We start from the raw sequence: 57,516 nt of genomic DNA, 5'->3' as shown, positions 1-57,516 counted from the left end.
GGGCAGCGAGATCAGCGTCATCGCGCTGCCGTCCCTCGCCGTGCTGGTGTTCGGTGAGGGCGCACTCGGCGTCGGTCTGCTGATCGCGCTGCAGTGGATCCCGTTCGTGCTGCTCGCCCCGGTGATGGGGGTGCTCACCGACCGCCTGAACCGGCGGATGATGATGCAGATCTCCAACCTGGCCCGGTTCCTCATCCTCGGCTCGCTGCCGTTGCTGTGGGCCCTCGACGGGTTGACCATCACCCACCTGTACGTGGCGGCGGTGCTCAAGGGCATCTTCGACGTGGTCTTCCAGCTCGCCTACCAGGCGTACCTGCCGCAGCTGCTGCCGCGGGAGGACCTGGTCGACGGCAACGCCAAGACCCAGCTGAGCCGGTCCGTCGCGCTCATCTTCGGCCGTAGCGCCGGTGGTGCACTGGTCGGCGCGCTCGGCGCGGCGCGGGCGATCACCGCCGACGCCGTCACCTACCTGTTCGCCGGGCTCTCGCTGATGCTCGTGAAGTTCAAGGAGCCGGCCCCGCAGCCCCGCCCCGGCGGCGTGCAGGCGACCCTGAAAGACCTGCGCGGCGGCGTGTCGATGACCTTCGGCAACCGGCTGCTGCGCTACCTGACGCTGATGGCCACCTTCGGCAACACGGCCGTGTCCATGGTCCTCGCGATGATCATCGTGTTCGGCTACCAGGACCTGCACCTCAGCGCCGCGCAGATCGGTCTCGTGCTCGGTGTCGGCGGCACGCCGGTCATCCTCGGCGCGATCCTGTCCCGCCGGATCAACGAGCGTCTCGGCATGGGCCGCACGCTGCTGCTGACCCACTCGATGCTGGTGGTCGCGTTCCTGCTGCTGCCGTTCGCCCAGTTCGGCAACACCGCGACGGCCGTGACGATCCTGATCATCTCGCAGGGCATCTCGTCGTTCACCACGCCGGTCGGCAACGTCGGTGTGATGACGCTGATCCAGAAGGCCACGCCGCCGCAGGCGATGGGCCGCGTCGGTGGCGTCGCCCTGCCGTTCGTCTGGGGCGCGAACGCCGCCGGTCCGCTGCTGGGCAGCGCGATCGCCGTCGCGTTCACCAACGTGACGGCCTTCTACCTGGCCGCCGCGCTGGCCGTGGTCGCCGTGTTCTGGGTCCTCGCGGGCCGGGTGAACAGGCTCGTCGACGACGTCCCGGAGCAGGACCGAGTGGTCGTCCCGGCCGCCTGACAAGCGGGGGCCGCCTGAGAAGCAGGGGAGGAAGCGCAGACATGATCACCCAGCAGGAAGCCCCGGTCGTCGGAGCGAGCACGACGACCCTGGTCTCCCGGATCGAGGGGTTCGCCCGCAGCGCCCCGGACTCGCCGGCCGTCCGGCACGGCGACCGGGAGCTGACCTACGGCGAGCTCAACCAGCAGGCCAACCAGCTCGCCCACGAGCTGTCGGTCCTGGGTGTGCGGCGCGGTGACATGGTCGCCATGTACCTGGGCCGCTCGATCGAGTGGGTGGTCGGCATGCTCGGCTGCCTGAAGGCCGGCGGCGTCTGCATGCCGCTGGACCCTTCGGTGCCGGTCGAGCGTTTCAACCGGGCCATCGCGGCGGGGCGCCCCGCCGCCGTGGTGGCGGCCGCGCACTGCCCCGACGCGGCCGAGGTGCCGCCCGTCCCGGTCGGGGTGCCCGTGGCGCCCTGCCCGGGCGGCGGCAACCCCACGCCGCCGGTCCCGGGCGGGCTGCCCGTGGTCACCATCGACGCCGGCGTGCCGGCCCGCGAGCACCTGCCGGACCCCGGCCCGGCGGCGCGGCGGGACGAGCTCGCCTACGCCATGTTCACCTCGGGCTCCACCGGAGCCGCGAAGATCGTCCTCGCGCAGCACTCGTGGCTGGCGCTCAGCGCCGCCCGCAGCGCCACCATCAACGGCACCACCGCCGCCGACCGCGGCTCGTGGCTGGGCGCGGCCGGGGCCGGCATCGCGATCCACGAGGTCGGCGGCCTGCTCTGGCAGGGCGCGCAGATCGTCATCGGCGAGCACGACGTGATCGCGTCGCCGCCCGCGCTGCGCGACTGGCTCCTGCAGGAGGAGATCACGCTCAGCTTCGTCATCACGCCGGTCGGCGAGGTGCTGCAGAACCTGCCGTGGCCGCACCAGACCCCGCTGCGGCTGCTCACGCTCGGCGGCGACCGGCTCAACAAGTGGGGTCCGCCGGACCTGCCGTTCGAGGTCGCCGTCTCGTACGGCAGCCTCGAGGCCTTCCAGGTCGCCAACTCCGTCCACCCGTGGCCGCTGCGGTGCACGCCGTCCACGGCGACGGCCGCCGACCGCCGGTCCGCGCCGCCGGTCGGCCGCCCGATCGAGGGCGTCACCGTGCACCTGCTGGAGGAGGACGGCCTGACCCCGGTCGGTGACGGCATCGGCGAGGTGTGGATCGACTCCGACTGTCTGAGCCTCGGCTACCTCGGAGACCCGGCGCAGACCGCGGACCGCTTCCGCCCCAACCCGTTCGGCGCGCCGGGCACCAGGATCTACCGCTCCGGCGACGCGGGCCGGTTCCGCCCCGACGGCATCCTGGAGCACCACGGCCGCATCGACGACATCGTGAAGATCCGCGGGCACCGCGTCGAGCTCGGTGACGTCGAATGGGTCCTCGGCCGGCACCCCGCCGTCCGCCAGGTCGCCGTCGTCGCGACGATGGACGGCGACCAGCGCCGGCTCGTCGCGTGCTTCACGGCCGAAGCCGGCGAGACCGACGTCGCGCCCCTCGAGCTGCGCGACTACGCCCTGGAGCGGCTGCCTGACTTCATGATCCCGGTCGCCTTCGTCCAGCTCGACGAGCTGCCCTTGAACACGTCGAACAAGATCGACCGCCGCCGGCTCCCCCCGGCGGACTGGGCCCGCGGCCGACCCGCGCGCTCCTGGCGGGCGCCCGCCCCCGGCACGGAGACCGAGCTGGCGCGGCTGTTCGCCGACCTGCTGCACGTCGAGAAGGTCGGTGCCGACGATCACTTCCTGGAGCTCGGCGGCGACTCGCTGCTGCTGGCCCGCCTGCAGGGCCTCATCGAGCAGGACCTCGGCACCCGCGTCGAGATGAACGACCTGGTGACCGACCCGACCGTCAGCGGCCTGGCGCGGCTGATCGGCGCCGCACCCGAGGCCGCGGCGACCCCCGCGCTTCCCCCGATCACCCCGCGCCGCCGATAGACGCCGATCGACCCAGTAGCGCGCCCAGCGCGGCGCTGCCCAGTACACGAGACCCCAAGAACGTCAAAGGGCCCATGGGAACCCCCATGGGCCCACCGACCCGGCTTGGAGGCAGGCATGGATGCCGGCACGACCATGGAAGCGGATGTCGCCACCGACAGGCTGGTGACCGCGTTCGACCATCACGACCCCGGATACACCCCGTACACCGCGCAGCGCGTCAACAGCGAGATCCGCGACCGCGGTGTCACCTACTCCCCCGCCTACGGCGGCGTGTGGATCCTGTCCCGCTACGCGGACGTCCGCGCCGCCCTCACCGACTGGCAGACCTACAGCTCGGCCCGCGGGGTGCACTTCCCGCGCGCCGAGGGCATGCCGATGTTCTCCCCCATCGACTTCGACCCGCCGCAGCAGCGGGAGATCCGCGACCGGATGGCCGCCCCGGTGACCCGCGAGACGATCGCCGACCTGGAGCCGCGGCTGCGCGAGATGGCGCACCGGCTCCTGGCGCCGGTGGCCGGGCGCGGGCACGGCGACCTGATGGCCGAGCTCGCCGAGCCGTTCGCGATCGAGGTGCTGAGCGTGGCGTTCGGGCTGTCCGACGCCTGCCGCAGCCGCGTACGGGCGGCGACGAAGACGATGTGGACCTACATCTCCACCGACAAGGACGCGAGCAAGTTCTGGCCCGCCTTCCACGACATCCTCGCCGAGGAGATCGAGCGGGTGCGGCGCGAGCCCGACGGCGGCTACATCGCGAAGCTGGCCGCGATGGAGCGCGACGGGAAGCCGCTGCCGGACGAGGAGCTGTACTCCATCATCGTCAGCTTCTGCGTCGCCGGGCACGACAACACGATGAACTCGATCACCCGCCTGGTGCACACCCTCGGCCAGGACCCGGGGCTGCAGCTGCGGCTGCGCCGCGAGCCGGAGCTGCGCGCGGCCGTCGCCGAGGAGGCGCTGCGGCGCTGGTGCCCCACCGACCGGTTCACCCGGGTCACGACCCGCGAGGTCACGGTCGCCGACACCGTCATCCCGGCCGGCGCCCGCGTGGTGCTGCTCTTCGACGCGGCCAACCGGGACCCGGAGAAGTTCCCGGACCCCGACGCGTTCGACCCCGACCGCGGCAACTCCCACCACCATCTGAGCTTCGGCCACGGCATCCATCACTGCATGGGTGTGCATCTCGCCAGGGCGGAGTTCGCCGCTGTACTGGACGAGCTGGCCGAGCTACCCGTCTTCGACCTCGCCGGCCCGAGCGAGCTGCACTTCGAGAACGGCCGGCACATCATGTACGACCGGCTGCCGGTGCGGTTCCGTGCCGAGGAGGAGCGCTGACATGACCGACGTGACCACCGCACCGCCGCCGACCCTGCTGATCGACCTGGCGACCGGCCTGTGGCGGTCCCAGACGCTGACGGCGGCGATCGAGATCGGCACGTTCGAGATCCTCGCCGGCGGCGGCGCCACCGCGGCCGAGTTCGCGAGCCGCGCCGGCATCGCCGGCCGCCCGGCGGAGATCCTGCTGACCGCGTGCACCGCGCTGGGGCTGCTGGAGCAGCGCGACGGCCGCTACCACAACAGCGCCGTCGCGGACACGTACCTGGTGCCGGGCCGCCCCGACTACTTCGCCGACTACGTGCAGATGGTCGCCAAGTACACCGCGCCCGGCTGGCTCAAGGCGACCGAGGCGGTGCGCACCGACGCGCCGACCAAGCCGGTGCCGGACCCCGACCGCAACATGTTCGAGGAGGGCAACCGGCCGGACTCCTTCTGGGACGGGCTCTTCGCCTTCTCCACCCTCACCGCGCGGCACCTCGCCCGGGCCGTGGACCTGTCCGGAGTGCGGCGCCTGCTGGACGTCGGCGGCGGGGCCGGGGCCACCCTGCTGGAGCTGTGCCGCCAGTACCAGCACCTGCACGGCACCGTGCTGGACCTGGCGCACGTGTGCGGCCTCGCTCAGCGGCGCATCGACGCGGCCGGCATGTCGCGGCGGGTCGGCACCGCGGCGGCGGACTTCTTCAACGACGCGCTGCCGGGCGGGCACGACGCGGTGCTGCTGTCGATGATCCTGCACGACTGGGACGAGGCGCAGAACCGGAAGATCATCGCCGCGTGCCTGGACGCGCTGCCGTCCGGCGGCACGCTGCTCATCAGCGAGCTGCTCGTCGACGACGACAAGACCGGCCCCGCCGACGCGGCCCTCATGAGCATGAACATGCTGGTCGGCTGCTGGGGCCGCAACTACACCGCCGCCGAGTACAGCGGCTGGCTGCGCGACGCGGGGTGCGCCAACGTGCGGACCGTCCGCTTCGACTCGCCCGGCGCGAACGGCGTGGTGATCGGGGAGAAGGTGTGATGGACGCGCAACAGCGACGCTGGTTCCTGCGGGAGCCCTCCCCCGACGCGAAGATGCTCCTGCTCGCCATGCCGTACTCCGGCTGCGGCGCCTCGATGTACAAGGCGTGGCCCCTGACCGTCGGCGACGCCGAGGTGGTGCCGATCCAGCACCCCTTCCGGGAGAACCGGATGCGGGAGCCGCACTTCGGCACCTACCAGGACGTCACGAAGGCGATGCTCGACGACATCGGTGACCTCGTCACCGCGCGCCCGTGGGCCGTGTTCGGGCACTGCGGCGGCGCGCTGCCGGCGTTCGAGACGGTCGTCCAGGCCGGCGAGCGCGGCCTGCCGCCGCCGCACCAGTGCTTCATGTCGAGTCAGGTCGCGCCGCAGGACGGCCCGTGGGGCCGGTTCCTCGGCCTCGACGAGGACGGGCTGCGCGCCGAGATCGCCGGGCTGCTGGCCGCGATGGGCGCCGGCGCCGCGCAGGCCGAGGAGCTCGTCGACCTGTTCATCGACACCATGGAGGCCGACGTCGCGGCGAACCGGGTGTACTGGCGCCCGGCCGGCACCGTGCAGTGCCCGATCACGGGCATCGGCTGGGACGCCGACGTCGAGGTGCCGCACGGCCTGATGACCGGGTGGCCGCAGTGGGCGCCGTACGAGAAGGTGCTGCTGTCCGGGACGCACTACAGCTTCCTGGAGGCTCCGCCGTCGCTTCTCCAGGTGCTGGCGGACCGGCTCACGGCCGGCTGAGCAGATTCCCGCAGGACGGGACCCCGGCACGCCCCCGGTGCCGGGGTCCCGTCGTCTGCCGACTATGCAGCCTGAATGGCAGAGTCGGCGAAGTCTGTATAGTCTGTAATGAATCGACTGGGAGGACCGTGGCATGCCTCAACAGAGCGAACTGCTTCGTCGACTGCGCCAGCTCCCCGGGGACCGCCGGGACGAGCTGCTGGCCCGCCTGGAGGGCGTCTCCTCGGGGATCCGATCGGCCCCGCTGTCGTTCCGGCAGGAGCAGCTGTGGCTGTTCGACCGCTTCGCCCCCAGCAGCCGGGCCTACGGTCTCGGTTTCGCCTTCCCGATCGAGGGCCCGCTGAAGCCCGAGGCGCTGCGCGCGGCCCTGGCGGACCTGCAGCAGCGGCACACGGTGCTGCGCTCGACGTTCCCCGACGACGACAAGCAGGGCACCCAGCACGTGCAGCCGGCGTCGCAGGACGTCCGGCTCGACGTCGAAGACGTTGACGTCGTCACTGACGGCGCCGGCGACCCGCTGCGCGCCCGCGCCGACGAGGTCGTGAAGGACGAGCTGCGCCGCGGCCTGGACCTCAACTCCGGCCCGATGGTCCGGTTCAAGCTGCTGCGCGGCGGCGACGAGCGGCACCTGTTGGTGCTCACCAGCCACTACATCGTGCTCGACCCCCGCTCCGCCCGCGTGCTGCAGCGCGACCTCGGCGTCGCCTACGAGGCCCGGGTCGCCGGCGCCGCACCGCAGTGGAAGGAGCCGGCGGCCGACTTCGGCGCCTACGCGAGCTGGCAGCGCGACTGGTGCCGGCAGGACGGCGTCCGCGACGCGAGCGACCACTGGCGCGGTGCCCTCGCCGGCTGGGAGGGCACCGAGCTGCCCACCGACCACCCCCGCCCGCGCCTGCTGGACCTCTCCAGCGACGTGGTCCGGGCGCCGATCCCCGCGCCGCTCGGCGACGCCGGCCGGGACGCGTTGCTCGCCGCGTTCCTCATCGTGGTCGCCCGGCACACCGCCCGCAGCGACCTCACCATCGGCGTGCCCACCGACGTCCCCGGCCCGTTCGACCCCGACCTGCTCGTCGGCGACTGCGGCAACCTGGTGCCGCTGCGGGTCGAGCTCGACGAGGCCGACAGCTTCGCCGCCGTCGTCGCCGAGGTCCGCGCCGCCCGTGAGGCCGGCGCCGAGCACGCGGCGCTGCCCTTCAAGCTGGTCCTCGACGCGCTCGGCGTCGAGCCCGACGCCGGGCGCCTGCCCCTCGTCCAGATCGGCTTCGCCGACGCCGGCGAGCCCGCCGTCCCGGTCGAGGCCGACGGGGTGCGCATCGGCTGCGAGCAGGTCGACGCCGGCGCCGGCACGTTCGAGCTCGCCCTGGAGGTCGCCGGCGGCGAGCGGCCCACCGCGGCCGTCCGTTACGCGACCTCCCTGTACAGCCGCGACACCGCCACCCGTCTCCTGGACCGCTTCCTGCAGACCCTGGAAGTGCTGTCCGCCCAGCCGGACCGCCCCCTCGGCGACGCCCGGCTCGGCACCGCCGAGGAGCGCGCGGACGTCCTGGACCGTTGGAACGCCCCGATCGGCGAGCCCGCCGACACGACGCTGCACGAGCTCTTCGCCGACGTCGTCGCGGCCGGCCCCGCGCGGACCGCGCTGCGGTGGAAGGACGGCAGCGTCACGTACCGCACGCTCGACAGCTGGTCGTGCCGGATCGCCGACCAGCTCGTCGCCGCCGGCGTCGGCCTCGGCGACCTGGTGCCCGTCGTCATGGAGCGCGGCCCGGCGCTGATCGCCGCCGTCCTCGGCATCATGCGCGCCGGCGCCGCCTACGTCCCGATCGACACCAGCCAGCCCGACGAGCGTCTCGCCATGATCCTGGAGGACACCGGCGCGGACACCGTCGTCGTCTCCGCCGGCACCGCCGGCCGGGTCCCGGAGCCGCTGCGGATCGTCGTCGGCACCGACCCGGCGAGCGTGCCGGATGACGAGGAGGCGTGCCACCGGTGCGCACCGGCGGTCGTGCCGCCCGCGTCCGCCGCGTACGTCATCTACACGTCCGGCTCCACCGGCCGCCCCAAGGGCGTCATCGTCGAGCACCGCAACGCCGCGAACTTCGTGCGGACCGTGCGGGGCATGTTCGACCTCACCCCCGAAGACCGGGTGCTGCACTTCGCCTCGCCCGGCTTCGACGTGTCCGTGTTCGAGATCTTCGGCTCGCTGCTCAACGGCGCCGAGCTGTACGTCATGGACGAGGACCAGCGCCGCGACGTCTCCTCGCTGGACCAGGTGCTGCGGTCCGAAAAGATCACTGTGGTCGACCTGCCTCCCGCCATCATGGAGCTGCTCGCCCCCGAGAACTACCCGGAGCTGCGGATCGCGTTCGTCGGCGGCGAGGCGTTCACCGGCGAGCTGACCACCCGGTGGGCCCGCGGCCGCGGCTTCTGGAACGGCTACGGCCCGACCGAGACCACCGTGACCGTCGTCGCCAAGCGGTGCGAGGGCGAGTGGACGTCGTCGCCGCCGATCGGCCGGGCGATGGCCAACCACCGCGCCTACGTGGTCGACGCCGCCGGCGCCGGTGTCCTGCCGGTCGGCGCGATCGGCGAGCTGGCCGTCGCCGGCCTCGGCGTCGCCCGCGGCTACCTCGGCCGGCCCGACCTGACCGCCGACCGGTTCCGCCCCGACCCCGACGGCCCGCCCGGCTCCCGCCGCTACCTCACCGGCGACCTCGCCGTGTGGAACGACGACGGCGAGCTGGAGTTCGTCGGCCGCGCCGACCGGCAGGTGAAGGTCCGCGGCGTGCGGATCGAGCTCGGCGAGGTCGAGGCCGCGCTGCAGGCCGTCGACGGCGTCGCCCAGGCGGTCGCCGAGGTCGCCAACGACCCTCGCACCGGTGCGCTGCTCATGGCGTACGTGGTGCCGGAGCGGGCTGGGGAGCTGCAACTGGACACCGTCCGCTCCGCCGTGGCCGGCCGGCTGCCGTCGGCGATGGTGCCCTCCGTGCTGGTGCCCCTGGAGGCGGTGCCGCTCACCCCGAGCGGCAAGATCGACCGGCGCCGGCTGCCCGCGGTCGAGTTCGCCGCGGTCGAGGAGCTCACCGAGGCCGACGAGGAGAACAGCACGCCCACCGAGCGCACCATGCGCGAGGACGTCTTCGCCCCGCTGCTGGGCGCCCGCATCGGCAACGACGTGAACTTCTTCGCCGCCGGCGGCACCAGCCTCCAGGCGATCCAGCTGTCGTCGCGGGTCAGCTCGGTGTTCGGGGTTGCGGTGCCGATCGCGGAGTTCTTCGCCAACCCGACCGTGTCCGGCCTGTCCGCGCTCGTCGACGCCGCCGGTGCCACGCAGGGCTCGCAGCGCGACGCCCTCGCCGAGGCCCTGGCGGCGGTCGAGGGGCGCAGCGACGAGGAGCTCGCCGAGCTCGCCGCCGAACTGGACGCTCGATGAGCGGGCCGGAGCGAAGCGGAGGAGCCGCGAATCAGCATCGCAGGGACGGGTCAGGCCGACGCCGGAGCGCAGCGGAGGTGGCGGCATGACCACGGCGACCGTGACCTTCACGGCGGACTCGCAGTGGGTGCGCCGGGTGCCCCGGGAGGGCGCCCGGCTCCGGCTGGTCTGCCTGCCGTTCGCCGGTGGCGGCGCGTCGGTCTACCAGGGCATGGCGGCGCTGCTGCCGTCCTGGATCGAGGTCCTGGCGGTGCAGCCGCCCGGGCACGAGGACCGGTCCCGCGAGCCGCTGCCGGCCAGCATCCCGGGGCTCGTCACGGCGTGCGCGATCGCGCTGCGGCCGTACACGACGATGCCCTACGCCCTGTACGGCCACTGCGCCGGCGCCCTCCTGGCCCACGAGGTCGCGCACGAGATGGGCCGGCGCTTCGGGACCTGGCCGCAGCGGCTGATCGCCGCCGAGCAGCCGGCACCGCAGGCCCCGCCGCCCCCGGCGCCGCTGCACCTGCGGTCCGACGAGGACCTCCTGGCGTCCATCCGCGACCGTGGCGGGCTGCCCGAGGCGGTCGCCGGCAACGCGCAGCTGCTGGAGTTCCTGCTTCCCGTGCTGCGTCACGACTTCGCGCTCTGGGAGAACTACCGGCACCGCCCCCGCCCGCCGCTGCCGGTCCCGATCACCACGGTCCGCGGCACGACCGGCTCGGTCGACGAGACCGCCCTGGCCGGCTGGGCCGAGCAGACCACCGCCGGGCGCACCGGCGTGACCGTCGAGGGCGGCCACTACTTCATCGTCGGACTGACCGCGGCGGCCGCCGGGGGGATCGCCGCCGCCCTGGACGGAAGGACACCCCCGTGAGCACCACCGACACCATCACCCGGATCGCCGCCGGAGCCGCCGGTGTGCAGGACGCCGCCGCCGTGTACGACCGCAAGCTCCGCGCCGCCGCGTCCCGCGTCTCCGGAGGGCAGGCCACCACCGGCCTCCCCTCCGATGCGGAGATCCCCGCCGACCGCCCCGCCCTCGTGCACGGCCCCTCGCCGGTGCTGCCGCCCGACGCGGTGGCGACGCTGCCCGAGGCCCTCGAACGCGCCGCCCGCGTCGCGCCCGGCCGCGGCACCACGTACGTGCTCCCCGACGGCAGCACCGACCGGCAGACCTACGCCGAGCTCTTCGACGAGGCCCGCCGCGTCCTGAGCGGCCTGCGCCGGCACGACCTGACGCCCGGCGACGCCGTGCTGCTGCAGTGCGCCGACAGCCGCACCTTCGTCACCGCCTGGTGGGCGTGCGTGCTGGGCGGGTTCATGCCGACCGCGGTCGCGCCGGCTCCGGAGTACAACACCGACAACGCCGCCGTGCGCAAGCTCGCCTCCGCGTGGGAGCTGCTCGGCAAGCCGCCGGTCATCGCCGACGCCGCGCTGCTGTCCGGCGTGCGATCCCTCGCCGACCGGCTGCCCGCGCTGCGCGTCCTCGCCGCGGACACGCTGCCTTCGGAGGAGCCGGCTTCCTGGGACGTGCCGGACCCCGAGGCGCTCATCGTCAACCTGCTCACCTCCGGCAGCACCGGCACCCCGAAGTGCGTGCAGCACCGCCACCGCACGATCGTCGCCCGCACGTACGCGACCATCGCCGCGAACGGCTTCACGCAGGACGAGGTCTCGCTGAACTGGATGCCGCTCGACCACGTCGGCGGCATGATCATGTTCAACCTGCGGGACGTGTTCCTCACCTGCGAGCACGTCAACGTCCGCACCGAGTCCGTCATCCGCCGTCCGCTGCTGTGGCTCGACTGCGTCGACCGCTTCGGCGCCACCTGCACGTGGGCGCCCAACTTCGCGTTCTCGCTCGTCACGCAGCGCGCCGACGAGATCGCCGCCGGCTCCTGGAAGCTCGGCACGCTCACCAACATCTGCAACGCGGGCGAGGCCGTCGTCGCCCGCACCGCCCGCCGGTTCGTGGAGCTGCTCGCCCCGCACGGCCTGCCCGCCGACGCCATGGTGCCCTGCTGGGGCATGTCGGAGACGTCGTCCGGCGTCACGTACTCGCGCATGCACCGCGACGACCCGGCCGCCGGCACGATCGCGCTGGTGCCCGCGTCCCTGGACGGCGCGCTGCGCGAGCTGCCCGCCGGCACCCCCGGCGCGGTCGTCGTCACCGAGGTCGGCGCCCCGATCCCCGGCGTGGCGCTGCGGATCGTCCGCCCGGACGGTGCGGTGCTCCCCGAGGGGCGCGTCGGCCGCCTGCACATCTCCGGCACGACCGTCCAGAACGGCTACGCCCACAACGACAAGGCCAACGCGGAGAGCTTCACCGCCGACGGCTGGTTCGACACCGGCGACCTCGGCTTCCTGCGCGACGGCCGGCTGTTCCTCACCGGACGCCAGAAGAACATGGTCATCGTCAACGGGGCCAACTTCCCCGCGCACGAGATCGAGGCCGTCGTGGAGCAGGTCGCCGGTGTACGACCCGCGTGCTCGGCCGTCGCGGGCGTGCCCGACGAGGACACCGGCACCGACGCCCTGGTCGTCTTCTTCGTCCCGGACACCGACGACGTGCCGGCGCTCGTCGACGACATCCGCACCGCCCTGTCGCGGGACCTAGCGCTGCGCCCCACGTACCTGGTGCCGGTGACGGAGCAGGAGTTCCCCCGGCAGAACGGTGGGAAGGTGCAGCGGGAGCGGCTCCTGTCGGGCTGGCGCGCCGGAGACTTCGACGACCGCTGCTACGCGGAATCCAGTCCGCTGTTGGATTCTTCCGAGGCAACCGGCACCGCGGCGCTGTCCGTCGTCTGGGAGCCCGCCGGGACGCCGCTGGAGCCCGGTGCCGCCGCCAGCGTGCTCTTCGACGCCACCTCCGGCGGCGACTCCGTGCTCGCCGACTTCCTCGATGTCGCCCGGGGTCTCGGGCCTGACGACGAGCTCGCCGTCCTCACCCGCGGCGCCGTCCACGCCGTCGAGGGCGACCTGGTCGAGCCGGACCGTGCCGGGCTGACCGCCCTCGTGCGGACCGCCGCCTCGGAGCGCCTCGCGGCCAGGATCACGCTCATCGACGCGCCCGCCGACGCGAGCGGCGACGACCTCGCCGCCCTGACGGGCATGCGGCACGACGAGACCGTGGTCGCCGTGCGCGACGGCCGGCCGCTCGTGCAGCGGCTGCGCACCACGACGCTGCCCGAGGCGTTCGACGTCCCCGCCGACGTCCTGCCGCGCGGCGGCACCTGCCTCATCACCGGCGGCCTCGGCGGGCTGGGCCGCACCGTCGCCGAGCACCTCGTCGCCGGGCACGGGGCGCGGCTGCTCATCGTCGGCCGGACCCCCGCGGCGCGGCTCGACGACGGCTCCCGCGAGGCCCTGGAGATCCTCACGTCGATCGGCGACGTCATGTACCGCGCCGCCGACGTCGCCGACGCCACCGCCCTGTCGGCCGCGGTCGCCGACGCCGAGACGTCCTGGGGCCGCGGTCTGGACCTGGTGCTGCACCTCGCCGGCGCCCCGGTCGCGCCGCAGTGGGAGCAGCTGTCGCGGCACGAGCTGCGGGCCGAGTCCCCCGACTGGCTCGCCGGCATGCTGCGCCCGAAGGCCGGCGGCTGCGCCGCGATCGACCGGCTCCTGGCGACCCGCCCCGGCACCGCCGTCGTGCTCTTCTCGTCCGTCAACGGCCTCTTCGGCGGCACCGGCTTCGGCGCGTACGCCACCGCCAACGCCGTCCTGGACGGCTGGGCGCACCGCTGGGCGGCGACCGGCCGCCGGGCGCAGAGCATCGGCTGGAGCATGTGGGACGGCCCCGGCATGAACGACGGCAGCCCCCTGGTCGCCGCCGCCCGGCACCGCGGCCTGTCCCTCATCGACCCCGCCCACGGCACCGTGGCACTTCTCGGCGCCCTGCACACCGGCGCCGTGCACCTGCTGATCGGCGCCGACCCGGAGAACGAGCAGATCAAGCCGTTCCTGGCCGCGGACCAGCTGCGCGGCGGCACGATCGCGGTCGCCGTGGTGCCCTCCCCCGGCGAGGACCCGGAGCGCGTCCGCTCCGCCGTCGCCACCCGCCTCGCGCGCGAGGGCATCTTCGCCCGCGTCGGCGTGACGACCCGTATCGAACGCGACCGCAGCGGCGCCCCCGACCCGGCCGCGGTCCTCGCCGCGATCGGCACCGGTGGCGCCGGCTACACGGCCCCCGAGGGCCGGCTGGAGCAGCTCGTCGCGGACGCCGCCGCCGACGTCCTGGCCGTCCCCCGCATCGGCCGGGAGGACTCGTTCTTCAGCCTGGGCTGCGACTCGGTCCGCGCGCTGCAGCTCGCCCAGGCCCTCAGCGACCGCCTCGGCGCGCCGGTGACGGTCGGCTCGCTTTACGAGTCGCCGACGGTGCGCGCCCTGGCGGCAACCATCGCCGCCTGACCGCACCACCCCGGACCCGGCGCACCCCGCGCCGGGTCCTCTCGCGCCGCACTCATCGCTGCCTGGCACAGCAGGGAGGAGCGCCGGCCGGGCAGCCCGAACGCCGAGGCAGGCCAGTCGGGCGGCACCCACCACAGACGTTGATCAATGCCCCGGTATGCGGCGTTTGCGCCATAGATGTTGCGCGATCCACCCCCATGTCGATCAGTGATTTAGTAGGTGGATCGCGCAACGTCGATCCAGAAAAGGGGCATCTCGGGGCATTGACCAACGTCTGAATGGCGGAAGGTTTCGTCTCACACCGTGCCGGCCCGAAGAAGAGGCTTCTCGTTGGGCGGGCCGGGCGGGCTAGGGTGGGCGGATGGCGCGGCTGGACGGGTTGGGCGCGGGTGAGGCGCAGAGGTTCCGTACCGGGCGCATGGCGCTCGATCTGGTGCACACGGCCGGCGACCGCGAGCACGGGCGGGTGGAGCTGCTGAGCGGGCCCGACGAGCTGGCCCGCTGGCTCGGGGTGGTGACCGGGCTCGACCCGATCGTGGCGACCGGGGTCGACATCGATCCCGTGCACGCGCTGCGGCATGCGGTGCGTCGCGCCGCCGCTCGTACCATGGCGAAAACGGCGACAAGTGTCGTGGACCGGCTCGCGCTCAACGCGGCCGCGGCGATCACCCCTCCCGTGCCGGAGCTGCGAGCCGACGGCGCCGCCGCCGTGCGGGGCGTGGTGCGGGTGCCGGAGGTGTTGTCGCTGCTCGCCCGGGACGCGATCGAGCTGTTCGGCGGGCCGCTCGCGGCGCACGTCCGGATGTGTGGTGGCTGCGGGCTGCTGTACGTCGAGCCGACGCCGGGCGGGTGCTCGCCACGGCGCTGCGCGGCCCGGCTCAGGGTGTCGCGGTCACGGTCGGCGTAGCGCGGCCGGGGTCAGGGTTCGCGGCGGCGGTCGGCGTGGCGCGTCGGTTGCGGTGGCTGCGGGCCTTGTTGCGGTTGCCGCACCGCTCCATCGAGCACCAGCGGCGGTTCCCGGGGCGGGACGTGTCGAGGAAGATCAGCTGGCACGGGTCGCCGGCGCACTCGCGGAGCCGGTCGCGCAGCGCAGGGGTGCCGATCACGGTGAGCGCGTCGCGGGCGAACGCGGCGAGCACCTGCCGCCCGGTAACCGGGGTGACCCACCGCCGGACCAGGTCGGCGGCGTCGACGCGGAAGCGGGGCGGGGCGTCCGCGTAGCCGTTGAGGACCTCCACGGCCGCCGCGTCGACCGGACGGCCGTGGGCGATGGCGGGCGCGATCAACCAGAACGTGTCCCGCAGGTGCCGGACCCGCTCCAGGTCCGCCATCCCGATCCGGAGGTCACTCACAGTGAGCGGCGCGGGTGCGGCGAGCCGGGTGCGGGTCAGCCAGTCCGCGAGGTCGGCGGGCCGGTGCAGGATCTCCCAGCGGCGACCCGCGCCGGGCCCGCCCGTGGCGAGCAACTCGACGCCGAGACTGCCGGGATCGAACGAGAACTGTTGCCCATACGCACTGGTCAGCACGTGGATGCCAGGGTGCATGTAACCAGTTTAACCGGTGCGGACCCCGGGTATCCAACGTGCGGAAGGGGGGTCGACATGACCATCGCAACGGAGCTGAAGGACCTCGAGAAGGAAATGTGGCGGGCCAACCGCGAGGGCGACGGCGACTTCTACGAACGGGTCGTACGCGAGGACGCTCTCACCGTCAGTAAACATGGCGTCGCCGGTAAGGCGGACATCGTCCCGAACGTCACCAAGAACGAGAACCCGTTCCTCAAGACCGACCTGAGCCACCTGAAGGTCGTGCAGATCAGCGAGGACAGCGCCCTGGTGACGTACAAGGCGACGGTGACCGCGCTGATCGACGACGAGCAGCAGAAGTTCCAGGTCCTCGCGACCAGCGTGTACGCCCGCGAGGACGACGAATGGCGCTCGGTGTTCCACCAGCAGACCGAGGTCTGAGCAGGGTCGGCCCCGGTCCATTGACCGGGGCCTTACAGTCGGCGGGTGGTCACGTTCGGAGTCGATGACGTCACGCCCGCCGCCGCGCCGCTGCCGACCCGCCCGCTGGGCGGGCTGTTCCCGGACGCGCTGGCCGTCGGCGGCGACCTCGGGCTGGCGGTGCTCGAACCCGACGGGGTGCACCCGCTGCTGAGCGCCGTCGCGCGGGCGTTCGCCGACCACCGGCCGCTCGTCCTGTCGCCCGACGCGGTGTGGCTCACCATCGCGCAGGGCGTCGCCCAGCACATCCGCCTGCACGCCGAGGAGCTGCGGCCGGTGCTGGTCCGGCACGCCGGCCGCAAGAAGCTCGCCGTCTCCATCGACGGTCCCGTGCCCCAGGACGCCGCTTCATGGGCGACGCTGACCGACCAGTTCGCCGGCCTGCTCGCGAATGAGATCGAGGACGCCGAGCTGTTCGAGTGCGACTTCTCCACCAGTACGCCGGTCGAGCGGACCGCCGGGCGGGTGGTGCTGCTGGACGCGTACTCGCCGTACTTCGCACTGTGGCTGGTCGCGGTCTGCGGTATCCCGTCGGTGACCCTGACCGGCACCGTCGAGGACTGGCGGCGCATCCGCGGGCGGGTCGACGCGCTCCCGCGCTTCGGGTTGGACTCCTGGTGCCGGTCGCTCGCGCCGATCCTCGACGAGTTCGTCGGTGCCGCTTCGGGCGCGCCGGACGTCGCCTTCTGGCAGCGGATCTACAGCCCCGTCGACGCGTACGGCGGCGAGGTCATCACCGGCTGGGTCACCCGCTTCTACCCGTACCTGGCCGGCTCGGCCGTCGACCGCCCGAACCCGATGCTGGACCTGCCCGTCGGCGAACCGCGGGACGTCCCCAGGAACCAGGGGCCCGGCATCCGCAGTTCCGATGTCCCGGCGACGCTGTCGCGGGTGGTCGTGCACGTCAACGACCAGATCGGCGGCGACAACGGGGTGGTGGCACTGCACGCCGGGCTCGTCGCGGTCGCCCAGGACCCGGACGGCGCCCTGCGACCGGTCGCCGGCTGGCACCTGGCAACCGCGGCGCTCGAGATCGACGACGTGATCGACCGGCTGGTGCGCGAGCACGACACCACCCCCGCGGACGAAGGGGCGGACGACGCGCCGGAGGAGGTCGTGGCGCTCTACCACCGGGTCGGCACCGCGACCCTGTTCGACGGCGCCTGGCGGCTGCCACCGGCGCGCGAGCGGCGCTCGTTCCTGACCAGCTACAAGCGCCTGTGGGCCAGCACGCTCTTCGAACTCGCGGACGGACGCAGCATCGCCATGGTCGTGCAGGCCGAGACGCTGACGGCGTCCTGGGTGCTGTGCCGGATCGAGCAGCCACAGGATCCCGACCTCCTGCCGTGGCTCGCCGACGACCCCACGGACGTGCCGGTGCTCGGCACGTCCCTCGCGATCCTGCTCTCCGCCGCCCTGGACTCCGGCGGCGACGTCGCGCACCTGGAGACCGGCCGCCTCTCACAGCTGGGTCAGGCGTAGCCAGCGGCAGCTCCAGTCGTCGTCGTTGCCCTCGACCGGCGGGCCGTGCTGCTCCTCGGCCGGCGCGTACCGCCCTCGCCGGCCCTCCAGCCAGCCGCAGCTCGCCCGGTACCGGCCGGGCGCCAGCGGGACGACGGCGCCGACGCCGAGCATGTGCTCCAGGTTGAGCCGGTTGTCGGTGCGCGTCGCCTCGCCGGCATCGACCGGCGCCCACACCACCGCGGCCTGCCCGCCGCTCAGCTCCAGCTCGGCGACCGGCCGCTCCCGCTCGCGCGCGGCGGGCCCGGCGGCGTACCGGCGCGGGGCGTCACTGTTGCGCACCCATGACCGCACGACGAGCAGGCCGTCACCGCCGACAGCGACGTCCGCCCCGCCCGGCCCGTCCATCTCCCACACCAGCCCCACCTGGTCCGCGCCGAACCGGACCAGGCCCGCCTCGAACTCGTCGTCGTCCGACGGGTACAGGACGGCGTGGGCACGGGCGTAGTCACACGCCGGGTCCAGCTCGTAGTCGTCGTCCAGGACCGCGCCGCCCCACGCGGCGAACGACGCCTCAGAGCAGACCAGCAGCGGCCCGCCCTCGCCGCCGACCCGGGCCACCCACTCGTACGCGCTCACCGGGCCGTGACCAGACCGGTCTGGTACGCGATGACGACGAGCTGCGCACGGTCCCGCGCGCCGAGCTTCACCATCGCGTGGCTGACGTGCGTACGCGCCGTCGCCGGACTGAGGAACAGCGCCGCGCCGATCTCGTCGTTGCTCATACCCTGCCCCACGAGCGTGAGGACCTCCCTCTCCCGCTGGGTCAGCACGGCGAGCCTGTCCTCGGCCACCCGCACGGCTGCTCGCCCCGCGGTGAACTGCGCGATGAGCCGCCGGGTGATCCTCGGGGCGAGCAACGCCTCACCGGCGGCGATCACCCGCACGGCGTGCAGCAGCTCCGCCGGCCCCGCGTCCTTGAGCAGGAAGCCGCTCGCCCCCGCCTGGAGCGCCTCGAAGACGTAGGCGTCGGTGTCGTACGTGGTCAGGATCAGCACCCGCACGTGCTCAAGCCCGCGCATGCCCGTGATCCGCCCGGTCGCCTGGATACCGTCGAGCTCGGGCATGCGGATGTCCATCAGAACGACGTCGGGCCGGGTCGCCCGGGCCCGCTCCACCGCCTCCGCACCATCGGCCGCCTCCCCGACCACGACGATGTCGTCCTCAGCGTCGAGCAGCATCTTGAAACCAGACCGCACCAACGCCTGATCGTCGGCAAGAAGCACCTTCACCGGACCATCGCTCACACCATCACCTCCACCGCACCCCGACGCCGCCCTGAGCCGAGCCGCGCACCTATGCTTCGCGTCCCTCCGCTGTGCCCGGATGCGCGCTCGCACCGTCGCGCCCGCTGTGCTCCGGTACCGCGGCGTGAGTTCCAGCCTATGTTTCGTGGGCCTCCGCCGTGCCCGGGGCCTCTCATGCCGTCACCTTCGCTGCGTTCCAGCGCCGGCCGGGGCTCACCCGTGTACCCATGTGGTCCGCGGCCCTCCGTCGCCCTTCGGGGTGCTCATGTTAGGCGACCGCTCGCTGCGCTCCGGCGTCGGCGTGAATTCCAGCCCATGCTTCGCGGCCTTCCGCTGTGCTCGGGGCGCTCCCGCCGTCACGTCCGCCGCGCTCCGGCACCCGCCTGAGTTCCAGCCCATGTTCGCGGGCATCCGCTGTGTTCGGGCGTTCATGTCTGTCACATCCGCTGCGTTTCTGACGTCGGCGTGAGCTGAACCCCGTGCTCACGGTTCGAGTCCCCTTCGCAGCCTTCAGGGCGCTCATGCCGTCACGCCCGCAGCGCTCCGACGCTGGCCTGGGCTCAACCGTGTGCCCATGGTTCGCGGGCCTCCGTTGCGTTCGGAGACGCTCATGCCGTCACGTCGGCTTCGGTTCCGGTGCCAGCGCGCGTTCCAGCCCATGGTTCGCGGACCTCCGCTGCACGACGGGGCGCTCATGCCGTCACCTTCGCTGCGCTCCGGCGTGAGCTGAACGGTGCACCCAAATCTGCGGGCCTTCGCCGCGCTCGGGGACGCTCATGTCATCACGCCCGCTGCGCTTCGGCACCCGCCTGAGTCGCAGCCCGTATTTCGCGGGCGCCCGCTGTATTCGGGTGCACACATGTCCGTCACGTCCACTGCGCTTCTTTGACGTCCGCGTGAGCTGAACCCTGTGCCCCTGGTCCGCGGGCCTCTGCTGCGCGGCAGGGCGCTCATGCCGTCACCTTCGCTGCGCTTCGGCGCCTGTCTGAGTTGCAGTGCATGGTCGGCCGGACTTCGTTGCGCGACAGGGGTGGTCATGCGGGCACCGCTGCGTTGGTGACGAGCGGGAGTCTGGCGCGGACCTCGAAGCCGCCGGCGGGTAACGGGGCGGCGGTGAGATCGCCGCCGAGGAGTTCGCAGCGCTCGATCATGCCCGTGATGCCGCGGCCTGGCTGTGTGGCGGCGGCGGCCTTCGGGCCTGTGTTCGTGACCAGGACCTCCAGGACGTCGGCGCGCCGGCTGAGCGCGACCGTCACCCGGGTGGGGCCGACGTGGCGGATCACGTTGGTGAGCGCCTCCTGCACGATCCGGTACGCGGTGGTGCCGACGGAGCTTGGCACCTCGCCCGCCGTGTCCGCGTCGAGGGTCAGGTCGAGGCCCGCGTCGCGGGCGACAACGGCGAGCTCGTGCACCTGCCCCAGCCCCGGGTGCGGCACCCGGCCGTCGTCGTCGTTGCGGAGCACGCCAAGGACGGTCCGCATCTCCTGCAGCGCCTGGGCGCTCGTCTGCTCGATCGTCACCAGCGCCTCGCGGGCCCGGTCTGGGCGCTGGTCCAGCATGTACGCCGTGACGCCCGCCTGCACGTTGATGATGGCGATCGCGTGTGCGACCGTGTCGTGCACCTCCCGGGCGATCCGGAGCCGCTCCGCGTCCACGCGCGACCGGGCCTCCTCCTCCCGGGTCCGCTCGGCCTGCGCCGCCCGCTCCAGAGCCTCCGCCACCGCGACCCGCCGCGACCGGACCGACTCGCCCAGGGCCGCCGCCATGACGGACGCCGCGATCCGGAAGAACACCCACCCGATCGCCGCGCGCGGCTCCACGTCGGCGCCCACGATCAGCCAGCCGGTGGCCAGCACGGCGATGCCGACGCCCGCGATCAGCAGCGAGCGGCGGCCGTCGCCATAGGCGGTCAGCGTGTACAGCGCGACGAACAGCCCGATCCACCCCGGCCCGTCGGAGAACCCGGCGACGAAATACGCCAGGCTGATCAGCGCCGACGCGACGAACACCGTGACCGGCCAGCGCCGCCGCACGGCCAGGATCAGCCCGCTCGCGACCAGCAGGGCGATGCCGAGGTGGCCCAGGTCGGTCAACGGGCGCGACCCCACGTCCTGCGGCTTCGCGAGCGTCCCCTGCACCTGCATGACCGCCACGAAGCAGCCGAGCAGGAGATCCTGCACCAGCGCCCCCGGTCGTCTCATACCCGCAGCTTAGTTGCCCGGTACGACAGAAAACCTACGACGAGAGGCGCGACCGGCACCGCACCGCCTACGCAGATCTGCGTACCGGTGGCCGCCGCCCGCCCGAGGACGCCGGGCGGGCGGCACAGCGACGATCGTCGGCGTGCACCCCGTTCCTCGTCGCCGCCGTCGGACTGTCGGGGGCCTTCGGCGACGACGCGGTCATGCAGCTGCCCGGCCGGGCGAACTGGTCGCCGCGGAGGCCGGGCGCTCCTCGAACGTCTCCCGGATCGCCGCGTCGAGAGGCCTTCCGGACGCCGGCTCGATGAACAGGTCGGCGAGCAGCACGTCCGCGAGGTGGGACGGGTTGACGCCGGACTCCTTGCGCCCCAGGGCCTGCAGCCCGCCCCCGAGCTTCAGGGCGGTGCGGACCACGGCGGCGGGCAGCCGGCGGGCCTTGCGGGGGCGCCCGGCCGCCGTCGCGATGCGCTCCAGCATCTCGCCCCAGCGGAGGTTCTCGTCGGCGACGGGAATGTCCTCGCCGCTGCCCTGTTCGAGGGCGTCGGCGGCGACCTCGGCCACGGCGCGCGCCGAGGTCACGGCCGTCCCGCCGGTGGGGGCGAGCAGCGGCGACCGGGAGCGGGCCCACCCGTCCAGCGCTGGCGCCCAGTTCGGCAGCCGGTCCCCGGCCCGCCCGAACACGAACGGCAGCTCCAGCACGGCGACCGGCAGCCCCGGCCCGGCGGCCTCGCGTGCCTCCCGCGCCTGTTCGACCCTGCAGCGGATGTACGTGTGCCGCTCGGTCAGCCGCAGCTCAGGGTGCAGCCGGTCCCAGTACGTGTAGTACGACCCCATGACGACGCCGCGGGTCAGGCCTTCCTCCCGGGCCGCCGCGAACAGCCGCACCACCGGCTCGACGATGTCGCGGCGGAACTGCGGATGGATCGGCTTGCGCAGTGCGCGTTGTTCGTCGGTACGGGCCGCGTACACCACCCCGTCGTGCCCGGTGAGCATCTTGCGCAGCTCGTCGGCCGACGCGACCTCCATGTCGAGCAGGTGGTCGACCCCCGGCTGCGCGCTGCGCGCCACGGTCGTCACCTCGTGCCCCCGCTCGCGGAGCACGTCCACGACGTGCGCCCCGATCAGCCCGCTGCCACCCACCACAAGAATCCGCACGCCGGATCATGCACGCGGTGCCCACCCCCGTGTCAAGGGATCGTTTCGAATACATCGATCACGGATGTCGCGGGCGCAGCGGGCGGGTCGACTCCCGCACGTGCAGGGTGCCCGGCGGCAGGGTGATGTGGCTGACGTCGCCGGTGTGCAGCGTCCGCAGCAGGGCCCGGGCGGTCAGCTCCGCCTGGTGCGCGGGGGTCTGCTCGACGGCGGTGATCGCCGGGACCGTGATCTGGCACAGGTCGGAGTCGTCCCAGGCGATCACCGACACGTCCCCCGGCACGGAGCGGCCCAGGTCGTGCACGACCTTGAGTGCGGCGGCGGCCATGACGTCGTTGTCGAAGACGACCGCGGTCGGCGGGTCGGCGCCGCTCATCAGGTCCAGCATCGCCCGCATGCCGTCCACCGCGCTGTAGTTGGTGTGTAGCACGCGATGCCGGTCCAATCCGGCGCGCTCCACGGCGGCGGCGAACGCCGCGTCGCGCTGCCGGGTGTGCAGCAGCTCCGCGACCCCGGCGACGCGGGCGAACGAGCGGTGCCCCAGCGCCCGCAGGTAGTCGGCGACGCGCGCGGCCGTGCCGGCGGCGTCGGCGTCGACGCTGCTGATGGTGTCCGGTCCGGTGTGCCCGCCGATGACGGCGGCGGGCAGGCCCAGCTCGACGAGCGCGTCGATGCGCGGGTCCTGCGGGCGGACGTCGGTCACGATGACGCCGTCGACGTGCCGGCCGGCGAACCACCGGCGGTACACGTCCACGGTGTCGTCGACCTCGTCGACCAGGTGCAGCAGCAGGCTCATGCCGTTGCGGTTGAGCTCCGCCTCGACGCCGCTGAGCATCTGCGTCAGGTAGGAGTCGACGATCAGCACCCGCGGCGGGCGCACCAGCACGAGGCCGATCGCGTTGGCGCGGGACAGCCCGAGGGAGCGTGCCGCGAGGTTGGGCGCCCAGCCGAGCTCGCGGGCGGCGGCCAGGACCTTCGCCCGGGTCATCTCGGAGACGCCCGACCGCCCGTTGAGCGCATACGACACCGCCGCCTCGGAGACGCCCGCGCGGGTGGCGACCTGACGGATCGTGACCCGGCGACTGAAGCGCATAAGGCAGACCGTAAGACGATCAATGCGCCATGTCAACGTCATCATTGACACGCCAGCGGCGCCAACTCTAGTCTCCGGACTGATTCGGTTAAGTCTACGGAAGGCAGCCGATGATCAGACCCCTTCTCGCCGCATGCGCCGGACTCGCCCTCGTGCTGGCCGCAGGCCCGGCAAGCGCGACCACGCACGGCGACACCGGCTTCGTCACCCGCCATGGCGACGACCTCACCCTCAACGGCAAGGAGTTCCGGTTCGCCGGCTCCAACAACTACTACCTGATGTACCGCTCACCGGCGATGGTCGACGACGTCTTCGCCGACGCGAAGGCCGCCGGCTTCACCGTGCTGCGCACCTGGGGCTTCCTGGACATCGGCGCCCAGGACGACACGGGATCCGTGCACCACAAGGAGAACGGCGTCTACTTCCAGTACTGGGACGGCACACGACCCGCCTACAACGACGGTCCCGACGGCCTCCAGCACCTCGACCAGGTGGTGAAGTCGGCCCGGGACAAGGGCATCCGGCTGGTCATCCCGCTGACCAACAACTGGAGCGCCTTCGGCGGCATGGACCAGTACGTGCGCTGGCGCGGCGGCACCCACCACGACGACTTCTACACCGACCCGGTCATCCGCGGCTGGTACAAGGACTGGATCAGCCACGTGCTGAACCGCACCAACAGCCTCACCGGCGTCAGGTACAAGGACGATCCCACCATCATGGCGTGGGAGCTCGCCAACGAGCCCCGCTGCGTCGGTTCCGGCGTCTACCCGCGCTCGGCGGCGTGCACCGACGCGACGGTCACCGCATGGGCCGCCGACATCAGCGCCCACCTCGACAGCGTCGACCGCAAGCACCTCATCAGCTCCGGTGACGAGGGTTTCCTGTGTACCGACAGGGCCAGCGCCGACTTCACCGTCAACTGCGCCGACGGCGTCGACTCGGTGGCCCTCGCGGCGCTGCCGGCGGTCGACCTCATGTCCTTCCACCTGTACCCGGACCACTGGAAGAAGGACCCGTCGTGGGGCAGCGGCTGGATCACCACCCACGCCCGCCTCGCCGACCGGCTGCGCAAGCCGGTGATGCTCGGTGAGTTCGGCCTGCTGGACAGGGCATCCCGCAACGTCGTCTACAAGCAGTGGACCGACGCCGCGGTCAGCGCCCGCCTCGACGGCTTCCTGTACTGGATCCTCTCCGGCGTGCAGGACGACGGCACCGACTACCCCGACTACGACGGCTTCACCGTCTACTGCCCCAGCCCCGTGTGCACCACCGTCGCCAACGCCGGCGACGAGCTGCGGCACGGCCGGCGCTCCCGCCCGCCGGTCGCCGACCACGACACCGCGCAGACACTGCGCGACGACCCGGTGACGCTCACCCCGGCCGCGAACGACATCGCCTACCGCACCAGGGTCAAGGCCGCCACCATCGACCTGAACCCGGCCGCCGCCGGCCAGCAGACCACGGTGACCCTGCCCGGCGGCTCGTTCGGCCTCAACGCGAAGACCGGCGTCGTCACGTTCACGCCCGCCGCCGGTTTCGTGGGGCGGGTCGCCGCGCCGTACACCATCCGCGACGAGGCGGGCCGCATCTCCAACGTCGCGGAGCTGCGCGTCACGGTGAAGAACCGGCCCGGCGACGCCCTGATCCTGGCGTCCTTCGAGGCGGGCACCGAGGGATGGGCCGCGGCGAGCTGGCAGTCCAACGCCGGCACGGTGGCGCAGACGACCGAGTTCCATCCCGAGGGCGCCGCCGGCCTGCGGGTCACCACCGCCGATGGCGGCTGGTTCGGCGTCGGCGGCCTGACGGGTGTCGACCTGTCCGGCAAGTCCGCCCTGCGGTACGAGCTGCACACCACCACCGGCACCTCCTACAGCATCGCCGTGCAGACCGGCGACGCCTACACCTGGTGCCAGTCGACCTGGGGCTACGCGAGCGCGGGCAGCACCACGACCGTCGAGGTGGACCTGGCCACCGCCATGTCCTGCGACGCCGCGGCGCTGGCGGACGTGCGGGCCGTCTACGTCTGGTTCGACGGCAACGGCACGCACGACATCGACCACCTCCGCGCCCAGTAGGCGGCGCCCGACAACCAGGGGGCAGGCCACCGTCAGTTGTAGACGGTGGCCTGCCTCGAGGTCTGCTTCCAGCCGTTGGTGCCCCAGATGATGCGGTCGCCCCACCAGGAGCGGTTGTTGACGTTGAAGCCGTACACCATGTCCAGGTACTCCACGCCGCCGCCGTTGCGCAGCTTCTGCACCGCGGCGCGCGTCGCGCCCGCCCACTGGGAGGCGCTGTTGTTGCCGAGCGGCTCGTTGCCGATGTTGATGATCGCGTACGCCTCCTGGCCCTGCAGCGCGCTCTTCACGGCGAGCCAGTAGTCGGCGGCGGAGACCCGGAACCCGGTCGCCGCGGCGGCCGGCGCCGCCGGTCCCGCGACGACGAGTCCGGCGGCGGCGAGCATCCCCGCGGCGACTGCGGCCAGTGTCCGTCGTGCCATGACAGCTCCAATCTGTCCTGAACCGATGAAGCAACGGCAGGCAGCACTGAGCCAGTCGGGACGGAGAATGGCAGCGCTGGCGGGCATTGCCATCCAAGTGGATCACTTAACGGATTAAGGTTCAACCATTCGCTCGGCGAGACCGAGCGCGCCGAGCACGCCGGAGAGGCCACCCAAGCCCGGCGGGACGATGTAGGTGGACAGGTCGGCGGTGGCGGGGACGGCGTCGAGGGCCTTGCCGAGCCGGTCGGCGGTGGCGGCACGCACGGCGTCCAGGAGCCCGGGGATGTTCAGGACGCCGCCGCCGACGACGATGCGGTGCGGCATCAACAGGTACAGGATGGACGTCATGAGCTGCGAGAGGTAGTGCGCCTCGAGCGCCACCGTCCGGGACAGCAGCGGGCCGAGGTCGTGGGCGGGGCGGCCGGCCCGGCGGGCGATGGCGGGGCCGCTGGCGAGGCCTTCGACGCAGTCGCCGTGAAACGGGCAGGTGCCGGCGAAGTCGTCGCCGGGGTGACGCTGGACGTGCAGGTGGCCCATCTCGGGGTGCAGCAGGCCGTGCAGCGGGCGGCCGTCGACGACGGCGCCACCGCCGATGCCCGTGCCGACGGTCACGTAGACGACCGTGCCCTGGCCGCGGCCCGCGCCCCAGCGGTGTTCGCCGTAGGCGGCGCCGTTGACGTCGGTGTCCAGCGCCACCGGGACGCCGAGCCCGCGCCGCAGCGCGCCCACGAGGTCGGTGCCGCCCCAGCCGGGCTTCGGGGTGGTGGTGATCCGGCCCGAGGCGAGGTCGAGCGGGCCGAACGAGGCGACGCCCAGCGCGGCGATGTCGCGGCCGGCGGCGCGCTGGGCGCGGAAGTAGGCGATGACCCGGTCGAGGGTCTCCCCCGGCGAGGTCGTCGGGATGGTGGTGCGGTCCACGACCGCGTCGGGGCCGACCCCCACCGCGCACACCACCTTCGTGCCGCCGGCCTCGACACCACCGAACAGCACGCTCATTTGCCGGCCCCCGCGGTGAAGCCGTTGTAGATGAAGCGCTGCAGGGCGAGAAATGCAACGAGCGTTGGAATGATGACGAGGATGACGCCGGCGGAGATGACCTCCCACTGCGCCCCGAACGGCCCCTTGAAGCGGTACAGCGACGTGGAGATGACCCCGAGCTCCTGCGACGGCATGTACAGGAACGGGATGTAGAACTCGTTGTACATGGCGATGCCCTTGATGATGACGACCGTGGCGATCGCGGGCTTCAGCAGCGGCAGGATGATCCTCCAGTAGATGCCGAACGCGGAGGCGCCCTCCATCGCGGCGGCCTCGTCGAGCTCGCGCGGCACGCCGCGCAGGAACTGCTGGAAGATGTAGATGGAGATGATGTCGGTGCCGAGGAAGAGCACGATCGCCGACCAGCGGCTGTCGTAGAGGTCGAGGGCGTCGACGACCTTGAACGTGGCGACCTGGGTGGTCACGCCGGGCACGAGGGTCGCGAGCAGGAAGAGCGCGACGACCACCCCGCGGAGGCGGAACCGGAAGCGGTCGATGGCGTAGGCCGCCATCGACCCGATGAGGACCGTGCCGGCCAGCGAGACCGCCATGATGATGGACGTGTTCACGAAGCCGCGGAGCATGTGCCCCTTGGTGAAGGCCGTGACGTAGTTGTCGAGGTTGAACCAGTCGCCGGGCGGGTCGAAGGGGCCGCTGTTGAGGTATTCGGTGTTGGTTTTCAGCGACGCCATCACCAGCACGACGGGCGGCAGCAGCACCACCAGGCACGCGCCGGTCAGCGACAGGTACTTCAGCACACGGGCGATCACGAGAGGTCCACCTTCTCGTCGGGTGCGATGCGGCGCTGCAACCACGTCACCAGCAGGATGATCAGCAGCAGGACGACCGCCATCGCCGAGGCGAGGCCGAGCTTGTAGTACTTGAAGGCCATGTTCACGGTCTGGATGACGAAGGTCTCGCTGTCGTTGGCGCCGCCGGTCATGATGAACGGGATCTCGAACACCGACAGCGAGCCGGAGATCGCGAGGATGAACGACAGCCCGACGATCGGCCGGATGCCCGGCAGGATGATGTGCAGGAACTGGTCCCAGCGGTTCGCGCCGTCGAGCTCGGCCGCCTCGTACAGGTGCGCGGGGATCGACTGGATGGCGCCGAGGAACAGCACGAAGTTGAGGCCCAGGTAGCGCCAGATCGAGGTGCCGGCGAGCGAGTAGTTGACCACCTCGGGGTCGCCGAGCCACTGCTGGGTCGCGCCGCCGAGGCCGACCGCCGACATCGCCGAGTCGAGGGTGCCGCCGGGCTGGAAGAAGAACAGGAAGATCATGCCGATGGCGACGCCGTTGATGAGGTACGGGAAGAACAGCACGCCCTTGAACAGGTTCCGGAAGCGCGTGTTGAAGCTCAGGATCGTGGCGAAATACAACGCGAGCAGGATTTGCACCACGGACGCGCCGATGTAGTACAGGCTGACCTTGAGCACGCCGAAGAGCTCCGGCCGGGTGGCGATCTCGACGTAGTTGTCGATCCCGACGAACTCCCGGCTCGGGCTCAGCCCGTCCCAGGACGTGACGCTGTAGCCGAACATGTTCACCACCGGGATGTAGGTGAACACGATCAGGAACGTCAGCGGCGCAACGAGAAACACGTAGGGTGTCAGCTTCCGGCCCACGTCTCACCTTTCGAAGACAGAGGCGTGCGGCCCGGCGAAGGGCCGCACGCCAAGCAGCACACCTACTTGAGCTTCGCCCGGGTGTCGGCCCACTTCTTGTTCAGGTCGGCGAAGATCTGTTCCTTCGTCTCCTTCTTCGCGCCGCGGGCCGCGTCGACGATCCGCTGGCGGTACTTGCCGTCGAACAGCGCGATCTCGGCGGTGTTGCCGATCTTGTCGGCGAGCCCCTCCTCGCCCTTCGGCGCCGGGTTCAGCTCGATGAACTCCGTCTTGGCCGTCTGCAGGTCGGCGAGGGACGCCGGCAGCTGCGCGCTCGTCACCACCGAGACGCCGCCCTGGTCGGTGGCGTAGTTCGACTCGTCGGCGAACCAGTCGACCCATGCCCGCGCGGTCGCCTTGTTCTTCGAGTTGACGTTGATGCCGTTCTTGTAGTCGCCGCCGACGACGGTGTGGAACTTGCCGTTGACCTGGTTGGGGAACGGCCAGTAGCCGATGTCGTCCTTGCTGGCGGCGGCCGCCTGCATCTGCACCACGGACCAGGAGCCGAGCATCATCGTGGCGATCTTGCCGGTGCCGAGCATGCCCTTGGACTGCTCCCAGTTGGTCGTCGTCGGGTCCGGCTCGGTGTAGCCGCCCTTGACCGCGTCGAAGAGCAGCGAGTCGATGATGTACTGCTCCTTGCCGGGGCTCCACGGCGCGTCGTCTTTGGCGAGCTTGGTGGCCGCCTCCGGGTCGCCGCTGACGGCGCCGCGCACGCCCTCCCACTGGCCGAGCGGCCAGCCGTCCTTGTAGTTGGTGTACAGCGGGATCACGCCGGTCTTGTCCTTGATGGCCTTCAGCGCCGCCAGGAACTCCTCGGGCGTCTTCGGCGGCTCGGTGACGCCGGCCTGCGCCCACACCTTCTTGTTGAACACGTAGCCCTGGGCGTTGCCGGTGATGGCGAGGCCGTAGACCTTGCCGCCGAACGTCTGCTCGGAGCGCACGAACCGGTACTTGTCCTTCAGCGCGTCCACGGTGCCCAGCGGCTCGAAGAACAGCGGCAGCTGGTCGGCGGTGACGGAGTTCGGGATCGGCAGCACGTCGCCGTAGTTCTTCGTGTTCATCCGGACGCGCACCTCACCCTCGTAGTCGGTGATCGCCTCGAACTTGACGTTCGTGCCGGGATACTTCGCCTCGAACTTCTTCTTGTACTCCGGCAGCACGGTGTCGACGAGGTCGGTCCGCTGCGTCAGTACCGTGATGTCGCCGGCGATCTTGCCGTCCGAGCCGCTGCCCTCGTCGTCCCCGCAGGCGGTGAGGACGAGGGAGGTCACTGCGAGCAAGGCGACGAGGTGCTTCTTCATATGCACGGGTACCACCTTCCGATCAGAGGGGGTGTTATCGGTTGTGCCGCACAGGTGCCAGGGTCAGAACGAGCGCATGAGGTCGAGCAGGCGGACGTCGACGTCGAAGCCGTCGCGCCGCTCGAACCGGGCGCCGGGCCGGTGGTGCCCGACGATGCCGAACGGGCCTTCGAACTCCCACAGGGCGTAGCCCCAGCCGAACTGGCCGAAGACGTCGAACAGGTCGGCGAACCAGGCCCGCGCGACCTCGTCGGGGGTGTGCTCGTAGCAGCCGAACTCCCCCACGTGCACGGGGACGCCCGCCGCTTCGAGCTCGCGCCACGGCGCGTAGAAGTCGCGCAGCCCGGCGCCGTCCCACCAGCGCCCGTCGTAGTCGCACGGGTAGGCGGGCGCCGGAAGCCCCTGATGCCCGGGCCACCAGGGCGCCCGGAAGTGCGAGACGCTCATCGGCTGGTATCCGCGGACGCTCTGCGTGGCGCCGAGGTCGGCCAGCTCGGGCATGGCGAGGTTGCCGCCGTCGAGACCGTCGATGACCAGCGGCCGGTCCGGCGAGATCGCCCGCACCGCGGCGGCCGCGTGCCGGATGACGGCCTCATGGGCGTCGCGGGTGAAGCCGCGCAGCCCCAACGCAGGGGGTTCGTTGACGAGATCGAAGCTGAGCTCTTCCGCCGGGATGCCGCTGTACCGCTGGGTGAACCGCTCCCACGTGGCGACGAACGCGTCGCGGGCCGGGCGGTCCGTCCACAGGTTGTACGGCTCGGTCTCCCACCCGGTGATGATGTAGCCGGGCGCGCGGTGCAGGTTCAGTGAAAGATGCAAGCCGCGCTGCCGGCACGCGTCGAGGATCTTGTCGACGCGGGCGAGCACCGACTCGTCGGCCTGGTGCGGGTCGCCGCCGACGCTCCAGAGCCGGTAGTCCGTCGGCAGCCGGATGAAGTTGAATCCCCACGCCGCGACGGCGTCCAGGACCCGCTCGTCGGGCCCTGCCGCGCCGGCGTGCGCGTTGAACATCCACTGGACGTTGAACCCGTGGTGGGGCATCGCGGATCGACCCTTCAGGCGGTGCCGGCCCCGGCCGCGCGCCTGGGGTGGAGGCGCGCGCTCACTGAACCGGATAAGTTCCATCAACCTAGGCCCGCACATTGAAGCTGTCAATCCCACTCCGCCGCAGCACGCCAAGACTGAAGCGCATAACCCCGCGAGCCAGCACCGACACCGCGCCACACCCCGCCGCCACCTCCCCCGTCGATCCCCTTCAACCCAGCACGCGCCGCGACGTTCACACCCCGAAGCCGTTCCGGATCGGCCAATGCATCGCGAGTCGCGTATCGCGGCAATGCCGGGGTGTCGATCGCTTCGGGGTGGTCGGTGCATCGCGAGGAGGCCGGCAGCTCCGTCAACGCACCGCCACACCCGGTCCCCTGCCCAACCCGGACCCCGCACGGATGGAGCACACCTGCCGTGCGGACCGACCAGGCCCTCCATCCAGACGTTGGTCAATGCCCTGAAACGCCCCTTTTCGGGGATAGACATTGCGCGATCCACCCACAAATCAGAGATCAACTTGCGGGTGGATCGCGCAACCTCGATGGAACAAAGGGTGCAAACGCGGGCATTGATCACCGTCGGTCAGGGGGACGGGTTGCCTGTCAAGCGGCGATGCCGGGCATCGAACGTCCATTCCCTGGACTGCTTCTGGCCGTGGGATCAGTCGAGCGTGCGTCGCCAGCGGCGACGGACGCCGCCCGCGGGATGGGAGCCGCAGGAGTGAGGGCCTCATCGGCCGCCGGGGCATGGCGCGCCGCCCGCCTCGATACCGGGCGGGCGGCGCATCGTCAGCAGCCGACAACCACCCCCGGCGAGCCCGGCCAGCGCCGGCCGCGCGGGCGGCGCGTCGTCAGCGGCCGTCGGGTGCCACGGCGAGCCCGGCCAACTACGCATCCAGCAAAGCCCGCGGCGGCGCGGCGGATGGAGGCGGGTCAGGTCGCGGTGCCGGGTGTGTCTCGGGTAGGGCGCCGCCGCTGCGGCTCCCAGGCAATGGAAGGCGCAGCGGCGGGGCGGGCCGAGGTGCTGGCCGGCGTCAGGGGGTCGGGTCAGACGCGGACCTGGTCGTCGGTGTCGGCGAACTGGGTGGAGTAGAGCTCGGCGTAACGGCCGCCGGCGGCGAGCAGGGATGTGTGGGTGCCGCGTTCGACGATCTGGCCGGCCTCGACGACGAGGATGAGGTCGGCGGCGCGGACGGTGGACAGGCGGTGCGCGATGACGACCGCCGTCCGGCCGCTGAGGGCCTCGGCGAGCGCCGCCTGTACCGCGGCCTCCGACGTCGAGTCGAGGTGCGCGGTCGCCTCGTCGAGGACGACGACCTGCTGGCCGGCCAGGAGCAGGCGGGCGATCGTGAGGCGCTGTCGCTCGCCGCCGGAGAGGCGGTAGCCGCGCTCGCCGACGACGGTGTCGAGGCCGTCGGGCAGGGAGGCGACCAGGTCGTCGAGGCGGGCCCGGCGCAGGACCGTCCAGAGCTCGTCCTCGGTCGCCGACGGCCGGGCCAGCAGCAGGTTGGCCCGCACCGACTCGTGGAAGAGGTGCCCGTCCTGGGTGACCATGCCGAGGGTGGCGCGGATCGCGTCGAAGGACAGGTCCCGGACGTCGATCCCGCCGAGGCGGACGGTGCCGCTGTCCACGTCGTACAGGCGCGGCAGGAGCTGCGCGATGGTCGACTTCCCGGCGCCGGACGAGCCGACCATGGCGATCATCTGGCCCGGCTCGGCCTTGAACGAGACGTCGTGCAGGACCTCCACGCCGCCGCGGGTGTCCAGGGAGGCGACCTCCTCCAGGGAGGCGAGGGACACCTTGTCGGCGGAGGGGTAGCCGAAGCGGACGGAGGAGAACTCGACGGACACCGGGCCGGGCGGGACCTCGCGGGCGTCGGGCTTCTCCGCGACGAGCGGGCGCAGGTCGAGGATCTCGAAGACCCGTTCGAAGCTGACCAGGGCGCTCATCACCTCCACCCGGGCGCTCGCGAGGGCGGTCAGCGGCGCGTACAGCCGGGTCAGCAGCAGCGCGAGCGCCACGACCGCGCCCGCGTCGAGCTGGCCGGCGAGGGCCGCGACGCCGCCGATGCCGTAGACGAGGGCCAGGGCGAGCGAGGACACGACGGTCAGCGCGGTGATGAACACGGTCTGGTTCATGGCGGTGCGGACGCCGATGTCGCGGACCCGGCCGGCCCGGGCGGCGAACTCCACCGACTCGTCGGAGGGCCGGCCGAAGAGCTTGATGAGGGTGGCGCCGGGTGCGGAGAAGCGCTCCGTCATCTGGGTGCTCATCGCCGAGTTGTGCGTGGCGGCCTCGCGCTGCAGGCGGGCGAGCCGGGTGCCCATCCGGCGGGCCGGCAGCACGAACACCGGCAGGAGCAGCAGCGCGAGCAGCGTGATCTTCCACGACAGGCTCACCATCACCGCGAACGTCAGCGACAGCGTGACGACGTTGCTGACGACGCCGGACAGGGTGCCGCTGAACGCGCGCTGCGCGCCGATGACGTCGTTGTTGAGCCGGCTGACGAGCGCGCCGGTGCGGGTGCGGGTGAAGAACGCGACCGGCATGCGCTGCACGTGGTCGAAGACGGTGGTGCGCAGGTCGAGGATCAGCCCCTCGCCGATCTGCGCCGACAGCAGCCGGGCGAGCAGCCCGACGCCGGCCTCGACGAGCGCGATGGCCGCGATCAGCACCGCGAGGGTGACGACGGTGTCGCGGGAGCCGCCGCCGACGATCGCGTCGACGACCCGGCCGGCGAGCACCGGCGTGGCGACCGCGAGAAGGGCCGTCACGACGCTCAGCGACAGGAAACCGGCGAGCCGGGCCTTGTGCGGGCGCGCGAACGCGGCGATCCGGCGCAGCGTGGCGACCGAGAACGGCCGCCGGTCCTGGGTCGCGTGGATGGCTTGGTACATCTGGTTCCAGGCGGTGACTTCCATGCTCACGTCCGCCACCGTACGACCTGGAGTGGGGTTCAGGTCCAATCGGTTTACAACAGGCCGAGGTCGCGGGCGCGGCGGACCGCCTCCGCACGGCTGGACGCGTCGACCTTGCGCAGCACCTCCCGGATGTGGGTGCGCACGGTCTTCACCGACACGTCCATGAGCTCGGCGATCTCCTCGGTCGGGGTCAGCGCCGCGAGGTGCCGCAGCACCTCCGCCTGCCGGAGGCTGAAACCGGGCACGGGATCCGCCGCCGTCGCGTGCCGGCGCAGCAGCTGGCGCAGGGCGCCGTCGGCCTCGTGGACGGCGCGGGTGCCGCCGTCGTCGACGGTGAACCCGACGGCGGTCCGCAGCGCCTCGACGGCGCGCTCGTGGTCGCCCTGCCGGGCGGTGCCGGCCGCGAGCAGCAGCCACGCCTCGACGAGCACGCCGACCGGCAGGCCCAGCAGGCACAGCACCTGGTGGGCGCACTCGACGGCGCGCTGCGGGTCGCCGGCCGCGAGCAGCGCCGAGCCGCGGGCCAGGGTCGCCTCCGGCCGCTCCTGGTCGAGGCGGGCCAGGGCGGTGCGGGCCTCCTCGTGGCGGCCCATCGCGACCAGGACCCGCGACTCGGCGAGATCCAGCTCATGCCGCACCCAGAGGCGGGCCGAGGTCTCCGGCGGCGCGCCACGCAGGACCGACAGCGCCGCGGGCAGCTCGCCGCGGGCGCGCAGGAGCCTGGACCGCACGATGGTCAGGGTGGCCGCGTAGGCGCTCTCCCGCGGCATGATGTCGGTGGCCAGCCCCTCCTCGGCGGTGCGCAGGTGACGCCAGGCGGCGGTGGTGTCGTAGCGTTCGGCGGCCACCCACGCGAGCGCGAGGTCGGCGATGTGCCGCGGGCCCCGGTTCAGCGCCTCGGTGCGCGCGACCACGTCGGATGCGCGATGGGCCGTGTCGTACGCCGACCGCAGCCTCCCCAGCAGCGCCTCGGTGAAGGCGAGATGCTGCGTGCAGTACGCGAGAAGGCCGCCGCACCGTTCGCTGCGGGCCGCCCGGATCGCCGCGGCGAAACTCCCGGCGGCCTCGTCGAGCCTGCCGGCCCGCAGGTGCGCCGTCGCGACGCCGGACAGGACGAACACCCACAGCTCCGGCCGCACGGCGATCCTGCCCGGGTCGACCTGCGGCAGCAGCCGCGCCGCGGCGCCGGTGACCGCGTCGAGCCGCTCCGCGTCGCCGGTCTCGTAGGCGACGGACTGCTGAACCATGCACGCGGCGAGCCGGACCGGCAGCGGCGCGTCGGGGCCGGGGAGCCAGGCGTTGCCGGTGAGAAGCCGCTCGGCCCGCGGGTGGTCGCTGTGGGAGAGCGCGTGGGCGGCGGCGACGATCACGCCCTCCGGCGACGCGGGCTCGGCCGGCATCCCGGCGAGCAGCCCCGTGAGCCGGCCCGCCGGCCCGTCCACGATGACCTCGCCGACCGCCAGGTCGTCGACGACGAACCGGGCCGCGTCCTCCCACGCGCCGACGGCCGCCGCGTGCCCGACGGCGCCGGCGAGGTCACCGTGCCGGGCGGACCAGCGGGCCGCGACGAGCCCGGCGGTCCTGGCCGCGGCGGGCGGCAGCGGAAGCCGGTCGCGCAGCACGGCACCGAACAGCGGGTGGAGGCGGTAGGTGCCCTGCGCCTCGCTCACCGTCTCCAGGAACGCGCCGGCCTCCTCCAGGTCGGCGATGACGTCGCCCTCCTCGACGCCACCCACGATCGCGGCGAGCTCGGCCGTGAACGTGTCCAGGCGGGCCACCCCGGCCAGCAGGCGCCGCCGTCGCGGGGTGCACCGGTCCAGGATCTCCCCGGTGAAGTAGTCGACGACGTAGTCGTGCCCGGCCAGCGCCGGCACCCCGGAGCCGTCCGCCATCGCCAGCGCGCACAGGCGCACCCCGGCGAGCCAGCCCCCGGTCTGTTCCATCACGTCGGCGAGCGCGGCCGGGGTCAGGTCGACGCCGTGCAGCGCGAACAGCGCCCGCACCTCGCCGGCATCCAGCGCCAGCTCGGACCAGCGCAGCTCGCTGAGCTGGTCGGTCAGCCGGTAGCGGTGCAGCGGGAACCGTGGCCGGTGCCGGCCGACGAGCACCAGCCGGAGGTGGCTCTGCGCGTGCCGCAGCAGGAACTCGATCTCGCCCAGCTGCTCCGCGTCGAGCCAGCAGGCGTCGTCGAGGACGAGCACGATCGAGTGCTGCTGGTGGGAGAGGACGGCCGCCAGCTCGGTGACCGCCGCGTGGTCGGGCGCGGTGGTCAGGTCCAGCAGCGCCGCGGGCAGCAGCACCCCGGCGCCGCGCAGGGCCGCCAGCAGGTGCTGCCACAGGCGCGCCGGCCGGGCCCGGTCGTCCTGGTCGACGGTGAGCCACGCGATCGAGTCCCAGCCCGGGCTGTCGTCGGCCCACGCGGCGACCAGGCGGCTCTTGCCGGATCCGGCCGGCCCCGTGACCACTGTGACCGGCAGGTCGGTCAGGCTCCACAACAAGTCGATGAGCTGCTCACGCGGCAGCGCCCGGTCCACCGGCTCGGGCCTGGTGAGCTTCGCGGACAGCAGTGGCGCTCCCTCCATGGAGGCCTCCATCTGTATCGATACCCGACAGCATATGCGGAGAAGCTTGACCTTCCACCTACTGGAACAGGTTCACTCAATGGCATGACACGGGGCATGACACCGGGCGTCACCATCGGCGAGTTCTCGCGGCTGTGCCATCTCAGCGCGAAGACGCTGCGGTACTACCACGATATCGAGCTGCTGGTGCCGGACGGCATCGACGAGGACACCGGCTACCGGCGGTACGCGCCCGGACAGGTCGACGACGCGCACCTCATCCGGCGGCTGCGGGACCTCGACATGCCGATCGCGCAGATCCGCGGGGTGCTCGCCGAGCCCGACCCGTCCGCGCGGCAGGAGGCCCTGGCCCGACACCTGGACCGGATGGAGGCCGAGCTCAGCCGTACCCGCGACGTGGTCCTGTCGCTGCGCCGCCTGCTGGGGCCCGAGCCCGAGCTGCCGGTCCGGCACCGGCTGTCGGCGGGTTCGCCCGTGCTCCGGGTGTCGGCGCGGATCACCCGCACCGAGGTGACGGACTGGTGCGGGCGGGTCTTCCCCGAGCTGTACGCGACGCTCGCCGCGCTCGGCACCGATCCGGCCGGCCCGGCCGGCGCGACCTACTCCGCGGAGTTCTTCGAGGGCGAGATCGGGGAGGTCGTCGCCTTCGTGCCTGTTTCGGCGGACGTGGTGCGGGCGGGCGACGACCGGTTCGCGACCCTGCCGCCCGCCCGCTACGCCGTCGCCGTGCACAGCGGCCCGTTCGCCGACTGCGACATCACGTATGGCCGGCTCGGCCTGCACGTCGCGTCCCACGACACCGCCCTGCCCGACCCGATCGTCGAGGTCTACCTGGTCGGACCCGACGAGACCACCGACCCGGCCGAGTTCCGCACCGAGATCTGCTGGCCGATTTCCGCCTGACCTTCGTTTCCTCAGGAGAGAGAGCACATGACCGACCTCGCCATCGCCCACGTCACCATCGACTGCGCCGACGCGGCCGCCCTCGCCGGCTTCTACGCCGCGCTGCTGGACCGCACCGTCGACCCGGAGGCGACCCCGTTCTTCGCGACCGTGGGCCGCTCGACCGGCGCCCATCCCGTCCTCATGTTCATCCAGGTCCCCGACAAGACCCCGGGCAAGAACAGCATCCACCTCGACCTGCACACCGCCGACCTGCCCGGCGCCGTCGCCCGCGCCGTCGGTCTCGGCGCGAAGCAGGTCGGCGACTTCAACGAGTACGGCGCCGTCTGGACGACGTGGTCGGACCCCGAGGGTAACCTCTTCGACATCGGCGCCAGCTGATCGTCTTCAGGGGGTTCGCGATGGACGGGGACCGGCGGCAGCAGTTCGTGGACCTGCACCGGGAGGGCTGCTTCCTGCTGCCCAACGCGTGGGACGCGGGCAGCGCCCGGGTCCTCGAGTCCGCCGGCTTCCCCGCCATCGCGACCACCAGCGCCGGGATCGCGTTCTCCCTCGGTCGCCCCGACCACGACTTCTTCGCCGACCACGGTCCGCAGGCCCGCCTCGACCGCACCACGATGCTCGACCGGGTCCGCGAGATCGTCGCCGCGGTCGACGTGCCGGTGAGCGCCGACCTCGAGGAAGGCTTCGGCACCTCCCCGGAGGACGTCGCGGCCACCATCTCGATGGCAGTCGCCGCCGGCGCCGCGGGCGGCAACATCGAGGACTTCACCGGCTCGCGGGCCCGGCCCCTGCACGACCAGGCGCTCGCCGTGGAGCGGATCCGGGCCGCCCGTGCCGCGGTCTCCTCCTCCGGCGAGCCGTTCGTCCTCGTCGGCCGCACCGACGCGCTCATCGTCGGCGGCACCCTCACCGACGCCGTCGACCGGGCCAATGCCTACCTGGCGGCCGGCGCGGACTGCGCGTTCGTGCCGGGCGCCGCCGACCCGGCCACGATCGGCACGCTGGTCCGCGAGCTCACCGGCCCGCTCAACGTCGTCATGGGCCTGACCGGCGGCACCCTGTCCCTGGCCGCCCTGCGCGACCTCGGCGTCCGCCGCGTCACCGTCGGCGGCAGCATCGCCCGCGCCATGTATCACCACCTGCGCCGGGCCGCCCGCGAGCTGGCCGAGCACGGCACCTTCACGTATGCCGACACCCAGCTCTCCCAGTCCGACCTGAACGACCTCTTCCGCCGTCCGTAGGCCACCTGCGGGCGCGCCGCCGCGACGCGCCCGCGGCAGCGCCGCAGGCACGGGCCGCGGCAACGCGCCGCATTCAGATCAGCGCGGTCAGGCGGGTTTGCCGAACCAGCGGGCGAGGTGGTCGTCCAGGTCCTGCTGGTCGTCGCCGACCCAGGCGACGTGGCCGTCGGGTCGGAGCAGGACGCCCGGGGCGTCCACCGCCGCGGTGGGGTCCCCGAGGTGGTCGACCCGGTCCGACCAGCCGCCGGCGGTCAGGCGTCCGGTGCGGTCCAGCAGCAGGCCGCGGCCGCGGTGCAGCAGGTCGTACAGGCGGCCCTGTTGCACGTCGAGGTCGGGCAGACGGCGGCCGAGCAGGTCGGGGCCCGGGCCGAAGTCGTAGCGGACGCCGATCGCGGTGATCTTCTCGATCAGGTGGCGGTTCACCTCGTCGAAGTCCATCAGCTCGGTGAGCAGCCTGCGCAGTGCCTGGGGGCCCGGCTCGGTGGAGAACAGCTCCATCTGGGCGCGGGTGTTGTCCAGCACGTCCGCGGCGACCGGATGCCGCTCGGCCTCGTAGGTGTCCAGCAGCGTGTCGGGCGCCCAGCCGCGGATCTGCGCGGCCAGCTTCCAGCCGAGGTTGAAGGCGTCCTGAACGCCCAGGTTGAGGCCCTGCCCGCCGATGGGTGGATGGATGTGTGCCGCGTCGCCGGACAGCAGCACCCGCCCGACCCGGTACCGTTCGGCGAGTCGGGTGGCGTCGCCGAAGCGGGACAACCAGCGCGGGGAGTGCACGCCGAAGTCGGTGCCGGCGATGGCGTGCAGCTGGCGCTGGAAGTCCTCGATGGTGGGCGGCTCCGCGCGGTCGCTGACTCCCGCGCCGGGGATCACGACGCGATAGACCTCGCCGAAGGGTCCGAAGGTGAACCGCTGATCGGTCTTGCGGACCTCGGCCACCTTGGCGGCGATCTCCTCCGGCGGCGCGGCCGCCTCCATCTCGCCCATCAGCGTGTCGGTCCGCGAGGGTTCGCCGGGGAAGCCGACGCCGAGCAGCCTGCGCACGGTGCTGCGGGCGCCGTCGCAGCCGACGAGATAGCGCGACCGCAGCCGTTCCCCGCCGGCCAGCTCGACGGTCACGCCCTCGCCGTCCTGTTCGAGGCCGGTCACCGCGCAGCCGCGCCGGACCTGCGCGCCCAGATCGACCGCGTGTGCTTCGAGCAGGTGCACGATGACCGGCTGCGGGATGCCCAGCAGGTAGGCGTGCGCGGTGTCCAGGTCCGCGGGCGCGGGCTTGTCGATGGCGGCGAAGAAGCCGGCCGCCGGCCGCCGCCGTGCGCGTTCGGCGATGCGCTCCAGCAGCCCGCGCATCGCCATCAGCTCGATGCTGCGGACATGCAGGCCGACGATGCGGACGAACGACGTGGGCTCGGTCTCCTTCTCCAGGACGAGCACCCGCACGTCGTGCAGCCGCAGCTCGGCGGCGAGCATCGCGCCGGCCGGGCCGCACCCGGCGATGATCACGTCGAACGTGAGCGGCGGGCGGCCGGGAGTGGAGTCGGGGAACTGTGCAGCGTTCATAGGTGTTGCCTTTCGGGAGTGCCTGGTTGGCGGGGCGCTCCCGGCGACACCTACGTCAATCGCCCGGCCGTGACGGCAAGAGGGAGCACCCACTTCGATACAGCGTTCATGGGTCTCACCTCCTCGGGCGGTGTCACGGACAGCAGCAAGGTACAAGCCCGATCCTCATCCCGTCCAGTCCATTCCGGCCGCGACACCCGGACCGACCGCGTGTCGCGCGGCGTGTCGATCTGGTGTTCGAAGTCGGGTCGTGTCGGTGCTGTCGTCCGGGCGGGCGGTGTCCTACGGTTCGGGGCGTCGCCGGTCGTCGGGGGCCGGCGCGGAATCCGGACGGGGTGGAGCCATGGCAGGTGTGGTGCCGGGGCCGCGGGAGCGGCGGGCGGACGGGTGCACGGTGGAGTTCACGATCGGCGGGGTGCCCGGGGCGATGACGACCGGGCACGGGATGGACGGCACGCTGCGGCGGGTGGACCTGCGGGCGGGGGTGCACGGGTCCGAGCTGGCCGGGCTGGCCGACGCGCTCGCCACGGCGATCACGCTCGGGCTGCAGCACGGGGCGCCGCCGGCCGCGTACATCGACGTGCTGCGGCGGCTCGAGCTGGACGCGCCGGTCGAGGACGGCAACCCGCTCGTCGAGGCGCTGGGGTCCGCACCCGAGTAGACGGCACGTCAGATGGCGTCGCGAGGGGTACCGACGCGGAAACCCCTCGCGACGCGACCCGCGCTGGCCGAGCCGGTGGTGACGATGCCCCGGTCGTGGCGCAGGAGCGTGCCGGCCGCCCGGCCGGTCAGGCGGCGGGCTGGAACAGCTCGATCGCGTTGCCGGACGGGTCCTGCAGGAGGATCTGGTGGCCGCCGGGGCCGCTCACGATGTCGTTGCGGAAGGTGAGGCCGGCGGCGCGCAGGCGGGCGACCTCGGCGGGGAGGTCGTCGACGAGGAGATGGATCCGGTTCCAGCCGCCGGGTCCGGGCACCGCGCCGTCGGGCAGGGGGCGGCCGGCGGAGCTGGCGGGACCGCTCAGCAGGAGGCGGAGCCGGCCGCGGACCACGTCGGCGAAGGCCGGCGCGGCGTCGGTCCTGACCGTGAAGCCCAGGTGGGTGGTGTAGAACGCGACGGCGGCCGGGACGTCGCCGACCATGTACCGGACGTGGACCAGATCCTTCAGTTCGAGGCTCATCACTGCGACCTTTCGAGGGTGCTGTCGATGGCGTGCAGCAGGAACGTGATGCGGGTCGTCAGGTCTTCGGCGGTGCGGGCGAACGGCGACGGCTCGGTCGAGGTCGCCGGGTCGGGCAGGCTCCAGTGGGCGAGGGCGGGCGCGCCGGCGAACGCGGGGCGCAGCTCGCGGACCCGGTCGCACAGGCTGATCACGTGGTCGAAGGGCTCGTCGGCGAAGACGCTCAGGTGCTTCGGGTGGCGGCCGGCGATGTCGATGCCGGCGGCGCGCATGACGCGGACCGCCTCGGGGTGCACGGGCTTGGGGTCGCTGCCGGCGCTGGCGGCCCGGACCCTGCCGCCGCCGAGCCGCTCCAGCAGCGCCTCGGCCATCTGGGAGCGGGAGCTGTTGCCCGTGCACAGGAACAACACGCGGACGGGGGTGCGGGGGAAGGACGGCGGCGGCTCCGCGGGGGCGAGGTGCACGCCGGGGTGCAACGCGAGACCGGCCGAGGCGAGCTGCGCGCGGTACTCGACCAGGTCGAGGCTGTAATACGTGTCGCGCTTGTCGGCGGAGCTGCGCCGGGTCCGGACCAGGCCGCCGGAGCGCAGCTGGGCGAGGTGGTAGGAGGTCAGGCTCTGCCGCTGGCCGACCAGCGCCGCCAGCTCGCCGACCTGCCGGTCGCTGCGCGACAGCTCCCGCAGCAGCTGCCACCGCACGGGATGCCCGGCCAGGCGCAGCACGCCCGGTGGTGAATCCTCCATGAACTCAGAATACATCAAATCAAACTGATGGTTACGCCGATCGCAGCGGCGATGAGGAGGGTGGGAACCACGCCCCGGCGCAGCGGCAGCAGCAGGACCGCGGCGCCGGCGAGGACGGCGAACTGCCACGGCTCGCGCAGCGCGGCGGTGAGCAGGATCGCGGAGCCGAGGATCGCGCCGATGGCGGCGGGGCCGGCGCCGTCGAGGAACGCCCGGACCCGCGCGTCGCCCCGCAGGCGGTCGAAGCGGTGCGCGCCGAGCAGGATGAACGCGAACGACGGGCTGAACGCCACGACCGAGGCGAGCACGCCACCGCCGATGCCCGCCGCGGCGTAGCCGACCACCGCGACGGTGTGCACGACAGGGCCCGGCGTGATCTGCCCGAGCGCGACCGCGTTGAGGAACTGCGCGTCGGTCATCCAGTGGAAGCGATCGACCGCGTCGGCCCGCATCAGCGGGATGATGACGAAGCCGCCACCGTACGACAGCGCGCCGACCTTCAGCGCCACCCAGGCGATCGACAGCAGCACTCCCCCGCCCGCGCCGGCCGCGGCGAGCAGCGGCAGGCCGGGAGCGCGCCGGGTGCCGGCGACGGTGAGCGCGGCCTCCAGCACGCCGCAGGCGAGCAGGACGAGGACGAGCCACGGGCCGAGGGTCGCCGCGGCCACGATCCCGACGGCGACGTACAGCACCCAGCGCACCTTGCTGCCCGACTGCCAGGCCCGCTGCCGGCTCGCCGGGAGGAGGCTCCAGCCGGCCTGGACCGCGACCGCCGCGACGGCCGCGCCGGCGCCGGCCCCGGCACCGCGCACCCATGCGGGCGGCGACCCGGCCAGGAACAGCACGGACAGGGCGAGGATCAGGACGAGGCCCGGCACGATGAACGCGGCCCCGCCGACGAGCGCGCCGACCCGCCCGCGGACCCGCCACGCGCAGAAGATGGCGAGCTGGGTCGACGCCGGGCCGGGCAGCAGGTTGCAGGCCGCGACCGCGTCCTCGAACTCGGTCGCGTCCAGCCACCGGCGGCGGTCCACGCACAGCTGCCGCAGCAGCGCGATGTGTGAGGGCGGGCCGCCGAAGCCGACGCAGCCGATCCGCCCCCACTCCTTGAGCACGGTGAGCAGTCCGACCTGAGGGTCCACGACGAGCACCTTACACCAGTCCAGTTTGATGCACTTGCGCCCCGACGGCCGCAGGCCGCGGTCGGCCGGCCACCCCCGGCGGCGAGGTCGTCAGGCCCCGAAAGAACGGGCTGACCAGGGCGTTGAGGTTCCCGCAGGGTTTCGGCAGGGTCTCCGCGGCAACATCGCCGGTGACCACTGGTCCCAGTGGGTCATCGGGGGAACGCGCGCCGGTCCCGGCCGGCGCGCGTTACGACCACGGGGATGCCGATGTCGTTCTCGTTCCAGATTCTCGGGCAGCTCACGGTGCGTTCCGGTGCGGTCCCGGTCGAGCTGCCCGCCGGCAAGCCGCAGGCGCTGCTCGCCGCGCTGCTGCTCAACGCCAACCGCCTCGTCCCGGTCGACCGGCTCGTCGACGCGCTGTGGGACGAGGCGCCGCCCCGCTCGGCGGTGGCGAACGTCCGCACGTACGCGGTCCGCGTCCGCAAGCTGCTCGCCGACCCGGACACCGTCGCCGGCTCGCGGCTGCTCGGCCAGGAGCGGGCCTACCGGATCGCCGTCCAGCCCGGCGAGCTCGACCTGACCGAGTTCACGGAGCTCGCCGCGCAGGGCCGCGCGGCGCTGCGGGCCGGCGACCCGTCGCGGGCGGTCGAGCGGCTCATCGCCGCCCTCGCGTGCTGGCGCGACGACCACGCGGGCGTCGGCCTGCCCCGCCCCGGCGGGCTCGGGCAGCGCCTCGCCGCGGTCGACGACGAGCGGCTGCGCACCGTCGAGGACCTCGTCGACGCGCGGCTCACCCTGCAACACCACGAGGTCCTCATCGGCGAGCTGCGGCGCACCGTCGTGGAGCACCCGCTGCGCGAACGCACCTGGGGGCAGCTGATGCGCGCCCTGTACCGCGCCGGCGACGTCTCCGGCGCGCTGCGCTGCTTCCTGGAGGCGCGCGCCGCGCTGCGCGAGCGGATGGGCGTCGACCCGGGCCCGGAGCTGCGGCGCCTGCACGCGGCGATGCTGGCCCGCGACCCGGCGCTCGACGAGACCGCGCCGTGCCAGCCGTTCGCGGCGCATCCCGGGGCGCCCGCCTTCGCGGCGCTCCCGGTCCCCGCGCACCGGCCGCGGCCGGAACCGCCGCGGCAGCTGCCGCCCGGCCCCGCGGTGCTGGTCGGGCGCGAGCCGGCGGTGGACGCCGTCCTCTCGGCGGTCGCCACCGGCGCCCGGGCCGTCTGCGTCTCCGGGCCGCCGGGCGTCGGCGCGTCCGCGTTCGCCGTGCACGCCGCGCACCTGCTCGCCGACAGGTACCCGGACGGGCAGCTCTTCGTGCGGCTGGGCACCGCCGACCCGGCCGCGGCGGCGGCGCACCTGCTGCACTCGCTCGGCGTCGCCGACGAGACGGTCCCGCGCGGGCTCGCCGCCCGCACCGCCCGCCTGCGGACCGCGCTCGCGAGCCGCCGGGTGCTGCTGCTCGTCGACGGCGTCGACGACGTCGCGCAGGTCCGGCCGCTGCTGCCGGCCGCCCCGGGGTGCCTCGCGGTGATCGCCGCCAGCCGGCCGCTGCCGACGATCGACGGTGTCGCGCTGGTGCCGCTGGACCCCCTGTCCCGGTCCGACGCCGTCGCGCTGCTGCTCGGCTCGCTCGGCCCCGCGCAGGATCCGGTGGCGCTCGACGAGGTCGCCGCCCACTGCGAGGGCCTGCCGGCGGCGCTGCGCATCGTCGTGGCGCGGCTGCTGGGCCGCCCGGACCGGTCCGCGGCCGCGTGCGCCCGGCGGCTGCGGGTGCCGGAGCGCCGCCTCGACGAGCTGCGCGCGCACGACCTGTCGATCCGGGAGAGCCTCGCCGCCCGCTGCGCCACGGTCAGCGCGGCCGCGATGGACGCGCTGCGGACCCTCGCCGGCCTGCCGCAGCCGGTGACGACGCACGACCTCGCCGCCGCGTCCACGCTCAGCCCCGACCGGGCCGGCGACGCGCTCGACGAGCTGGTCGACGCGCGGCTCGTCACCGCCGACGGCACCGGCGGCCACCGTGCCGGAGACCTCGTCCGCCTGTTCGCCGCGCAGATGGCCCCGGCCGATGTATAGCGGTGCCGGGGACGTTGTATCCGCCCTGGACCCGCTCCGTCCGTAAGCCCCCGCCGGAACCGGCCGCCGGACATCCAGCCCTGGCCGCCCGAGACGCATGGTGCCGTCGTCCCGCCCGGCGAGGCGGTGCTTCGCCTGCGAGCCCGGGCGGCCGCTCGCCGATCCTGCCGGCGGCCGCACGCACAGCCGTCCACCTCCCCCGATGCCGCGCCGGAGGTCTCCGCGCCGATGGCAGCTGCCGTAGGATGCGTCGATACGCCGGACCGGCATCGTCGATACAACGGGGGACGGGGAGGTCCATGGAGTTCCGGCTGCTCGGACCGATCGAGGCGTGGACCGCCACCCGGCGGCTGGACGCCGGGCCGCCGCGCCAGCGCCTGGTGCTCGCGGCGGTGGCCGCCGACGCCGGCCGGCTCGTGCCGATCGAGACCATCATCGACCGGGTCTGGGCCGACGACGCGCCCGACCGGGCCAGGCACGCGCTGTACGTGTACGTCGCCCGGCTCCGCGGCGCCCTGCAGGACGGCGGCGCGTCGCCGCTGGTCCGCCGCTCCGGCGGCTACGTCCTCGACGTCGACCCGGAGGCCGTGGACCTGCACCGGTTCCGGGCCCTCACCGAGCAAGCCCGCGACCCGCGAACCTCCGACACCGCCCGGGTCGCGGCGCTGCGGCAGGCCCTGGACCTGTGGCGGGGCGCACCGCTCGCCGACGTGGCCGGCCCGTGGGCCGAGCGCATGCGCGAGAGCTGGCGCCAGCAGCGCCTCGACGCCGCGGTCGCCTGGGCGCAGGCGGCGCTGCGACTCGGCCAAGGCGGAGGTGACGGCGCAGGTGGAGGCGGGGGCGCGGGCGCGGGCGCGGTGGAGCCGCTCATCGGCCCGCTGACCGAGCTGGCCGCGGAGCACCCCTACGCCGAGTCCCTGGCCGCGGCCCTCATCGAGGCGCTGCACGAGAGCGGGCACCAGGCGGAGGCGCTCGACCGGTACACCAGAATCCGCCGCAAACTCGTCGACGACCTCGGCACCGAGCCGGGCGCGGAGCTGCGCGACCTGCACGCCCGGCTGCTGCGGCAGGCCGGCGCCCCGGAAACCCCGGCGCCGCAGCCCGCCGCACCGGTCCCGGCCGCCGCGCAGCTCCCCCTCGACCTGCACAGTTTCACGGGCCGCACGGCCGAGCTCGACCGTCTCGACGCGATCCTCGAGGAGGCCGTCGTCCTCGCCACGGTCACCGGCACCGCGGGCGTCGGCAAGACCAGCCTCACCGTCCACTGGGCGCACCGCGTCGCCGGCCGCTTCCCCGACGGGCAGCTCTACGCCGACCTCAACGGCTTCGGCGGCGCCGACACCGTCGTCACGCCCGCCCAGGCAGTCCGCGGGTTCCTCGACGCGCTGGGCGTGCCGCCGCGGCGCGTCCCGGCCGACCTGGCCGCGCAGACCGCGCTGTTCCGCAGCCTGACCTCGGGCCGGCGCATCCTCATCGTGCTCGACAACGCCCGCGACGCCGACCACGCCCGGCCGCTGCTGCCCGGCGGCCCCGGCTGCCTCGTCGTCGTCACCAGCCGGACCAACCTCGCGGGGCTCATCGCCGCCGAGGGCGCCCAGCCGGTCCCCCTCGACCTGCTGACCCACGGGGAGGCGACCCGCCTGCTCGCCCGGCGGCTCGGCCGCGCCCGCCTCGACGCCGAGCCGTCCGCCGTCGACGAGATCGTGGCCGCCTGCGCCGGCCTGCCGCTCGCCCTGGCGATCGTCGCCGCGCGCGCCGCGCTGCGCCCGCACCAGCCGCTCGCCGACCTCGCCGCCGAGCTGCGCGACGACCTCGACCAGTTCGACGTCGGCGACACCCGCGGCGACGTGCGGGCCGTGTTCTCCTCGTCGTACCGCACCCTGAGCGACGCGGCGGCCCGCCTGTTCCGGCTGATCGGCCTGCACCCCGGCCCGGACATCAGTGCGCCGGCCGCGGCGAGCCTGCTCGGCGTGCCGGTGAAGGAGGCGAGGACGCTGCTCGCCGACCTCGTCCGGGCGCACCTGCTCACCGAGCCGGCCGCCGGCCGGTTCGCCGCGCACGACCTGCTGCGCCGGTACGCGGCCGAGCTGGCGGCCAAGGACCCGGCCGGCGAGCGCACCGCGGCGACGCGGCGGCTGCTGGAGTACTACCTGCACACCGCGTTCGCCGCGACCACGCTCCAGCACCCGTTCCAGGTGCGCGTCCCCGACCCGGCGCCGCCGTCCGCCGGTGTCGTGCCGCCCGCGCTCGCCGACCAGGCGGCCGCGAGCCGGTGGTTCGCCGCCGAGTATCCGGTGCTCACCGCCGCCGTCCACGCGGCCGCCACGACCGGGTTCGACTCGCTCGCCTGGCAGATCGCCTGGACGCTCACGAACTTCTTCCAGCGGCAGGGCCGCCACCACGACTGGATCGCCACCCAGCGGGTCGCGCTCGCGGCGGCGCACCGCTGCGGCGACCGGCACGGCGAGGCGCACCTGCAACGGGTTCTGGGCCGCGGCCACCTCGCCCTGGCCAACTACGACGACGCGCACGCCGCCCTCACCGCGTCGCTGGAGCTGTTCCGTGGGCTCGACGACCCTGTCGGCCGGGCCGCGACCCACCTGAACCTCGGCGAGGTGCACGAGGCGCAGGGCGACAACGCGGCGGCGCTCGACCACGCCGAGCAGGCCCTCGCGCTGTACCGCACGACCGACCGGCCCTCCAGCCTCGCCTACGCGTTGAACGCGTCCGCCTGGTACCACATCGAGCTCGGCGACCCGGGCCAGGCGGTCGGGCACTGCCGGCAGGCGCTCGCCCTGCAGCAGAAGATCGACGACCGGCACGGGCAGGCCGCGACCCTGGACACGCTCGCCTACGCCCACCACCGCATGGGCGCGTTCGTGGACGCGGTCGCCTGCTACCGCCGCGCCGTCGCCCTCACCCACGCCCTCGCCGACAGCCCCAACGAGGCGGGCATCGGCGACCGGCTCGGCGACGCCCTCTTCGACTCGGGCGACCTGCCGGCCGCGCAGGCCGAGTGGCGCAAGGCGATGAAGATCTACGACGAGCTGACCCACCCGGCGGCCGACAAGATCCGCGCCAAGCTGGCCGCGCGGCTGCCCCAGGGGGTGACCGGATGACGACGCACCACCGCGCGCCGCGGCGGCTCACCCTGGTCGCGGCCGTCTCGACACTGCTGGCCGCGCTGCCGGTCGGCACGCTCTTCAACAACGCCACCTGGGCGCTGCACGCCGCCCTCGTCGTGGCCGCGATGTGCGCCGCCGGGCTGCTCGTGCGCAGCGTCCGCGCGCCGTCCTGGGCGCCGACCCCGGCCATGGCGCTCGCCGGCCTGCTCGTCCTGACCTGGTCGTTCCGCAGCGGCCACGAGTACGCGGGGATCCTCCCCTCACCGGGCACCTTCGCCCACTTCCGCGACCTGCTGCGGACCGCCGCCGCCGACCTGGCCAGGTTCGCGCCGCCGGTCACCGACCGCGAAGGCCTCATGTTCCTGGCGGTCCTCGGCGTCGCCGCCGTCGCGCTCCTCGTCGACCAGCTCGCGGTCGTGCAGCGCCAACCCGCCCTCGCCGGGCTGCCGATGCTGGCCGTCTACGCCGTGCCGGTCACCGCGAGCAGCGCGAGCACCAGCTGGCTGCCGTTCGTCCTCGGCGCCGCGGGCTTCCTGTGGCTGCTCGGCACCGACAGCGTCGACCGGATCCACCGGTTCGGCCGCCGACTCGGCAGTGCCGGCCCGCGGACGCCGTCGCCGCTGGCCGCGGCCGGGCGACGGCTCGGTGCCGCCGGGGTGGGTCTCGCCGTCCTCGTGCCGCTGGTCCCCTTCGCGCTGCCCGGCATCGGCCTCGACCGTCTCGCTGGCGCCGGTGACCCCGGAGGCGACGAGGTCAGCATGGTCGCCGCGTTCGCCGCGCGGCTGCGGCAGGGCCCCACATCCGACATGGTGCGGGTGACCGGCGCGACCGACCCCGACCCGTACTACCTGCGCCTCGGCGTCCTGGAGCAGCTGACCCGTCAGGGCTTCACCGCCCGCCCGCCCGGCGACACCGGCCGGCTCACCGGACCCGACTGGGGCGCGTCGGTCCGCAGCACCGCCTACCGGGCCGACATCGAGATCGTCAGCGGTCTCGGCGATGGTCTGCTGCCGGTGTACGCCTGGCCGACGAGCATCACCGGCGCGGGCGCCGGCTGGCGCTTCGACGGGCGGACCGGCGTCGTGCACGCCGAGCGGCGGGCCGCCCCCGGGCTGCGGTACACGGTCGGCTACGTGCGGCCCGACGTCACGCCCGGCGACCTGCGCGGGGTCGCCCCGGTCGACCCCGGCGACCCGGCGTTCAAGGACACCCTCGCCGTGCCCGACGACCCGGCCGTCCGGTCCATCGTGGAGCGGCTGGTCCAGGGCCGGGCGACGCCGTACGACCGGCTCGACGCGATCCACGCGTTCTTCGCGCCGTTCACCTACGACACGCGGGTGGACGCGGACCTCGACCTGGCCGGGTTCCTGCGGACCGGGCGCGGGTTCTGCGTCCAGTACGCCGCCGCGTTCGGCTGGCTGCTGCGCGCCGCGGGGATCCCGTCGCGGGTCGTGATCGGTTTCGCCCGCGGCACCCGCAGCGGCGGCACGACCACGATGACCAACCGCGACCTGCACGCCTGGACCGAGGCGTACTTCCCCGGCTTCGGCTGGCTGCCGTTCGACGCGACCCCGGCGGGGGCGATCGCCGGCTCGGCGTCCACCGCGTACCTGCCCGGCCCGGACGCCACCGCCGCCCCCACCGCCGCTGCCACCGACGGGCGGCCGGGCGGGGCCGTGGCACGCCCGTCCGCGTCCGCGGCGCCCGCTCCGACCGCCGCTGCGGAGCCGCCGACGCCCGCCCCGAAGGCTTCCGGCCCGGCGACGGCGGTCGTCCTGTGGGTGCTCGGCGGCGCGATCGCCGTGCTGCTCCTGCTCGTCCCGGCGGCGCTGCGCGGGCGGGTCCGGCGGGCGCGGCTGGCCCGCGCGTCGGCCGCGACGCCGGGCGAGGAGGCCGCGAGGGCGCGCGCCCACCACGCCTGGGACGAGCTGATCGACACGATGCTCGACTACCGGGTGCCCGTCCACGACGGCGAGTCCCCGCGCGCCACCGTCGCCCGCCTCGTCGTCGACGGCCGGCTCCGCGTCGAGACCCGCGACGGTGTGCGGCTGCTCAACGAGGTCGAGGAGCACGCCCGGTACGCCCGCCGCCCCCTGCCCACCCCCGAGCTGCGGGCCGCGCTGGGTGCGGTCCGCGCCGACCTGGCCGGGCACGCCACCGCCGCGATCCGGGTGCGGGCGGTCCTGCTGCCACCGTCCCTGCTCCGCCGCCGCCCGACCAGCGCCGCAACCGCGCGGTCGTCGCCCCGGACGCCAGCACACGCAACCTCGCGCCGTCGTCCGCCGCCACGCTGACCGCCGCACCCGGTCGATCACGCGTATCGGCCCGCGACAGCAACGGCACCAACCGCTGATGCGGTCGCTGCCCAGGGAGCTGTGGCTGCTTCAACCGCGCGGTCTCGAAGCGCCACGCGGAACGCAGGCTGCCGGCCCTCACCGGCGACGGACACCCGACGACGCCCCGCGACCGATGACCACCCCGGCAGCGACGCCGGCCGACGGAGCCGTCGCGGCGGCGGGTGTGAGGCGCGGTGGCGGCACGAGCAGCGGCAGCGGCGCCAGCAGGCGCTCGGGCGGGGTCAGCCGGCCGCCGCCGTGGGTCGCGCGCCCGTCGCACGGCGGCAGGTGGCGGGCGATCCGCTTGCGCCACAACGGATCCGGACGGCCGTCCCAGGACGCCGTCAGGTCGGCCAGCGCCGGGCACCCCGGCCGGGCGCGCAGCGCAGCCACGACCCGCCGGGCGGTGTCGAGCTGTTCGCGCATGCGCTGCACCCGCACCGCCACGTGCGCGACCGGCAGGGCCACCGCCGCCGCCACGTCGGCCCGGCTCAGGTGCCCGCCGACCTCGAGCCACCACAGCGACAGCAGGTCCCGGTAGGACGGGTCCAGCCAGCGCGTCGCGTCGGCGACGTCCCGCTGCTCGTGGGTCAGCGCCTGCCGCAGCATGACGAGGCCGATGAAGTCCGACGCCGGGTCGGGCCGTTCGGCGAGCCCCCCGAACCGGCTCTCCCGGGCCAGCCGCCGGCGGCGCGCGGCGGCGCGGGCGTCGGTCAGGTGCCGCAGCGCGACCGTGACCACCCAGGCGCGCACCCGGGCCGGCTCACGCGCCACCACCGGCCCCGCCGCCAGGCTGGTCATCGCGTCCCGGACGATGTCGTCGACGTCCAGGTCCCGGTCCGCGGCCCGGCCCACCACGCTGTACACCAGCGGAAGAAACCGCGCGGCCAGCTCCCGCATCGCCGCCCGGTCCCCGTCACGGGCCGCCGCCGCGAGTTCGTCGTCCAGTCGCTCCAATGTGTCCACTGCCTGCTCCGGTCTGTCGCATGATGCCGCGGGCGCCCGCGGACGCCCCTTCGCGCACAACAGACCGGAACCGGTCCCGCCGGATAACAGTTTCTTCCACCACGACGACGGCACCGGGGGTACGTGCGGCAGGATCTCTCCGTGGGCGAGCAGGCATGGGACGGCACAACCAAAGCAGGCACCAACAAAGCTGACATGGCGCGGCGGCAGCGGCTCGCCGACTGCGCGAAGCGCTACGACTGGGCCGGTGTCTTCGCGGTACTGGCGGAAGAGCCCGGACTGGTGAACTCGGCCCGCCCCGGCGGCGCGTCCTGGTTCGCGCCGCTGCACCAGGCGGCGCACGGCGGCGCGCCCGTCGAGGTCGTGGAGCGGCTCGTCGCGCTCGGCGCCTGGCGCGGGCTGCGGACCGCCGCCGGGGACCGCCCCGCCGACCTCGCCCGGCGCGCGAACCACGCGCACCTCGCCGCGGTGCTCGAGCCGCCGCGGCGCTTCGACGTGCCCGCCGGGACGCTGCGCCGGATCCAGGTGTTCGTCCACGCGGTGATCCGGGCCCGCGTGCAGCACCTCGTCGACCAGCACGCCCTGCGGCTGCCGGAGCTGGAGGTGCTGCTGGAGCTGGCCGAGCCGCGGATGTCGTTCCAGGTGCCGGGCATGCACGGGCGGTTCGAGCTCCGCCTCGACCCGGCCGGGCCGGACACCAGGTTGATCGTCGACGTGTTCGCCGAGCGGCACGAGGTCACCGCGCGGGAGGTGCGCGTGCGGGAGCGGCCCGACCCGCCGCTCGTCGCGGTGCCCGGGGAGGGTGCCGGGTTCGCGGAGCTGGTGACGTTCGCCCACACGTACAACGGCTATGACCTGCACGGTGGCTCCGAAGGCCTGGCCGAGGTGGTCGCCCCGGCGCGCCGCGACTGGGAGCGCACCGGCGGCCTGCCCGGCGATCTCGACGTGCTGCGCGCGTGCCTGTTCTTCCAGCAGCGGTCGCACTACTGGGACGGCGGCTCGTGGGACTTCGGGACCGACCGGTTCGTCGTCGCGCTCCTCGCCCGCATCCGTGAGCTGTCCGGCGGCACGGTGCCGCACCGTTCCATCAAGGACCCGGGCTGAGCGTCGCCCTTACGCGGCCTGCCGCTTGCGGAGCGCGGCGACGGCCTTGTCGGCGTGCACGTCCATCCGGATCTCGCTCTTGATGACCTCGAGGATCGTGCGGTCGGTGTCGATGACGAAGGTGATGCGCTTCGTCGCGGTGAGGCCGAGGGGGCCGCGCCCGACGCCGAACAGGGCCCGCACGACGCCGTCGCGGTCTGACAGCAGCGGATAGCCGAGGCTGTGCTTCTTCGCGAACTCCGCCTGCCGCTCGACCTCGTCGCCGCTGATCCCGACCGGATGCCCGCCGACGGCCTTGAGCTCGGTGTACACGTCGCGGAAGTGGCACGCCTCGGCGGTGCAGCCGGCGGTCAGCGCCGCCGGGTAGAAGAACAGGACCACCGGCCCGTCCGCGAGCAGGCCGGTGAGTGACCGGGTCACCCCCTGCTCGTCCGCGAGCTCGAAGTCCTCGACGACGTCCCCGACGTTCATGCGACCATCCCCTCATTCAAGATCCGCGCTCATCCTGTTCGCCGCGCGGGGCGGGCGCAACCGGCGGCTCCCGGAAAGATGCCACACCCGCGGCGGCGGGCCGGCGGGCGGGCGCCGCGCGGCTACGGTCCGGACGTGACCCGATCCCAGTGGACGCAGCGGATACGGCAGGCCGACCCGCGCCACGGCGCGCTGCTCGTCCTGTCCGTCGCCGCGGTGACCGCGTTCGCTGTGCTCATCACGTTACTGGTGCCGCCGGCGCCCACTGCGTACGGTGCCGGAATCGCCCTCACCGGGCCGGTCGTCCGGCCCGACGAGAACCCGCTGTTCGCGATCCAGGAGGTCCTGGCCCAGCAGTCGGCGGCGCTGCTGCGTGGTGACCGCGACGGCTACCTGCAGGCGATCGCCGCCGACGACGCGCCGCTGCGGGAGCAGGCCGGCCGGCGGTTCGACTCGCTCACGGCGCTGCGCGTGCGGCGCTGGACGATGGAGACCGCCGACCTGCCGTCCCGCACCGACGACACGTGGCGGGTGCCGGTCGACGTCGGCTACTGCTTCGCCGACGACGACTGCACGCCCGTGCGGCTGCGCGTCGCCACGAAGTGGTCGGTGGTCCACGGCCGGCTGCGGCTCTCCGGGCACGAGCAGACCCACCGCCCCTGGGACGCGACGACCCTCGCAGTCAAGGAGGGCGGCCGGGTCACCGTGGCCGGACCGGCCGGCGACGCCGCGGGTGACCCGGTGGTGCTGGACCGGGTGCTGCGCGCGGCGGAGGCGGCCACCGTCACCGACGACCGCTTCGCCGCCTCGTTCGACGGCCCGCCGAAGCGGTACTTCGTCTACGTCGCGGGCGAGGAGCAGTGGAAGGACTGGTACGCGGGCGGCGCCGCCAACGCCGGTGCCTACACGATCCCGCTGCAGCCCGGCGCGGCCGACGTCGTCGTCGACCACAAGACGATGACCGACTCGTGGCTGCCCACCCTGATCACCCACGAGTTCGCCCACGTCGTGACCCTCGGCGGGATCGCCCCACCTGCCCCCGCGTGGTGGCTGACCGAGGGCGTCGCCGCGTACATCGCCAACGGCGAGGGCGGTGAGCTGCGCAACGACCTGCCGTCGGTCCGCCGGCACCTGGCGGCCGGCAAGTGGGACGGCTCGCTGGTCCTCACCCGCCCGCCGGCGGACGCCACGTTCGACGAGACCGCCGCCCGTTACGGCATCGCCCTGCTCGCCGTCACCTACCTCGCCCAGCGCTACGGCGAGGCGAAGATGCTGGCCTTCTTCACGGAGGTCGTCCGCAAGCGCCGCACCGTCGACACCGCCGCCCAGTCGGTGTTCGGCACCCCCTGGCAGACCGTGTCCACCGACGCCACCGCATCCGTCCGTGCCGCAGCGAACTGAAGGGACATCGCCATGCGATCCGTCGCACCCGCGCTCCTGCTCACCGTGACCGCGCTCGCCGCCTGCTCAGGCACCGCAAACCCCGCACCGGCCCCACCGCGGACGACCGCCGCCGCCACCTCCAGCGCGACGGCAGCGGCGGCGGCGTCACCGGTCGCCGGCTGCGAGTTCTATCAGGCGGCCGACGCGAAGGCCGTGCTCGGCGCCGAGCTCAAGCCCGCGCCGAAGTTCACCGACAACGAGCCCGGCAAGACCGACACGAAGTTCACGTCGTGCGTGTACTGGACCGCCGACGACCAGCGTTACGCCAACGTCGGCTACCGTCGCGCCCTGACGCCGGCCGGCGCCGCCGACAACCGCTCGCAGTTCACCCGGCAGCGCACCGCCGACGCCGTCGCCGTCGCGGGCGTCGGCAGCGACGCGTACTGGGACACCCCCAACGGCCAGGTCCTCGTCCTGGCTGCCGGCGACGCCCTGCTCGTCATCTCCACCGGCGTCAAGGACGCGCCGAAGGCCGGCAGAAGCCGGCCCGACACGGAGAAGCTCGCCCGGCTCGTCGTCGCCCACCTGCCCGGGTAGTCGGTCAGGGGCCTGTCAGGGGCGCAGGGCGAGCTTGCCGGTCGTGGTGCGGGACTGGAGGGCGGCGAGGACCTCCGGCCCGTCGGCCAGCGGGTGCACGGCCGGGGTGCCGGGGGTCAGGACGCCGGCCGCGCGGAGTGCGGTGAGCTCGGTGAGCAGCGCCGCGTAAAGGTCGGGTGCGGTGTCGATGAGGACGCCGAGGTGCAGGCCGATGACGTGGACGGGGTGGGTGAAGTTCAGCTCGCGGTTGCTGACCGTGGCGTCGCCGCCGGCCACGCCGTAGACGACGACCCGGCCGGTGACCCGGCGGGCCGCGGCGAGGGCGGCACGGAATGACGCGCCGCCGGCCGACTCCAGCACCAGGTCGGCGCCGCGGCCGGCGGTGAGGCGCAGCGTGCCGGCGGCGACGTCGGCGGTCCGGGCGTCGAGGACGTGCGCCGCGCCCAGCTCTCGCACCAGGTCGTGCTTGCCGGCGGAGGCGGCGGCGATGACCGTCGCGCCGTAGTGGACGGCGAGGCGCGTCGCGGCCTGGCCGACGGCGCCTGCGGCGGCCGTGATCAGCACGGTCTCGCCCGCGGTGACGCGGCCGAGGGGGCGCAGCGCGGCGAGGGCGGTGGCCCAGTTGAGCACGAGCCCGAGGGCCTGTTCGTCGGTCCAGCCGGCCGGCACGGGCGTCAGCGCGGCCGCGTTCAGCAGCATGTACTCGGCGAAGGCGCCGGCGCCCGTACCGGCGACGTGATCGCCGACATGGACGGCGGTGACGTGCGGTCCGGCCGCGACGACCTCACCCGCCGCCTCGAGCCCGGCGACGAACGGTGCCGCCGGGCCGCCCTCGTAGGTGCCGTGGGACCGCATGACGTCGGCGTAGTTGACGCCCGCCGCGCCGACGCGGATCAGGACCTCACCGGGGCCGGGGACGGGCACGGGGGCGTCGGTGACGAGCCGGAGGCCGGCGGGGCCGTGCAGGGAGGTCTGGAGAAGCGCTCGCATGGCGCGACCGTAGAACCTTCACGGTTGCGTGAGGGTCAAGCGCGCGGCCCGCAGGTAGGCGTCGAGGGCGTCGTGGTTGCGGGTCAGGCACGCGATGCGGCGCTGCAGCTGCTCCACTTGCCGGGCGACCTCCTCCAGGAAGTACGCGCAGGGTGTGGTGGGCAGCACCTGCGAGGGGCCGTCGAGGAACGGCAGGACGTCGCGGATGATCCTGGTCGGCAGGCCGCTGTCGATCAGCGCCCGGATCTGCCCCACCGCGTCCACGGCGTCCTCACCGAAGTCCCGGTAGCCGTTGCTGCACCGGCCGGGGTGCAGCAGCCCCTCGTCCTCGTAGTGCCGCAACGCCCGGACACTGACGCCCGTCCGCTGCGACAGCTCGCCGATCTTCATGCCTCGAACATAACGCTCCGCAGGTAGGCGAGGCCGTCCAGCGCGAGGCGGTCCTGGGTCTCGGCGAGCGGGCGCCAGATCGACGCGGCGGTGGCGATGGTCTCGTTCTCCGCCGTGAAGGACTCGATGCACAGCGCGCCCGTGTAGCCGGCCTTGTCCAGCGCCGCGAGGAACCGGGGCCAGTCCAGGTGGTCGTTGCCCGGTGCGCCGCGGTCGGTCCCGCTGACCTGGACGTGCTTCACGAAAGGGCCGGCGACCGCCACGGCCGCATAGGGATCGCGTTCTTCGATGTTCATGTGGTACGTGTCGAGCATGATCCCCACGTTGGCGGGCAGGCCTTCGATCAGCTCGACGGTCTGCTCCATCGTGTTGACGACGCTCGTCTCGTAGCGGTTCAGGGCCTCGACGCCGATGGTGACGCCGAGCTCCCCGGCGTGCTCGGCGACGGGCGCGAGTCCTTCCCGGAAGTCCCGGTAGCAGGCCTGCCGCTCCGGCGGGGTCATCCGCCAGGTGCGGCCGACGGCGGCGTAGACGGGCCCGCCGACGCAGGGCGCGCCGACGGCCGCCGCCGCGTCGACGCAGGCCCGTAGATAGGCCCGGGTCGACGCGACGGTGGCGTCGTCGGTGCAGACCAGGTCGCGGCCCGGCGGCGTGACCGCGCAGACCCCGGCGGCGCGGAGGCCGTGCGCGGCGAGAAGGTCGCTCGTGCGCGCCGGGTCCCAGTCACCGACCTGCTCGATCGGCAGCTCGACCGCGTCGAAGCCCCATTCGGCGAGGCGTGGCACGAGCGCAGCGAGGGCGGCGTCGTCGACGGGCGAGGACCAGATCCAGGGGTTGGCACCGATGGCGCGCACGAGCGGCTCCTTCTACTTCCAGCGTTGGGGGTAGCCGGGCAGGTCGGTGCAGCCGCACATGGCGTAGTGCAGCGGCGGCATGTTGGCGTCGACGTACTTGTCGAGGTT

General features: G+C 73.5%; 45 protein-coding genes (1 of these 45 only partly in view). 22 read left to right on the top strand and 23 right to left on the bottom strand.

Going from position 1 to position 57,516, the window contains the following annotated elements:
* From ABZ321_RS16055 to ABZ321_RS16015, 9 genes are all read left to right on the top strand, one after another.
* A protein-coding gene (locus tag ABZ321_RS16055) for an MFS transporter (RefSeq protein WP_354891554.1) crosses the window boundary here: on the top strand, positions 1–1,201 show its 3' portion. It extends 218 nt beyond the left edge of the window; 1,201 of the gene's 1,419 nt are visible here — the last part of the coding sequence; its start codon lies off the left edge, out of view; it ends in the stop codon at positions 1,199–1,201.
* Between the two features lie 41 nt (positions 1,202–1,242).
* Entirely contained in the window at positions 1,243–3,168 is a 1,926-nt protein-coding gene (locus ABZ321_RS16050) for a non-ribosomal peptide synthetase (RefSeq protein WP_354891551.1), read from the top strand.
* A gap of 117 nt (positions 3,169–3,285) precedes the next feature.
* On the top strand, positions 3,286–4,503 hold the full coding sequence (locus ABZ321_RS16045; RefSeq protein WP_344509501.1) for a cytochrome P450: 1,218 nt from the start codon (positions 3,286–3,288) through the stop codon (positions 4,501–4,503).
* A gap of 1 nt (position 4,504) precedes the next feature.
* Complete coding sequence (locus tag ABZ321_RS16040) at positions 4,505–5,524, top strand: methyltransferase (protein WP_354891548.1); 1,020 nt, start codon at positions 4,505–4,507, stop codon at positions 5,522–5,524.
* Positions 5,524–6,261: a thioesterase domain-containing protein gene (locus ABZ321_RS16035; RefSeq protein ID WP_344509497.1), complete on the top strand. Its 738-nt coding sequence runs from the start codon at positions 5,524–5,526 to the stop codon at positions 6,259–6,261. Before ABZ321_RS16040 ends, ABZ321_RS16035 begins: the two co-directional genes overlap by 1 nt.
* 133 nt (positions 6,262–6,394) lie before the next feature.
* Positions 6,395–9,694 (top strand): amino acid adenylation domain-containing protein, encoded by a 3,300-nt coding sequence (locus ABZ321_RS16030; RefSeq protein ID WP_354891545.1) that lies wholly within the window; start codon positions 6,395–6,397, stop codon positions 9,692–9,694.
* An 85-nt stretch (positions 9,695–9,779) separates the two neighbouring features.
* Positions 9,780–10,550 (top strand): alpha/beta fold hydrolase, encoded by a 771-nt coding sequence (locus ABZ321_RS16025; protein WP_344509494.1) that lies wholly within the window; start codon positions 9,780–9,782, stop codon positions 10,548–10,550.
* On the top strand, positions 10,547–14,086 hold the full coding sequence (locus tag ABZ321_RS16020; protein WP_354891542.1) for an SDR family NAD(P)-dependent oxidoreductase: 3,540 nt from the start codon (positions 10,547–10,549) through the stop codon (positions 14,084–14,086). The genes ABZ321_RS16025 and ABZ321_RS16020 overlap by 4 nt, the downstream gene beginning before the upstream one ends.
* A 361-nt stretch (positions 14,087–14,447) precedes the next feature.
* On the top strand, positions 14,448–14,993 hold the full coding sequence (locus tag ABZ321_RS16015; protein ID WP_354891539.1) for an ABATE domain-containing protein: 546 nt from the start codon (positions 14,448–14,450) through the stop codon (positions 14,991–14,993).
* Here ABZ321_RS16015 and ABZ321_RS16010 read toward each other — a convergent pair.
* Positions 14,965–15,630 carry a CGNR zinc finger domain-containing protein gene (locus ABZ321_RS16010; protein WP_354891536.1) on the bottom strand — a complete coding sequence of 222 codons (666 nt, stop codon included), beginning with the start codon at positions 15,628–15,630 and terminating at the stop codon, positions 14,965–14,967. The genes ABZ321_RS16015 and ABZ321_RS16010 overlap by 29 nt on opposite strands.
* 57 nt (positions 15,631–15,687) lie before the next feature.
* Here ABZ321_RS16010 and ABZ321_RS16005 point away from each other — a divergent pair, with 57 nt between their 5' ends.
* Both ABZ321_RS16005 and ABZ321_RS16000 read left to right on the top strand, forming a co-directional pair.
* On the top strand, positions 15,688–16,053 hold the full coding sequence (locus tag ABZ321_RS16005; protein ID WP_344509486.1) for a nuclear transport factor 2 family protein: 366 nt from the start codon (positions 15,688–15,690) through the stop codon (positions 16,051–16,053).
* Positions 16,054–16,098: 45 nt separating this feature from the next.
* The gene (locus tag ABZ321_RS16000) at positions 16,099–17,574 is read left to right on the top strand and encodes a DUF4419 domain-containing protein (RefSeq protein ID WP_354891533.1); all 1,476 of its coding nucleotides are present in this window, start codon (positions 16,099–16,101) and stop codon (positions 17,572–17,574) included.
* Here the strand turns inward: ABZ321_RS16000 and ABZ321_RS15995 are convergent.
* The 5 genes from ABZ321_RS15995 to ABZ321_RS15975 form a co-directional block, all read right to left on the bottom strand.
* Entirely contained in the window at positions 17,554–18,192 is a 639-nt protein-coding gene (locus tag ABZ321_RS15995) for a hypothetical protein (RefSeq protein ID WP_354891530.1), read from the bottom strand. The genes ABZ321_RS16000 and ABZ321_RS15995 overlap by 21 nt on opposite strands.
* A complete protein-coding gene (locus tag ABZ321_RS15990) occupies positions 18,189–18,860 on the bottom strand; it encodes a response regulator transcription factor (RefSeq protein ID WP_344509481.1) in 672 nt (223 codons plus the stop codon). Before ABZ321_RS15990 ends, ABZ321_RS15995 begins: the two co-directional genes overlap by 4 nt.
* Positions 18,861–19,894: 1,034 nt before the next feature.
* On the bottom strand, positions 19,895–21,061 hold the full coding sequence (locus tag ABZ321_RS15985; protein WP_354891527.1) for a sensor histidine kinase: 1,167 nt from the start codon (positions 21,059–21,061) through the stop codon (positions 19,895–19,897).
* A gap of 201 nt (positions 21,062–21,262) precedes the next feature.
* On the bottom strand, positions 21,263–22,216 hold the full coding sequence (locus ABZ321_RS15980; RefSeq protein ID WP_354891524.1) for an NAD-dependent epimerase/dehydratase family protein: 954 nt from the start codon (positions 22,214–22,216) through the stop codon (positions 21,263–21,265).
* Positions 22,217–22,274: 58 nt separating this feature from the next.
* Positions 22,275–23,309, bottom strand: a complete 1,035-nt coding sequence (locus ABZ321_RS15975; RefSeq protein WP_354891521.1) for a LacI family DNA-binding transcriptional regulator — start codon at positions 23,307–23,309, stop codon at positions 22,275–22,277.
* A 110-nt stretch (positions 23,310–23,419) separates the two neighbouring features.
* Here ABZ321_RS15975 and ABZ321_RS15970 point away from each other — a divergent pair, with 110 nt between their 5' ends.
* Positions 23,420–25,387, top strand: coding sequence for a cellulase family glycosylhydrolase (locus tag ABZ321_RS15970; RefSeq protein ID WP_354891518.1), 1,968 nt, complete (start codon positions 23,420–23,422; stop codon positions 25,385–25,387).
* Between the two features lie 32 nt (positions 25,388–25,419).
* On the opposite strand, the gene ABZ321_RS15965 is transcribed toward ABZ321_RS15970, so the two are convergent.
* The 8 genes from ABZ321_RS15965 to ABZ321_RS15930 all read right to left on the bottom strand — a co-directional run bounded on the left by ABZ321_RS15965 (position 25,420) and on the right by ABZ321_RS15930 (position 36,373).
* Positions 25,420–25,809 (bottom strand): hypothetical protein, encoded by a 390-nt coding sequence (locus tag ABZ321_RS15965; RefSeq protein ID WP_354891516.1) that lies wholly within the window; start codon positions 25,807–25,809, stop codon positions 25,420–25,422.
* Between the two features lie 114 nt (positions 25,810–25,923).
* Positions 25,924–26,808: an ROK family protein gene (locus ABZ321_RS15960; RefSeq protein WP_354891513.1), complete on the bottom strand. Its 885-nt coding sequence runs from the start codon at positions 26,806–26,808 to the stop codon at positions 25,924–25,926.
* A complete protein-coding gene (locus ABZ321_RS15955) occupies positions 26,805–27,620 on the bottom strand; it encodes a carbohydrate ABC transporter permease (RefSeq protein ID WP_354891510.1) in 816 nt (271 codons plus the stop codon). Before ABZ321_RS15955 ends, ABZ321_RS15960 begins: the two co-directional genes overlap by 4 nt.
* A complete protein-coding gene (locus ABZ321_RS15950) occupies positions 27,617–28,480 on the bottom strand; it encodes a sugar ABC transporter permease (protein ID WP_344509465.1) in 864 nt (287 codons plus the stop codon). The genes ABZ321_RS15955 and ABZ321_RS15950 overlap by 4 nt, the downstream gene beginning before the upstream one ends.
* A gap of 62 nt (positions 28,481–28,542) precedes the next feature.
* The gene (locus ABZ321_RS15945) at positions 28,543–29,823 is read right to left on the bottom strand and encodes an ABC transporter substrate-binding protein (protein ID WP_354892190.1); all 1,281 of its coding nucleotides are present in this window, start codon (positions 29,821–29,823) and stop codon (positions 28,543–28,545) included.
* 63 nt (positions 29,824–29,886) lie between these two features.
* Positions 29,887–30,864: a cellulase family glycosylhydrolase gene (locus tag ABZ321_RS15940; protein WP_354891506.1), complete on the bottom strand. Its 978-nt coding sequence runs from the start codon at positions 30,862–30,864 to the stop codon at positions 29,887–29,889.
* 1,052 nt (positions 30,865–31,916) lie between these two features.
* The gene (locus ABZ321_RS15935) at positions 31,917–33,767 is read right to left on the bottom strand and encodes an ABC transporter ATP-binding protein (protein ID WP_354892187.1); all 1,851 of its coding nucleotides are present in this window, start codon (positions 33,765–33,767) and stop codon (positions 31,917–31,919) included.
* Between the two features lie 74 nt (positions 33,768–33,841).
* Positions 33,842–36,373 (bottom strand): AAA family ATPase, encoded by a 2,532-nt coding sequence (locus tag ABZ321_RS15930; protein ID WP_354891503.1) that lies wholly within the window; start codon positions 36,371–36,373, stop codon positions 33,842–33,844.
* Positions 36,374–36,457: 84 nt separating this feature from the next.
* Here ABZ321_RS15930 and ABZ321_RS15925 point away from each other — a divergent pair, with 84 nt between their 5' ends.
* Genes ABZ321_RS15925 through ABZ321_RS15915 form a run of 3 tightly spaced genes read left to right on the top strand, consistent with a single transcriptional unit; the run spans position 36,458 to position 38,520 of the window.
* A complete protein-coding gene (locus tag ABZ321_RS15925) occupies positions 36,458–37,276 on the top strand; it encodes a MerR family transcriptional regulator (protein ID WP_344509459.1) in 819 nt (272 codons plus the stop codon).
* A gap of 27 nt (positions 37,277–37,303) precedes the next feature.
* Positions 37,304–37,657: a VOC family protein gene (locus ABZ321_RS15920; RefSeq protein ID WP_354891500.1), complete on the top strand. Its 354-nt coding sequence runs from the start codon at positions 37,304–37,306 to the stop codon at positions 37,655–37,657.
* A gap of 20 nt (positions 37,658–37,677) precedes the next feature.
* Positions 37,678–38,520: an isocitrate lyase/phosphoenolpyruvate mutase family protein gene (locus tag ABZ321_RS15915; protein ID WP_344509455.1), complete on the top strand. Its 843-nt coding sequence runs from the start codon at positions 37,678–37,680 to the stop codon at positions 38,518–38,520.
* 87 nt (positions 38,521–38,607) lie between these two features.
* On the opposite strand, the gene rox is transcribed toward ABZ321_RS15915, so the two are convergent.
* The gene (rox, locus tag ABZ321_RS15910) at positions 38,608–40,074 is read right to left on the bottom strand and encodes a rifampin monooxygenase (RefSeq protein WP_354891497.1); all 1,467 of its coding nucleotides are present in this window, start codon (positions 40,072–40,074) and stop codon (positions 38,608–38,610) included.
* 343 nt (positions 40,075–40,417) lie between these two features.
* On the opposite strand from rox, the gene ABZ321_RS15905 reads away from it, so the two are divergent.
* Positions 40,418–40,735, top strand: a complete 318-nt coding sequence (locus tag ABZ321_RS15905; protein ID WP_354891494.1) for a hypothetical protein — start codon at positions 40,418–40,420, stop codon at positions 40,733–40,735.
* A gap of 127 nt (positions 40,736–40,862) precedes the next feature.
* Here the strand turns inward: ABZ321_RS15905 and ABZ321_RS15900 are convergent, their stop codons facing one another.
* From ABZ321_RS15900 to chrA, 3 genes are read right to left on the bottom strand one after another with little or no spacing between them, the layout of a single operon-like run.
* Complete coding sequence (locus ABZ321_RS15900; protein WP_354891492.1) at positions 40,863–41,252, bottom strand: VOC family protein; 390 nt, start codon at positions 41,250–41,252, stop codon at positions 40,863–40,865.
* On the bottom strand, positions 41,252–41,995 hold the full coding sequence (locus ABZ321_RS15895) for an ArsR family transcriptional regulator (RefSeq protein WP_354891490.1): 744 nt from the start codon (positions 41,993–41,995) through the stop codon (positions 41,252–41,254). The genes ABZ321_RS15900 and ABZ321_RS15895 overlap by 1 nt, the downstream gene beginning before the upstream one ends.
* A gap of 14 nt (positions 41,996–42,009) precedes the next feature.
* A complete protein-coding gene (gene chrA, locus ABZ321_RS15890; protein ID WP_344509445.1) occupies positions 42,010–43,137 on the bottom strand; it encodes a chromate efflux transporter in 1,128 nt (375 codons plus the stop codon).
* 243 nt (positions 43,138–43,380) lie between these two features.
* Between chrA and ABZ321_RS15885 the strand changes: the two genes are divergently transcribed.
* The 3 genes from ABZ321_RS15885 (at position 43,381) to ABZ321_RS15875 (ending at position 50,611) form a co-directional block, all read left to right on the top strand.
* Positions 43,381–45,192, top strand: a complete 1,812-nt coding sequence (locus tag ABZ321_RS15885; RefSeq protein WP_354891487.1) for an AfsR/SARP family transcriptional regulator — start codon at positions 43,381–43,383, stop codon at positions 45,190–45,192.
* A gap of 299 nt (positions 45,193–45,491) precedes the next feature.
* A complete protein-coding gene (locus ABZ321_RS15880; protein WP_354891484.1) occupies positions 45,492–48,311 on the top strand; it encodes a BTAD domain-containing putative transcriptional regulator in 2,820 nt (939 codons plus the stop codon).
* Positions 48,308–50,611, top strand: a complete 2,304-nt coding sequence (locus ABZ321_RS15875) for a DUF3488 and transglutaminase-like domain-containing protein (RefSeq protein ID WP_354891481.1) — start codon at positions 48,308–48,310, stop codon at positions 50,609–50,611. Before ABZ321_RS15880 ends, ABZ321_RS15875 begins: the two co-directional genes overlap by 4 nt.
* 138 nt (positions 50,612–50,749) lie before the next feature.
* Here the strand turns inward: ABZ321_RS15875 and ABZ321_RS15870 are convergent, their stop codons facing one another.
* Positions 50,750–51,619, bottom strand: a complete 870-nt coding sequence (locus ABZ321_RS15870) for a sigma factor (RefSeq protein ID WP_354891479.1) — start codon at positions 51,617–51,619, stop codon at positions 50,750–50,752.
* 195 nt (positions 51,620–51,814) lie between these two features.
* On the opposite strand from ABZ321_RS15870, the gene ABZ321_RS15865 reads away from it, so the two are divergent.
* The gene (locus ABZ321_RS15865; protein WP_354891476.1) at positions 51,815–52,723 is read left to right on the top strand and encodes a hypothetical protein; all 909 of its coding nucleotides are present in this window, start codon (positions 51,815–51,817) and stop codon (positions 52,721–52,723) included.
* Positions 52,724–52,732: 9 nt separating this feature from the next.
* Here the strand turns inward: ABZ321_RS15865 and ABZ321_RS15860 are convergent, their stop codons facing one another.
* Positions 52,733–53,194, bottom strand: coding sequence for a peroxiredoxin (locus ABZ321_RS15860; protein WP_344509434.1), 462 nt, complete (start codon positions 53,192–53,194; stop codon positions 52,733–52,735).
* Positions 53,195–53,329: 135 nt separating this feature from the next.
* On the opposite strand from ABZ321_RS15860, the gene ABZ321_RS15855 reads away from it, so the two are divergent.
* Positions 53,330–54,595, top strand: coding sequence for a hypothetical protein (locus ABZ321_RS15855; protein WP_354891472.1), 1,266 nt, complete (start codon positions 53,330–53,332; stop codon positions 54,593–54,595).
* Between the two features lie 12 nt (positions 54,596–54,607).
* Positions 54,608–55,174, top strand: a complete 567-nt coding sequence (locus ABZ321_RS15850) for a hypothetical protein (RefSeq protein ID WP_354891469.1) — start codon at positions 54,608–54,610, stop codon at positions 55,172–55,174.
* A gap of 15 nt (positions 55,175–55,189) precedes the next feature.
* On the opposite strand, the gene ABZ321_RS15845 is transcribed toward ABZ321_RS15850, so the two are convergent.
* From ABZ321_RS15845 to ABZ321_RS15835, 3 genes are read right to left on the bottom strand one after another with little or no spacing between them, the layout of a single operon-like run.
* On the bottom strand, positions 55,190–56,164 hold the full coding sequence (locus tag ABZ321_RS15845) for a zinc-binding dehydrogenase (RefSeq protein ID WP_354891466.1): 975 nt from the start codon (positions 56,162–56,164) through the stop codon (positions 55,190–55,192).
* 18 nt (positions 56,165–56,182) lie between these two features.
* Positions 56,183–56,554 carry a MerR family transcriptional regulator gene (locus ABZ321_RS15840; RefSeq protein WP_354891463.1) on the bottom strand — a complete coding sequence of 124 codons (372 nt, stop codon included), beginning with the start codon at positions 56,552–56,554 and terminating at the stop codon, positions 56,183–56,185.
* Positions 56,551–57,408 carry a sugar phosphate isomerase/epimerase family protein gene (locus ABZ321_RS15835; protein WP_354891461.1) on the bottom strand — a complete coding sequence of 286 codons (858 nt, stop codon included), beginning with the start codon at positions 57,406–57,408 and terminating at the stop codon, positions 56,551–56,553. Before ABZ321_RS15835 ends, ABZ321_RS15840 begins: the two co-directional genes overlap by 4 nt.
* Positions 57,409–57,516 lie beyond the last annotated feature (108 nt).

The organism is Dactylosporangium sp. NPDC006015, assembly GCF_040614215.1.
Taxonomy (GTDB): domain Bacteria; phylum Actinomycetota; class Actinomycetes; order Mycobacteriales; family Micromonosporaceae; genus Dactylosporangium; species Dactylosporangium maewongense.
This window is presented reverse-complemented; position numbering and strand designations above follow the sequence as displayed.

What these genes read in the sequence shown, in the direction of transcription:
- ABZ321_RS16025 (WP_344509494.1), top strand. Translation starts at nt 9,780, where the DNA reads ATGACCACGGCGACCGTGACCTTCACGGCGGACTCGCAGTGGGTGCGC.
- ABZ321_RS16035 (WP_344509497.1), top strand. Translation starts at nt 5,524, where the DNA reads ATGGACGCGCAACAGCGACGCTGGTTCCTGCGGGAGCCCTCCCCCGAC.
- ABZ321_RS15845 (WP_354891466.1), bottom strand. Translation starts at nt 56,164, where the DNA reads ATGCGAGCGCTTCTCCAGACCTCCCTGCACGGCCCCGCCGGCCTCCGG.
- ABZ321_RS16030 (WP_354891545.1), top strand. Translation starts at nt 6,395, where the DNA reads ATGCCTCAACAGAGCGAACTGCTTCGTCGACTGCGCCAGCTCCCCGGG.
- ABZ321_RS15985 (WP_354891527.1), bottom strand. Translation starts at nt 21,061, where the DNA reads ATGAGACGACCGGGGGCGCTGGTGCAGGATCTCCTGCTCGGCTGCTTC.
- ABZ321_RS15850 (WP_354891469.1), top strand. Translation starts at nt 54,608, where the DNA reads ATGCGATCCGTCGCACCCGCGCTCCTGCTCACCGTGACCGCGCTCGCC.
- rox (WP_354891497.1), bottom strand. Translation starts at nt 40,074, where the DNA reads ATGAACGCTGCACAGTTCCCCGACTCCACTCCCGGCCGCCCGCCGCTC.
- ABZ321_RS15880 (WP_354891484.1), top strand. Translation starts at nt 45,492, where the DNA reads ATGGAGTTCCGGCTGCTCGGACCGATCGAGGCGTGGACCGCCACCCGG.
- ABZ321_RS16010 (WP_354891536.1), bottom strand. Translation starts at nt 15,630, where the DNA reads ATGCACCCTGGCATCCACGTGCTGACCAGTGCGTATGGGCAACAGTTC.
- ABZ321_RS16015 (WP_354891539.1), top strand. Translation starts at nt 14,448, where the DNA reads ATGGCGCGGCTGGACGGGTTGGGCGCGGGTGAGGCGCAGAGGTTCCGT.
- ABZ321_RS15895 (WP_354891490.1), bottom strand. Translation starts at nt 41,995, where the DNA reads ATGGAGGATTCACCACCGGGCGTGCTGCGCCTGGCCGGGCATCCCGTG.
- ABZ321_RS15885 (WP_354891487.1), top strand. Translation starts at nt 43,381, where the DNA reads ATGCCGATGTCGTTCTCGTTCCAGATTCTCGGGCAGCTCACGGTGCGT.
- ABZ321_RS15925 (WP_344509459.1), top strand. Translation starts at nt 36,458, where the DNA reads ATGACACGGGGCATGACACCGGGCGTCACCATCGGCGAGTTCTCGCGG.
- ABZ321_RS15900 (WP_354891492.1), bottom strand. Translation starts at nt 41,252, where the DNA reads ATGAGCCTCGAACTGAAGGATCTGGTCCACGTCCGGTACATGGTCGGC.
- ABZ321_RS15935 (WP_354892187.1), bottom strand. Translation starts at nt 33,767, where the DNA reads ATGTACCAAGCCATCCACGCGACCCAGGACCGGCGGCCGTTCTCGGTC.
- ABZ321_RS15915 (WP_344509455.1), top strand. Translation starts at nt 37,678, where the DNA reads ATGGACGGGGACCGGCGGCAGCAGTTCGTGGACCTGCACCGGGAGGGC.
- ABZ321_RS16050 (WP_354891551.1), top strand. Translation starts at nt 1,243, where the DNA reads ATGATCACCCAGCAGGAAGCCCCGGTCGTCGGAGCGAGCACGACGACC.
- ABZ321_RS15860 (WP_344509434.1), bottom strand. Translation starts at nt 53,194, where the DNA reads ATGAACGTCGGGGACGTCGTCGAGGACTTCGAGCTCGCGGACGAGCAG.
- ABZ321_RS15970 (WP_354891518.1), top strand. Translation starts at nt 23,420, where the DNA reads ATGATCAGACCCCTTCTCGCCGCATGCGCCGGACTCGCCCTCGTGCTG.
- ABZ321_RS15945 (WP_354892190.1), bottom strand. Translation starts at nt 29,823, where the DNA reads ATGAAGAAGCACCTCGTCGCCTTGCTCGCAGTGACCTCCCTCGTCCTC.
- ABZ321_RS15865 (WP_354891476.1), top strand. Translation starts at nt 51,815, where the DNA reads ATGGCGCGGCGGCAGCGGCTCGCCGACTGCGCGAAGCGCTACGACTGG.
- ABZ321_RS15940 (WP_354891506.1), bottom strand. Translation starts at nt 30,864, where the DNA reads ATGCCCCACCACGGGTTCAACGTCCAGTGGATGTTCAACGCGCACGCC.
- ABZ321_RS15920 (WP_354891500.1), top strand. Translation starts at nt 37,304, where the DNA reads ATGACCGACCTCGCCATCGCCCACGTCACCATCGACTGCGCCGACGCG.
- ABZ321_RS15960 (WP_354891513.1), bottom strand. Translation starts at nt 26,808, where the DNA reads ATGAGCGTGCTGTTCGGTGGTGTCGAGGCCGGCGGCACGAAGGTGGTG.
- ABZ321_RS15840 (WP_354891463.1), bottom strand. Translation starts at nt 56,554, where the DNA reads ATGAAGATCGGCGAGCTGTCGCAGCGGACGGGCGTCAGTGTCCGGGCG.
- ABZ321_RS15965 (WP_354891516.1), bottom strand. Translation starts at nt 25,809, where the DNA reads ATGGCACGACGGACACTGGCCGCAGTCGCCGCGGGGATGCTCGCCGCC.
- ABZ321_RS16045 (WP_344509501.1), top strand. Translation starts at nt 3,286, where the DNA reads ATGGATGCCGGCACGACCATGGAAGCGGATGTCGCCACCGACAGGCTG.
- ABZ321_RS16040 (WP_354891548.1), top strand. Translation starts at nt 4,505, where the DNA reads ATGACCGACGTGACCACCGCACCGCCGCCGACCCTGCTGATCGACCTG.
- ABZ321_RS15975 (WP_354891521.1), bottom strand. Translation starts at nt 23,309, where the DNA reads ATGCGCTTCAGTCGCCGGGTCACGATCCGTCAGGTCGCCACCCGCGCG.
- ABZ321_RS15930 (WP_354891503.1), bottom strand. Translation starts at nt 36,373, where the DNA reads ATGGAGGGAGCGCCACTGCTGTCCGCGAAGCTCACCAGGCCCGAGCCG.
- ABZ321_RS16005 (WP_344509486.1), top strand. Translation starts at nt 15,688, where the DNA reads ATGACCATCGCAACGGAGCTGAAGGACCTCGAGAAGGAAATGTGGCGG.
- ABZ321_RS15875 (WP_354891481.1), top strand. Translation starts at nt 48,308, where the DNA reads ATGACGACGCACCACCGCGCGCCGCGGCGGCTCACCCTGGTCGCGGCC.
- ABZ321_RS15905 (WP_354891494.1), top strand. Translation starts at nt 40,418, where the DNA reads ATGGCAGGTGTGGTGCCGGGGCCGCGGGAGCGGCGGGCGGACGGGTGC.